This window comes from Streptomyces sp. NPDC002513, from assembly GCF_053595355.1.
This window is the reverse complement of record NZ_JBSFXK010000007.1, coordinates 56628-114298: the sequence shown is the minus strand read 5'-3', so window position 1 is coordinate 114298 and position 57671 is coordinate 56628. Positions and strand designations below refer to the sequence as shown.

The 57671-nt window shown below is 72.4% G+C and carries 46 protein-coding genes and 1 riboswitch (2 of these 47 cut by a window edge); of the genes, 28 read left to right on the top strand and 18 right to left on the bottom strand.

Translation table 11 applies throughout. From position 1 onward, the window contains the following. Positions 1-1538, top strand: partial view of a succinic semialdehyde dehydrogenase gene (locus ACWD5Q_RS07520; protein ID WP_451426092.1) — the 3' portion only. It extends 103 nt beyond the left edge of the window; only the last 1538 of its 1641 coding nucleotides appear in the window; its start codon lies beyond the left edge, outside the window; it ends in the stop codon at positions 1536-1538. A gap of 71 nt (positions 1539-1609) precedes the next feature. Next, on the top strand, positions 1610-3418 hold the full coding sequence (locus ACWD5Q_RS07515) for a GMC family oxidoreductase N-terminal domain-containing protein (protein WP_451426091.1): 1809 nt from the start codon (positions 1610-1612) through the stop codon (positions 3416-3418). 491 nt (positions 3419-3909) lie between these two features. Here ACWD5Q_RS07515 and ACWD5Q_RS07510 read toward each other — a convergent pair whose 3' ends face one another. Further along, positions 3910-4338 (bottom strand): chorismate mutase, encoded by a 429-nt coding sequence (locus ACWD5Q_RS07510; protein WP_451426090.1) that lies wholly within the window; start codon positions 4336-4338, stop codon positions 3910-3912. A gap of 351 nt (positions 4339-4689) precedes the next feature. On the opposite strand from ACWD5Q_RS07510, the gene guaA reads away from it, so the two are divergent. Continuing rightward, positions 4690-6279, top strand: coding sequence for a glutamine-hydrolyzing GMP synthase (guaA, locus tag ACWD5Q_RS07505; protein ID WP_451426089.1), 1590 nt, complete (start codon positions 4690-4692; stop codon positions 6277-6279). An 18-nt stretch (positions 6280-6297) separates the two neighbouring features. Here guaA and ACWD5Q_RS07500 read toward each other — a convergent pair whose 3' ends face one another. Continuing rightward, the gene (locus ACWD5Q_RS07500) at positions 6298-6789 is read right to left on the bottom strand and encodes a pyridoxamine 5'-phosphate oxidase family protein (RefSeq protein ID WP_451426088.1); all 492 of its coding nucleotides are present in this window, start codon (positions 6787-6789) and stop codon (positions 6298-6300) included. Positions 6790-6927: 138 nt separating this feature from the next. Between ACWD5Q_RS07500 and ACWD5Q_RS07495 the strand changes: the two genes are divergently transcribed. From ACWD5Q_RS07495 to ACWD5Q_RS07485, 3 genes are all read left to right on the top strand, one after another. Then, the gene (locus ACWD5Q_RS07495; RefSeq protein ID WP_451426087.1) at positions 6928-7728 is read left to right on the top strand and encodes a class II aldolase/adducin family protein; all 801 of its coding nucleotides are present in this window, start codon (positions 6928-6930) and stop codon (positions 7726-7728) included. 202 nt (positions 7729-7930) lie between these two features. Continuing rightward, positions 7931-9220 carry a hypothetical protein gene (locus tag ACWD5Q_RS07490; protein ID WP_451426086.1) on the top strand — a complete coding sequence of 430 codons (1290 nt, stop codon included), beginning with the start codon at positions 7931-7933 and terminating at the stop codon, positions 9218-9220. 244 nt (positions 9221-9464) lie between these two features. Beyond that, positions 9465-10001, top strand: a complete 537-nt coding sequence (locus ACWD5Q_RS07485; protein WP_451426085.1) for a DoxX family protein — start codon at positions 9465-9467, stop codon at positions 9999-10001. 186 nt (positions 10002-10187) lie between these two features. On the opposite strand, the gene ACWD5Q_RS07480 is transcribed toward ACWD5Q_RS07485, so the two are convergent. Together ACWD5Q_RS07480 and ACWD5Q_RS07475 are read right to left on the bottom strand one after the other, a co-directional pair. Beyond that, positions 10188-10430 (bottom strand): hypothetical protein, encoded by a 243-nt coding sequence (locus ACWD5Q_RS07480; RefSeq protein WP_451426084.1) that lies wholly within the window; start codon positions 10428-10430, stop codon positions 10188-10190. After that, complete coding sequence (locus ACWD5Q_RS07475) at positions 10417-11949, bottom strand: PspC domain-containing protein (RefSeq protein WP_451426156.1); 1533 nt, start codon at positions 11947-11949, stop codon at positions 10417-10419. Before ACWD5Q_RS07475 ends, ACWD5Q_RS07480 begins: the two co-directional genes overlap by 14 nt. 354 nt (positions 11950-12303) lie before the next feature. On the opposite strand from ACWD5Q_RS07475, the gene ACWD5Q_RS07470 reads away from it, so the two are divergent. Further along, positions 12304-13596, top strand: a complete 1293-nt coding sequence (locus ACWD5Q_RS07470; RefSeq protein ID WP_451426083.1) for a PspC domain-containing protein — start codon at positions 12304-12306, stop codon at positions 13594-13596. Beyond that, the gene (locus ACWD5Q_RS07465; protein ID WP_451426082.1) at positions 13593-14318 is read left to right on the top strand and encodes a LuxR C-terminal-related transcriptional regulator; all 726 of its coding nucleotides are present in this window, start codon (positions 13593-13595) and stop codon (positions 14316-14318) included. Before ACWD5Q_RS07470 ends, ACWD5Q_RS07465 begins: the two co-directional genes overlap by 4 nt. A gap of 45 nt (positions 14319-14363) precedes the next feature. Here the strand turns inward: ACWD5Q_RS07465 and ACWD5Q_RS07460 are convergent, their stop codons facing one another. Beyond that, entirely contained in the window at positions 14364-15425 is a 1062-nt protein-coding gene (locus tag ACWD5Q_RS07460; protein ID WP_451426081.1) for an NlpC/P60 family protein, read from the bottom strand. Positions 15426-15935: 510 nt separating this feature from the next. Between ACWD5Q_RS07460 and ACWD5Q_RS07455 the strand changes: the two genes are divergently transcribed. Further along, complete coding sequence (locus ACWD5Q_RS07455) at positions 15936-16289, top strand: hypothetical protein (protein ID WP_451426080.1); 354 nt, start codon at positions 15936-15938, stop codon at positions 16287-16289. Here ACWD5Q_RS07455 and ACWD5Q_RS07450 read toward each other — a convergent pair. After that, a complete protein-coding gene (locus tag ACWD5Q_RS07450) occupies positions 16267-17235 on the bottom strand; it encodes an SLAC1 family transporter (RefSeq protein WP_451426079.1) in 969 nt (322 codons plus the stop codon). The two genes, ACWD5Q_RS07455 and ACWD5Q_RS07450, sit on opposite strands and share 23 nt — an antisense overlap. 221 nt (positions 17236-17456) lie before the next feature. Further along, positions 17457-18617 carry an NlpC/P60 family protein gene (locus ACWD5Q_RS07445; protein ID WP_451426078.1) on the bottom strand — a complete coding sequence of 387 codons (1161 nt, stop codon included), beginning with the start codon at positions 18615-18617 and terminating at the stop codon, positions 17457-17459. Positions 18618-18625: 8 nt separating this feature from the next. Next, a riboswitch (cyclic di-AMP (ydaO/yuaA leader) is annotated at positions 18626-18790 on the bottom strand. 253 nt (positions 18791-19043) lie between these two features. Between ACWD5Q_RS07445 and pcrA the strand changes: the two genes are divergently transcribed. After that, positions 19044-21563, top strand: coding sequence for a DNA helicase PcrA (pcrA, locus tag ACWD5Q_RS07440; RefSeq protein WP_451426077.1), 2520 nt, complete (start codon positions 19044-19046; stop codon positions 21561-21563). 50 nt (positions 21564-21613) lie between these two features. Here the strand turns inward: pcrA and ACWD5Q_RS07435 are convergent, their stop codons facing one another. Both ACWD5Q_RS07435 and ACWD5Q_RS07430 read right to left on the bottom strand, forming a co-directional pair. Next, positions 21614-23248 carry a M23 family metallopeptidase gene (locus ACWD5Q_RS07435; RefSeq protein WP_451426076.1) on the bottom strand — a complete coding sequence of 545 codons (1635 nt, stop codon included), beginning with the start codon at positions 23246-23248 and terminating at the stop codon, positions 21614-21616. A 210-nt stretch (positions 23249-23458) separates the two neighbouring features. Continuing rightward, positions 23459-24319 (bottom strand): lipase family alpha/beta hydrolase, encoded by an 861-nt coding sequence (locus tag ACWD5Q_RS07430; protein WP_451426075.1) that lies wholly within the window; start codon positions 24317-24319, stop codon positions 23459-23461. A 615-nt stretch (positions 24320-24934) separates the two neighbouring features. Between ACWD5Q_RS07430 and ACWD5Q_RS07425 the strand changes: the two genes are divergently transcribed. After that, a complete protein-coding gene (locus tag ACWD5Q_RS07425; protein WP_311691157.1) occupies positions 24935-25351 on the top strand; it encodes a cobalamin B12-binding domain-containing protein in 417 nt (138 codons plus the stop codon). 81 nt (positions 25352-25432) lie between these two features. Here ACWD5Q_RS07425 and ACWD5Q_RS07420 read toward each other — a convergent pair whose 3' ends face one another. Both ACWD5Q_RS07420 and ACWD5Q_RS07415 read right to left on the bottom strand, forming a co-directional pair. Further along, positions 25433-27046, bottom strand: coding sequence for a DUF5691 domain-containing protein (locus ACWD5Q_RS07420; RefSeq protein WP_451426074.1), 1614 nt, complete (start codon positions 27044-27046; stop codon positions 25433-25435). A gap of 41 nt (positions 27047-27087) precedes the next feature. Next, a complete protein-coding gene (locus tag ACWD5Q_RS07415) occupies positions 27088-28440 on the bottom strand; it encodes an SWIM zinc finger family protein (protein ID WP_451426073.1) in 1353 nt (450 codons plus the stop codon). 151 nt (positions 28441-28591) lie between these two features. Here ACWD5Q_RS07415 and ACWD5Q_RS07410 point away from each other — a divergent pair, with 151 nt between their 5' ends. The 7 genes from ACWD5Q_RS07410 to ACWD5Q_RS07380 all read left to right on the top strand — a co-directional run bounded on the left by ACWD5Q_RS07410 (position 28592) and on the right by ACWD5Q_RS07380 (position 38723). Further along, positions 28592-29809, top strand: a complete 1218-nt coding sequence (locus ACWD5Q_RS07410; protein ID WP_451426072.1) for an ATP-binding protein — start codon at positions 28592-28594, stop codon at positions 29807-29809. 130 nt (positions 29810-29939) lie between these two features. Beyond that, entirely contained in the window at positions 29940-32618 is a 2679-nt protein-coding gene (locus ACWD5Q_RS07405; RefSeq protein ID WP_451426071.1) for a DUF5682 family protein, read from the top strand. A gap of 29 nt (positions 32619-32647) precedes the next feature. Beyond that, complete coding sequence (locus ACWD5Q_RS07400) at positions 32648-33835, top strand: vWA domain-containing protein (protein WP_451426155.1); 1188 nt, start codon at positions 32648-32650, stop codon at positions 33833-33835. A gap of 758 nt (positions 33836-34593) precedes the next feature. After that, positions 34594-35016 (top strand): hypothetical protein, encoded by a 423-nt coding sequence (locus ACWD5Q_RS07395; RefSeq protein WP_451426070.1) that lies wholly within the window; start codon positions 34594-34596, stop codon positions 35014-35016. An 845-nt stretch (positions 35017-35861) separates the two neighbouring features. Further along, positions 35862-37043, top strand: a complete 1182-nt coding sequence (gene sucC / locus ACWD5Q_RS07390; protein WP_451426069.1) for an ADP-forming succinate--CoA ligase subunit beta — start codon at positions 35862-35864, stop codon at positions 37041-37043. 21 nt (positions 37044-37064) lie between these two features. Further along, positions 37065-37949, top strand: a complete 885-nt coding sequence (gene sucD, locus ACWD5Q_RS07385) for a succinate--CoA ligase subunit alpha (protein WP_451426068.1) — start codon at positions 37065-37067, stop codon at positions 37947-37949. A 186-nt stretch (positions 37950-38135) separates the two neighbouring features. After that, positions 38136-38723 (top strand): GNAT family N-acetyltransferase, encoded by a 588-nt coding sequence (locus ACWD5Q_RS07380; RefSeq protein WP_451426067.1) that lies wholly within the window; start codon positions 38136-38138, stop codon positions 38721-38723. Positions 38724-38855: 132 nt separating this feature from the next. On the opposite strand, the gene ACWD5Q_RS07375 is transcribed toward ACWD5Q_RS07380, so the two are convergent. Both ACWD5Q_RS07375 and ACWD5Q_RS07370 read right to left on the bottom strand, forming a co-directional pair. Next, the gene (locus ACWD5Q_RS07375) at positions 38856-40484 is read right to left on the bottom strand and encodes an alpha/beta fold hydrolase (protein WP_451426066.1); all 1629 of its coding nucleotides are present in this window, start codon (positions 40482-40484) and stop codon (positions 38856-38858) included. A gap of 46 nt (positions 40485-40530) precedes the next feature. Continuing rightward, positions 40531-41325 (bottom strand): RNA polymerase sigma factor, encoded by a 795-nt coding sequence (locus ACWD5Q_RS07370; protein WP_451426065.1) that lies wholly within the window; start codon positions 41323-41325, stop codon positions 40531-40533. A gap of 151 nt (positions 41326-41476) precedes the next feature. Here ACWD5Q_RS07370 and ACWD5Q_RS07365 point away from each other — a divergent pair, with 151 nt between their 5' ends. Next, positions 41477-43093: a cell division protein PerM gene (locus ACWD5Q_RS07365; RefSeq protein WP_451426064.1), complete on the top strand. Its 1617-nt coding sequence runs from the start codon at positions 41477-41479 to the stop codon at positions 43091-43093. A gap of 150 nt (positions 43094-43243) precedes the next feature. Here ACWD5Q_RS07365 and ACWD5Q_RS07360 read toward each other — a convergent pair whose 3' ends face one another. Continuing rightward, complete coding sequence (locus ACWD5Q_RS07360) at positions 43244-44026, bottom strand: hypothetical protein (RefSeq protein WP_451426063.1); 783 nt, start codon at positions 44024-44026, stop codon at positions 43244-43246. A 353-nt stretch (positions 44027-44379) separates the two neighbouring features. Here ACWD5Q_RS07360 and purN point away from each other — a divergent pair, with 353 nt between their 5' ends. Continuing rightward, positions 44380-45027 carry a phosphoribosylglycinamide formyltransferase gene (purN, locus tag ACWD5Q_RS07355; RefSeq protein WP_451426062.1) on the top strand — a complete coding sequence of 216 codons (648 nt, stop codon included), beginning with the start codon at positions 44380-44382 and terminating at the stop codon, positions 45025-45027. Beyond that, the gene (gene purH / locus ACWD5Q_RS07350) at positions 45024-46613 is read left to right on the top strand and encodes a bifunctional phosphoribosylaminoimidazolecarboxamide formyltransferase/IMP cyclohydrolase (protein WP_451426061.1); all 1590 of its coding nucleotides are present in this window, start codon (positions 45024-45026) and stop codon (positions 46611-46613) included. Before purN ends, purH begins: the two co-directional genes overlap by 4 nt. A gap of 101 nt (positions 46614-46714) precedes the next feature. Here purH and ACWD5Q_RS07345 read toward each other — a convergent pair whose 3' ends face one another. Beyond that, positions 46715-47293 carry a hypothetical protein gene (locus ACWD5Q_RS07345; RefSeq protein ID WP_451426060.1) on the bottom strand — a complete coding sequence of 193 codons (579 nt, stop codon included), beginning with the start codon at positions 47291-47293 and terminating at the stop codon, positions 46715-46717. A gap of 273 nt (positions 47294-47566) precedes the next feature. Between ACWD5Q_RS07345 and ACWD5Q_RS07340 the strand changes: the two genes are divergently transcribed. The 3 genes from ACWD5Q_RS07340 (at position 47567) to ACWD5Q_RS07330 (ending at position 50593) form a co-directional block, all read left to right on the top strand. Further along, a complete protein-coding gene (locus ACWD5Q_RS07340) occupies positions 47567-48421 on the top strand; it encodes a bifunctional methylenetetrahydrofolate dehydrogenase/methenyltetrahydrofolate cyclohydrolase (protein ID WP_451426059.1) in 855 nt (284 codons plus the stop codon). After that, positions 48411-48899 carry a DUF3017 domain-containing protein gene (locus ACWD5Q_RS07335; protein ID WP_451426058.1) on the top strand — a complete coding sequence of 163 codons (489 nt, stop codon included), beginning with the start codon at positions 48411-48413 and terminating at the stop codon, positions 48897-48899. The genes ACWD5Q_RS07340 and ACWD5Q_RS07335 overlap by 11 nt, the downstream gene beginning before the upstream one ends. 704 nt (positions 48900-49603) lie before the next feature. After that, on the top strand, positions 49604-50593 hold the full coding sequence (locus ACWD5Q_RS07330) for a malate dehydrogenase (RefSeq protein WP_451426057.1): 990 nt from the start codon (positions 49604-49606) through the stop codon (positions 50591-50593). Positions 50594-50803: 210 nt separating this feature from the next. Here the strand turns inward: ACWD5Q_RS07330 and ACWD5Q_RS07325 are convergent, their stop codons facing one another. Together ACWD5Q_RS07325 and ACWD5Q_RS07320 are read right to left on the bottom strand one after the other, a co-directional pair. Then, on the bottom strand, positions 50804-51478 hold the full coding sequence (locus ACWD5Q_RS07325; RefSeq protein ID WP_451426056.1) for an SDR family NAD(P)-dependent oxidoreductase: 675 nt from the start codon (positions 51476-51478) through the stop codon (positions 50804-50806). A gap of 110 nt (positions 51479-51588) precedes the next feature. Continuing rightward, a complete protein-coding gene (locus ACWD5Q_RS07320; protein WP_451426055.1) occupies positions 51589-52062 on the bottom strand; it encodes a cupin domain-containing protein in 474 nt (157 codons plus the stop codon). Positions 52063-52128: 66 nt separating this feature from the next. Here ACWD5Q_RS07320 and ACWD5Q_RS07315 point away from each other — a divergent pair, with 66 nt between their 5' ends. Continuing rightward, a complete protein-coding gene (locus tag ACWD5Q_RS07315) occupies positions 52129-53088 on the top strand; it encodes a DUF5937 family protein (RefSeq protein WP_451426054.1) in 960 nt (319 codons plus the stop codon). A gap of 160 nt (positions 53089-53248) precedes the next feature. Here the strand turns inward: ACWD5Q_RS07315 and ACWD5Q_RS07310 are convergent, their stop codons facing one another. Next, a complete protein-coding gene (locus ACWD5Q_RS07310) occupies positions 53249-54028 on the bottom strand; it encodes a hypothetical protein (protein ID WP_451426053.1) in 780 nt (259 codons plus the stop codon). A 192-nt stretch (positions 54029-54220) separates the two neighbouring features. On the opposite strand from ACWD5Q_RS07310, the gene ACWD5Q_RS07305 reads away from it, so the two are divergent. From ACWD5Q_RS07305 to ACWD5Q_RS07295, 3 genes are all read left to right on the top strand, one after another. Then, on the top strand, positions 54221-55741 hold the full coding sequence (locus ACWD5Q_RS07305; protein ID WP_451426052.1) for an aldehyde dehydrogenase family protein: 1521 nt from the start codon (positions 54221-54223) through the stop codon (positions 55739-55741). Positions 55742-55813: 72 nt separating this feature from the next. Further along, positions 55814-57343, top strand: a complete 1530-nt coding sequence (locus ACWD5Q_RS07300) for a GMC family oxidoreductase (protein ID WP_451426051.1) — start codon at positions 55814-55816, stop codon at positions 57341-57343. After that, positions 57343-57671, top strand: the beginning of a protein-coding gene (locus ACWD5Q_RS07295; protein WP_451426050.1) for a quaternary amine ABC transporter ATP-binding protein. Its footprint extends 949 nt past the window's final position; only the first 329 of its 1278 coding nucleotides appear in the window; its start codon is at positions 57343-57345; the stop codon falls past the right edge of the window. The genes ACWD5Q_RS07300 and ACWD5Q_RS07295 overlap by 1 nt, the downstream gene beginning before the upstream one ends.

Below are 57671 nucleotides of genomic sequence, written 5' to 3'. Positions count from 1 at the left end.
TCGACGTGGTCACCCCGGAGCTGGTCGCCCAGCTCACCAAGGGCGTCGTCGGCTCCGGCCGCACCGCCAGCCAGGCGCCGTTCACCGGCGGGAAGCTGGCCGACCTGCCCGAGTCCACCCCCGAGGACGTGGCGGTCGCGTTCGAACGGGCCCGTGCCGCGCAGGCCGCCTGGGGCGCGACCCCCGTACACCGGCGTGCCGCCGTCCTGCTCCGCTTCCACGACTTGGTGCTCGCCCGCCAGGCCGAGGTCCTCGACCTGATCCAGCTGGAGACCGGCAAGGCCCGCCTCCACGCCCACGAGGAGGTGCAGGCCGTCACCATCGCGGCCCGGCACTACGGCCGCAAGGCCCCCTCGTATCTGAGGCCCAAGCGGCACACCGGTGCCATCCCGGTGCTGACGAAGGTCACCGAACTGCGCCACCCGCGCGGCGTCGTCGGCCAGATCGCCCCCTGGAACTACCCCTTCGAGCTGTCGGTCGGCGACGCGCTCCCCGCGTTCGTCGCGGGCAACGCCGTCGTGATGAAGCCCGACACCGAGACCTGTCTCACCGCGCTGTGGGCGCGTGACCTGCTGATCGAGGCCGGACTGCCCGCCGAGGTCTTCCAGGTCGTCATCGGCGAGGGACCGGTCGTCGGCCCGGAGGTCGTCCGGCACGCCGACTACGTCTCCTTCACCGGCTCCACCCGCACCGGCCGCGAGGTCGCGCAGGGCGCCGCCGCCCGCCTCGTCGGCGTCTCGCTCGAACTCGGCGGCAAGAACGCCATGCTGGTCCTTCAGGACGCCGACCTCGACAAGGCCGCCGCGGGCGCCGTCCGCGCCTGCTTCTCGTCCGCGGGCCAACTCTGCATCTCCATCGAGCGGTTGTACGTCCACGAGTCGGTCGCGGACGCCTTCCTGGAGCGCTTCGTCGCCCGTACCAAGGCCATGCGGCTCGGCACGTCCCTCGCGTACGGGGCCGACATGGGCTCGCTGGTCGGCGAGCGGCAGCTGCAGACGGTGACCCGGCATGTCGAGGAGGCCGTGGCCAAGGGCGCGAAGGTACTGGCCGGCGGGGTCGCCCGCCCGGACGTCGGCCCGTACTTCTACGAGCCCACCATTCTCGACGGCGTCGAGGCGCCGATGGCGGTGTGTGCGGAGGAGACCTTCGGGCCGGTGGTGTCGGTGTACCGCTTCTCGTCGGAGGACGAGGCGGTCGAACGCGCCAACTCCACTCCCTACGGCCTCAATTCCTCCGTCTGGACGAAGGACGGCCGGCGCGGCCGGGAGGTCGCCGCCCGGCTGCGCACCGGCACGGTCAACGTCAACGAGGGCTATGCGCCGGCGTACGGCAGCGCCCAGTCGCCGATGGGCGGCATGGGGGACTCCGGCCTCGGCCGCCGGCACGGCTCCGAGGGCATCCTCAAGTACACCGAGGCCCAGACCGTCGCGCAGCAGCGGCTGCTGCCGATGGCGCCGTCGCTCGGCATGGACGACGAGCGGTACGCGGCGTTCATCAGCCGCAGTCTGCGTCTGATGAAGGCGTTCCGCCTGCGCTAGCCAGTGCCGCGGCACGGCCACCCACCACTCTCTGTCCGCCCGCAATCACCCGTTCTCAACGAGGAGAGCACGTGTCGCAGGAGAAGTCTGTCCAGACCCGGGACGAGGACGGGTACGACTACGACGTCATCGTCGTGGGGTCGGGGTTCGGCGGATCCGTCACCGCCCTGCGGCTGACCGAGAAGGGCTACCGCGTCGGCGTTCTGGAGGCGGGCCGCCGCTTCACCCGCGCGTCGCTGCCGAAGAACTCCTGGGACCTGAAGAACTACCTCTGGGCGCCCGCCCTCGGTCTGTACGGCATCCAGCGCATCCATCTGCTCGGCAATGTGATGGTGCTCGCGGGTGCCGGGGTCGGCGGCGGCTCCCTCAACTACGCCAACACCCTCTACGTACCGCCGAAGGCGTTCTTCGACGACCCGCAGTGGAAGGACATCACCGACTGGCAGGAGGAGCTGGCGCCGTACTACGACCAGGCGCGGCGCATGCTGGGCGCCCGGCTCAACCGCACCATGACCCCCGTGGACGTCCATCTGAAGGCCGCCGCCGAGCGGATCGGGGTGGGGGAGACCTTCCACATGGCGCCGGTCGGCGTCTTCTTCGGCGACGGCGACGACGCCGACGGGTCGGCCAGGGCGAAGCCGGGCGAAGAGGTCCCGGACCCCTACTTCGGCGGCGCCGGGCCCGCCCGCCGGGCGTGCACCGAGTGCGGCGAGTGCATGACGGGCTGCCGCCACGGCGCGAAGAACACCCTCAACGAGAACTACCTCCACCTCGCCGAGAAGGCGGGCGCGACCGTCCACCCCATGACGACGGTGGTGTCCGTCACGGACGACTCCCGGGGCGGCTTCGCCGTCGCCACCCTGCCGACCGACGACAAACGCAAGGGCAGGGGGCGGTTCTTCACGGCTCGGCAGGTCGTCCTCGCGGCGGGCACGTACGGCACGCAGACGCTGCTGCACCGCATGAAGACGCACGGCCGGCTGCCCCACATCTCCGACCGGCTGGGCGAGCTGACCCGCACCAACTCCGAGGCCCTGGTGGGCGCGAGCACGGACGACCGCCGCTACCGCACGGCGCACGGCGTGGACCGGGTCGACTTCACTCGCGGCGTGGCCATCACCTCCTCCATCCACCCGGACGAGAACACGCACATCGAGCCGGTCCGCTACGGCAGGGGGTCGAACGCGATGGGCGGTCTGTCGACCCTCCAGGTCCCCTACGCGGAGGACTCCTCGCGCGTCCTGGCCTGGCTGGCGAACGCGGCGCGGCACCCGTGGCTGATGCTCCGCTCCCTGTCCTTCCGCCGCTGGTCGGAGCGGACCCTCATCGCCCTGGTGATGCAGTCGCTGGACAACTCCCTGACGACGTATCTGAAGCCGAAGGGCCCGGGCCGGGGCCTGCTGACGGCCCGCCAGGGACACGGCGCGCCCAACCCCAAGCAGATCAAGGCGGGCACGGACGCGGCGAGCGTGATCGCCGCCGAGATCAACGGCTTCGCGGGCAGCAACGTCGGCGAACTGATGGGCACTCCGCTGACCGCGCACTTCCTCGGCGGCTGCGCGATCGGGGCCTCGCACGAGACGGGGGTGATCGACCCGTACCACCGGCTCTACGGCTACCCAGGGATCTCGGTGGTCGACGGCGCGGCGGTGTCCGCGAACCTGGGCGTCAACCCGTCGCTGACGATCACCGCGCAGGCCGAGCGGGCGATGTCGTACTGGCCGAACAAGGGCGAGGCGGACCCGCGCCCGGCCCAGGGAGCGGCCTACGAGCGTCTCGAGCCGGTGGAGCCCCGGCGCCCGGCGGTGCCCGAGACGGCGTTCGGGGCGCTCCGGCTGCCGTTCCTGGGGATACCGACGGTGCCTCCCAAGAACGGGTGACATCCCGGGTCACCGGCCGTCGGGGCCGGACCGCCGTCCACGGGCGAAGGACCCCGCGGCATGGCCGCGGGGTCCTTCGCCCGTCGGCATCGGCGTCAGGGCTGCGCCGGTGCCCGGAAGCGGCGCCGGGGGGTCGCGCCGCCTGACTGTGGGTATGGCCGTCGGTTCCGGCCGTCTGTCCGATCGCCGAGGGGGAGGCCGTCACCGGGCGGATTCCGCCGGCCGGTTCCGGGCGTCCCCGGAACCGGCCGTTCAGTGCTGACCGGGCTGCTGTCCCCTGCCGTCCGGTCATGTGTCCGGAGCGAGGTCCCACGGCGTACGGCATGATCCGTACGCCTCATCGCTCCTGCGGAGCCACGCGTGGTTCTCTCGAGCCCGCCCCTGGCTGGCGCGGACACCGGGACCAACGACGCCGGTACGGCCCGGTCACGCGCCTTACGGGTGAGGGGGCAGGTGAACGTGTATCCGCTCGTACGGGGATGCGCCCGCCGTCAGACGCGGCCCCGGCACAGCTCCAGCAGGGTCATCGCGAGAGCGGTGCCGGGCTTGCCCAGGGCCTCCCGGTAGCGGCCGAGGATCTCCATCTCGCGGGAGAGGTTCACCCGGCGGCCGCCGGAGGCGATACGGGCCTCCTGGATGACGGCGGACACCGCCATGCGCTCCTGGACGAGGCCGATGATGCGCTCGTCGAGCGCGTCGACGCGCTCGCGCGCGCCGGTGATCACGTCGACGGCCTCGGGCGTGTGGGCGCCGGTCTTCTCCGTGCCGGTCTTTTCCGTGCCGGTCTTCCGGGAGCCGGTCTTCTCGGAGCCGGTCGGCCTGGAGGCCGTCCTCCCGGCGGCGGTGCCCTTCTCGGTGGCTGCGGTGGCTGCGGTGGCTGCGGTGGCTGCGGTGCTCTGCTCGCTGGTGATGGCGGTCATGCCCGGGACTCCTTGGAGGTCGGTGGCGGTCGAGGGGCCCCGGATCGGCACGGTCCGCACACGCCAGGCGCCCCGGACCATATCGGCCCGGGGCGCCTGGGAAGTCGCTTGTCAGTGGCTCAAGCAGCACGACCATGGCATCCGGCGGGCCCGGTGCCATAGGTAAAGACGAAGGTCGTGAACGAGAGCATGGACCCCAGTATGCCGTGGTGACGGACGGCGTCCAACCGGGTTCGGATGGTGAGACGGGCCGGTCGGACGGCGGTCGCCCCCACAAGCGGAAGGGGTCCCGCGGCCACCCCGTTAGAATCGATGGCACAGACCCCCCGCCCGACCGCCGGAAGGCACCCCGTGTCATCAGCGACCCACGCTGCCGCCGCCCCCGACACCGTCCTGGTCGTCGACTTCGGCGCGCAGTACGCCCAGCTCATCGCCCGCCGCGTCCGCGAGGCCCGGGTCTACAGCGAGATCGTGCCGAGCACCATGCCGGTCGAGGAGATGCTCGCCAAGAACCCGGCGGCGATCATCCTCTCCGGCGGCCCCTCGTCGGTCTACGAGGAAGGCGCCCCCACCGTCGACCGTGCCCTCTTCGAGGCCGGCGTCCCCCTCTTCGGCATGTGCTACGGCTTCCAGCTGATGGCCCAGGCCCTCGGCGGCACCGTCGACAACACCGGGGCCCGGGAGTACGGCCGTACGGCGCTGACCGTCTCCAGGCCGTCCTCCACCCTCTTCGAGGGCACCCCCGCCGAGCAGTCCGTCTGGATGTCCCACGGCGACGCCTGCTCCGCCGCCCCCGAGGGCTTCAGCGTCACGGCGTCCACGGACGTCGTCCCCGTCGCCGCCTTCGAGAACGACGAGAAGAGGCTGTACGGCGTCCAGTACCACCCCGAGGTCATGCACTCCACGCACGGCCAGCAGGTGCTGGAGCACTTCCTGTACCGCGGCGCGGGCCTGTCCCCGACCTGGACCACGGGCAATGTGATCGAGGAGCAGGTCGAGGCGATCCGCGAGCAGGTCGGCACCCGCCGTGCCATCTGCGGCCTGTCCGGCGGTGTGGACTCCGCCGTTGCCGCCGCCCTCGTCCAGAAGGCCATCGGCTCCCAGCTGACCTGCGTGTACGTCGACCACGGCCTGATGCGCAAGGGCGAGACCGAGCAGGTCGAGAAGGACTTCGTCGCGGCCACCGGCGTCCAGCTCAAGGTCGTCGACGCCGAGGAGAGGTTCCTCACCGCGCTCCAGGGTGTCTCCGACCCCGAGGAGAAGCGGAAGATCATCGGCCGCGAGTTCATCCGGGTCTTCGAGCAGGCCCAGGCGGAGATCATCGCGGAGGCCGGCGCGAGCGGCGAGCCGGTCGAGTTCCTTGTCCAGGGCACCCTCTACCCGGACGTCGTCGAGTCCGGCGGCGGCAGCGGCACGGCCAACATCAAGTCCCACCACAACGTGGGCGGCCTCCCCGAGGACCTCGAGTTCAAGCTGATCGAGCCGCTGCGCAAGCTCTTCAAGGACGAGGTCCGTATGGTCGGCCAGGAACTGGGCCTGCCGGAGGAGATCGTCCAGCGCCAGCCCTTCCCCGGCCCGGGTCTCGGCATCCGGATCGTCGGCGAGGTCACCAAGGAGCGGCTCGACCTGCTCCGCGAGGCCGACGCCATCGCCCGCGAGGAACTGACGGCGGCCGGCCTCGACCGCGACATCTGGCAGTGCCCGGTGGTCCTGCTCGCCGATGTCCGCAGCGTCGGCGTCCAGGGCGACGGCCGGACGTACGGCCACCCGATCGTGCTGCGCCCGGTCTCGTCCGAGGACGCCATGACCGCCGACTGGTCGCGGCTGCCGTACGAGGTGCTCGGGAAGATCTCGACCCGGATCACCAACGAGGTCAGCGACGTCAACCGGGTCGTCCTCGATGTGACCTCGAAGCCGCCGGGGACCATCGAGTGGGAGTGATCCCGGGGATCTCCCGGGTCATGTCCGTCTGAGAGCGCGCACCGGCTCTCCGGGCTTCCAGGTCTCGACGGCCAGATGGGCGTCCTCCTCGACGTGGATACGAACGACCTCCGTCACCTCGGTGCGGAAGAGGTGGAACGGCTGCGGCGGTTCCACCTCTTTCACATACGTGCCCTTCGTCGCGGGGTCGTCGACCTCGACTGCTCGCCCGCTGATCCGCACGTCCCCGCCGCCCATGCCCGTGCCCGGCCCCGGGTTCGCCTGGAGCGCGAAACGCGGGTCGCGGCGCAGATCCAGCGCCTTGAGCGAGCCGGGCATCATGCCGAACCACAGCTCGCCGCGCAGGAAGCGCACCTCGAGCCCGGTGGTGCGCGGCGAGCCGTCCTTGCGGAGCGTGGCGAGGACATGGTGGGTGAACGCCTCGAAGCGTCCTTGGACCGTGGTGGCGAGAGCGGGTTCCGCCGCGGCGAAGGCCGCCCAGTTCGTTGCCGTGGGACGCGTTGTGGTCATGGCGTGAGTCTTGCGCCGAATCCGGACATCTTCTGTCGGATATCGGGTGTGTGCGTCATCTTTACGAACCTGCGCTGTCATCCGGCCCTGACCGACGGTAATTTCCGGCCCGTCAAGCAACCCAGTGCCGGAGGACCCATGCACGGCTCCACTCCGCCCCCGCCTCTGCCCACCGACCGGCTGACGTTCGCGATGCCGCCGATGCACGACTCGGTCGACGACGAACGGGCGCACCGCAAGGAGCGGCTCGCGGGCGCACTGCGGATCTTCGGACGGCTGGGCTTCGAGGACGGCGTATCCGGGCACATCACCACCCGCGACCCGGAGTTCAGCGACTGCTTCTGGGTCAACCCCTTCGGCATGCCGTTCCGGCACGTCACCGTGAGCGACCTGGTGCTCGCCAACCAGGACGGGCAGGTGATCCAGGGCCGATACCACGTGAACCAGGCGGCGTTCACCATGCACGCCCAGGTGCACGCCGCCCGCCCCGACGTCGTCGCCGTCGCCGTCGCCCACTGCCACTCGGTACACGGACGGGCCCTCGCGGCGCTCGGCGATCTGCTGGACCCGATCACCCAGGAGTCCTGCGCCTTTTACGAGGACCACGCCGTCTACGACGCCTACACCGGGGTCACCGTGGACGCCGAGGAGGGCCGCCGGATCGCGACCGCGCTCGGCAGCCGCAAGGCCCTCGTGCTGCGCAACCACGGGCTGCTGACCGTCGGCGACTCGGTGGACGCGGCGGCCTGGTGGTTTCTGTCGATGGAACGCTCGTGCCAGGTGCAGCTGACCGCGAAGGCCGCGGGACGGCCCGTGCTGATCGACCACCGCCAGGCGGTGGCGACCCGTGAGCAGCTCGGCGGGGACCTGGTGGCCTGGATCAACTACCAGCCGCTGTGGCAGGACATCAGCCGCAGCGAGCCCGACCTGCTGAGCTGACGCACCGTCATTTCACTTGAAAGGCCGCGCGGCACGACCGCCTTCGGACGACGTCTGTCAATCGAGCGTTTGTTCTTTCACCCGCCCTGACCGGACCTGGCGGACAGGAGGCGTGTTCCGTACGGCACAATTCGCTGTCGTCGCATGCCAGTTGCGGTGGTGGGTGCGACGTGGGATCCGGCGCGGGAAGGCGGCAGCGGTCGTGGCGGTGCAGGAGGCGAGACAGGGCGCGGGGCGCGGCAGCGGTCCGGGTGCCCACGAGGGTGGCTGCACCTGTGGGGACTGCCCGCACGGCGCGCGTGAGGGACACCGGCGTGCGGTCGCCGAGTTCCTGGCGAAACGGGACGAGTTCGCCTCCGGCCGGGGGCTGCCCCCGGCGGTCGCGTACTCCGCGTCCGCGTCCCGCCAGTGGGTGTCCGACGAACTGACCCAGTCCGCGGACCTGGTCGCCGAGCGGAGCCGGGCCGACGGCGCGGCCTGGCTGGCCCGGCAGTGGCGGTTCACGGCGATCGCGGTGTGGGGCGCGGTGGGGGTCCTGCTGCTGACGCAGGCGCTGACGGCGATCGGGGCGGGATGGACCGCGGCGCGGACGGCCGGACTGGTCGCGGCCGTGCTGGCCGGTGCCGCGCTGACGGCGGCCGGATATCTGCACCGGGCGCGCGGCGGGGCGCTCGCGCCCGTCATCGGCGAGGACAACCGGCTGTCGACCTCGCGTGCGGTGGCGGCGGGCTGGGTGCTGTTCGTCGTGTACGCGCTGCTGGTGCTCATCGGTGAGCTGACGGTGGCCTCGGCTCACGGCCGGCGCGACGCGCTGATCGCCGGGCTCGGCCTCGCGCGCGGGGTGGGTGTGGTGATGGTGGTCGCCGTGGTGTGCGGGATCGCCGTCCTCGTACGGAGGGTGGTGGGGCTGCGGGTCCTCGGCCGGCGCCTGCAGAAGGTACGGGCCGACCGGCCGCGGGCGGCGGATCTGCTGACGGACGACTCCGGCCGGGGCAGCTTCGCGGACATCCAGTACGTGGTGATCAGCGGGGTCGCCCTGGTCTTCGCGGCGGTTCGGCTGGCCCGCCGTCCCGACCAGCTCCCCGACCTGCCGTGGGGTCTCGCCCTGCTGGTCCTGGTCTCCGCGGCCACCTACTTCGCCGGGAAGTACGCCGAGGGCGGCCGCCCGGTGGTCCTCTCGGTGGTCCGGGCACGGGAGGCGGGCGATCTGGACGCGCCGATCCGCACGGGCGACGACATCGAGATCCGCGGCGCCGGCTTCGTACCGCCGGGCGCCGAGTCGGCGGACCGGCTGTCCCGGATGGCGGTCCGCATCGGCACGGTCCATGTCCATGTGCCCCTGATCCCGGTCCCGGGCGGCTTCAGCAACCCCTCGGACACACTGCTGACGGTCCCGGTACCGGCCGACGTGGAGCCCGGAAGGGTGGACGTCCAGGTGGTCACGGCGGCCGGGGTGGAAACGAACCGCGTGACCGTCGACGTGACGGAGTGACAGCGACCGGCTGCCCCCCTTTCGGCGCAGTCCGGGCGACGACCTGCTCGCCCCGGCGGAAGACGAAGGGAAGAAGGGAAACAGGGCCAGGACCGGGGCCGTTCGGGCCGACGGGGCTCCGGGGGCGGACCCCCGGGGCACGGCAGGGCGGAGAGCCGGCGCACACCGGTTGAGCGGTTGCCCCCTTTCGTACGTATGGTCTGTTGCGGGGTCAACGGCTGGCAGGTGAGAGGCGGCGGACACGATGGCTCATGGCATGCGCACGGAGTCGCACACTTCGTACATCGAGGAGAACCGCTCCTGGCGGGACACCGCCACCCGGTACGCCCTTCTTCCCCTGCGCATCTTCCTCGGCGTCACCTTCATCTACGCGGGCCTGGACAAGCTCACCAGCAGCACCTTTCTGCACAACTCGGGCTCCGGTTCGATCGGCGACCTGATGCGCAGCGTGCGCGGCTCCTCCGCGATCCCGGTCCTGGTCGACCTCGCGCTGAAGAACCCCTCCGGCTTCGGATACCTCATGGCCTTCGGTGAACTGGCCGTCGGCCTCGGCGCGCTCGTCGGCCTGCTGACCCGTCTCGCCGCGCTCGGCGGTGCGCTCATCTCACTGAGCCTGTGGCTGACCGTGAGCTGGGCCTCCAGCCCCTACTACTACGGCAACGACCTCCCGTACATGTTTTGCTGGGTGCCCCTCGTCCTCGCCGGCGCCCCGGTCCTCTCCCTGGACGCCGCCCTCCGCGCCCGACGCCGCCAACGCCAGCGCCCGGACCTCTACCGCTGACCCTCCGCGGACCTCCGAGGGGCGGACGTCGGACCCCGAGGGGCGGAGGCCGGACCCCGTGGGACGGCCCCTCCGAGGGACGGCCGTCTGAGCCTCCGAGGGGCGGCCGTCTGATGAAGGGCGGGGATGCATGAGCCCCGTGAGGCCGCGTCCGCTCTACGGGCTGGGGCCCTCGCTCCCGCCGCACTACGGGGCCGTCGCCCCGTCCCGCTTGCTGTGAGCTTCCCCGCGGGGCGTGCGGCCCCTGCGTATCGCGCGGGCCAGCAGGCCTGACACGGCCGCCAGACAGAGCCCGCCGCCGACGATCGGGACGATCGCGAACCACGGCGTCTCCCAGGCCCCCCTCGCGTCGCCGGCGAAGACGACCCCCGCGACGGCCAGGAAGGCACCGGCTACCAGCCGTCCGGGCTGGAACTCATGACGCAGCACGGGTCACCTCCACCTGTCCCAGTCCGACCTCGAGGCTGAGATCGAGTCTGGCCACGCTCTTCGTCCCCGCCGGGGGAGAGAGCGTCACCTCCTTGTGTCTGCCGGCCTCGACATCCACGTCTCTCGTGGAGTCACCCGGCAACCGGATGTCGCCGACACCCGTGTCGATCCTCAGCTTCACCGTCGCGTTCTCGGGGACCACGACCTCCAGCCGGCCCACGCCCACCTCCGCCCGGGTCGTCACCGTCCCGTTCCCCGTCTGCTGCACACGGCTGAGATCCAGGGTGCCCACACCGGTGCCCAGGTCGTACCTCCCCTGGACCGCGGCCGCCGAGACCGGCGCCCAGGTCGTGCGCGCCCAGTGCGTGCCGATGTCCTTCGGCAGTGCCGCCGACGCGGCGAGCAGCACCGCCGTGAGCACCGCCAGAAAGACCGAGCCCGCTCCCGTACGCCCCAGGAAGGAGCTGATGGCGATGCCGGCGCCGAACACGACGAGCGCACACGCCAGGCCCGTCTGCAGGCTGGTCCCGAGGGCCTGGCCATGCCACGTCAGACCCGTGCCGAGGCCGCCCGCGAGCAGCGCGAACAGGAACACCCAGCCGCCGATCCAGCGCGGACCCCGCGCTGCGGGGCGGGGCGTGGGGGGTATCCGCTGTCCGTACGAGGTGCCGCGGGCGATGTTGACCGCCGCCGCGACATCCCGGCTGGGGGTGTCGCTCGGACCCCACAGATATCCCGTGCCGCCCACATGCGTGCCGTCCTTGACGATGGGGTCGCGCCACCAGGAGGGATAGCCGGCGGGGACGGGCGGTGCCGTCGCCTCCGGGGGGGCGTCGGCCGCGGCCTGGGCGGCCAGCGGGTCCGGGTCGGGGGCGCCGCGCTGCCGTGACCAGTACCCCGCGCCCGCGAGAAGCAGGGACAGGACGGCGGCGAAGGTCAGCACCCCGCCGTTCCTGAGCATCGACAGGAAGACCCCGCAGCCCACCAGGGCGAAGAGGACCGCGGTGAGGCCCTGTCCGTCGACGCGGCCCGTCAGCAGCTTGCGGATCTCGTTCTCCTCCTCGTCCTCGTACGGGACGAAGAGCCAGCAGAAGCCGTAGAAGATGAGGCCGAGGCCGCCCGCGGCGGAGAGCACCGCCAGCCCGATCCTGAAGATCACAGGGTCCATGTCGCAGTGCCGTCCGAGCCCGGCGCAGACACCGGCCAGCATCTTGTACCGCCGGTCACGCCGGAAGTGGCCGGCGCCCTCGTCCGTCTCGGCCCCGCCCTCGGGGGGTGTGCCGCCGGGCCCGGGCGCCTCCTCCCGCGCCCCGCCCCCTTCGTGCGCGGCCGAGGAGAAGGGGGCGTCCGTGCTCTCCCGTCCGGTCCCGCCGGAGGTGCGGTCCGAGGTCTCGCGCCCGGTCGCCGTGGACTGCGTGCCCGAGGTCTCGCGCCCGGCAGCCGTGCCACGCGTCCCCGAGTCCTCGCGCCCGGTCGCGTCCGGGCCTGGGTCCGCCGCCTCGTGCCCGTCGTTGCTCACACCGTCGCCCGCGTTCCCGTACTCGGCCCTGTCCTCCCGCACGGCCGCATCCTGCCGTACGGCCGTGCCCTCGTGCGCGCGCGGCTCCTCTCCCGGGGCACCCGGAGCGTGCCCGGTGCCGGGGCCGTGCCCCGCGCCGGGACCCCGCCCCGCTGCCGTGTGCCGCTGATCCGTCATGCGTCCATGGTCGCCGCCGCAGCCGTCTCGCGGCAGTCGGGACGACCCTGGCCGAACCCTGAAATCTGCCCTGACAGCCGTCAAGGGAAGTGTTCGACCACCCGGATTCGGAGATCAGGGGCGTCTAGGGGGTCCACCCTGATGTCCGGGCAGGCCGCTCGTGTGACCATCGATGGCATGCCGGACGCCGCAGGAGTGCCCCTCGCCGACCCGCGGCCGCCGCGCAAGCTCTACCGCAGCAGCGACGGACGCTGGCTCGGGGGAGTGGCGCGGGGGCTCGCCGGGCATCTCGGGCTGCCCGTGATCTGGGTGCGCCTCGTGTTCGTGGGCCTGATCATGGCGGACGGCCTCGGCGCACTGCTGTACGCCGCGTTCTGGTTCTTCGTCCCGCTCGGCGTCGGCGGTGTCGACGAGCGCCGTCCCCCGTCTCCGGCCGGCACCGAGACCTCGGCCGACGGCCGTCGCCGACTGGTCGCCCGCAGACCCGACCGGGGCCAGATCGTCGCCCTGCTCCTCATGGTCGTCGTGGCGCTGACCTTCGTCGGCAGTGTCAATGTCGGCGGCGGCGCCAAGGGGTATCTCATCCCGGTCGTCCTCGTCGCGGCGGGCGTCGCCCTGGTCTGGCGCCAGGCGGACAACGCACGGCGGGCCCGCTGGATGGAGGTCGGCGGACGACGGCGCACCCTCACCCTGCTGCGCGCGGCGGCCGGTGTCCTGCTCGTCACCGCGGGTGTCTCCGGCATCTTCGTGCTGCAGGGCTCCGCGGCCCACCTCGGCTCCGTTTTGCAGGCGGCGCTCGCGGTCCTCGTCGGCATAGCGCTGCTCGCCGGACCGTACCTCGTGCGGATGTCCCAGGACCTGTCCGAGGAGCGCCTCATGCGCATCCGCGCCCAGGAGCGCGCCGAGGTCGCCGCCCACGTCCACGACTCGGTCCTGCACACCCTGACCCTGATCCAGCGCAACGCGGGGAACGAGGGCGAGGTGCGCCGCCTCGCCCGCGCCCAGGAACGCGACCTGCGCGCCTGGCTCTACAAACCGGAGGGCACCGGAAAGGACGAGGACGAGGAGCCCAGCACCCTGGCGGAGGCGGTCCGGCGCAACGCGGCGGAGGTGGAGGACAAGCACGGCGTCCCCATCGAGGTCGTCGTCGTCGGCGACTGCCCCCTCGACGAGCGGACGGGCGCGCAGATGCAGGCCGCGCGCGAAGCGATGGTGAACGCCGCCAAGTACGGTGGCGAGGGCGGCGCCGTCCAGGTCTACGCCGAGGTCGAGGGAAGGACCGTGTTCGTGTCGGTCCGCGACCGCGGCCCCGGCTTCGACCTCGACGGGATACCCGCGGACCGCATGGGTGTCAGAGAATCGATCATCGGCCGCATGGAGCGCAACGGCGGCACCGCACGGCTGCGCGCGGTGCCCGGTGGCGGCACGGAGGTCGAGCTGGAGATGGAGAGGGCGGAGAGTACGACATGAGCGACGCGAACGAGCCGGTCGGCCCGGTGGAGCCGGAGCGCGCGGGCGGAGGCACGGGAGAGCGGCGCGTGCGGGTCGTGCTCGTCGACGACCACCGTATGTTCCGTACGGGCGTCCGGGCGGAGATCGGGCAGACCGAGCAGACCGGCGTCGAGGTCGTGGGGGAGGCCGCGGACGTCGACCAGGCGGTCTCGGTGATCACCGAGACACGGCCCGAGGTGGTCCTCCTCGACGTCCACCTCCCGGGCGGCGGAGGGGTCGAAGTGCTGCGCCGCTGTGCCGCGCTGACGGCGGATGCGGAGAGGCCCGTCCGGTTTCTCGCGCTGTCCGTGTCGGACGCGGCGGAGGACGTGATCGGGGTGATCCGCGGCGGTGCCCGGGGATATGTGACGAAGACGATCACCGGCTCGGACCTCATCGCCTCCATCTTCCGTGTCCAGGAGGGCGACGCCGTCTTCTCCCCGCGCCTGGCCGGCTTCGTCCTCGACGCCTTCGCCTCGACCGACGCCCCACCCGTCGACGAGGACCTCGACCGCCTCACCCAGCGCGAGCGCGAGGTCCTGCGCCTCATCGCCCGCGGCTACGCGTACAAGGAGATCGCCAAGCAGCTGTTCATCTCGGTGAAGACGGTCGAGTCCCATGTCTCGGCGGTCCTGCGCAAGCTCCAGCTGTCCAACCGCCACGAACTGACCCGCTGGGCGACGGCACGCCGACTGGTCTGACGGTCCGTCATCAAGGGGGCCGGGCCGGTCACGCGTGCCGCGGGCTCACACCACCCGCGTGGCCCCCGCGAACGGCATCTCGTCGATCGGTGCCAGCCGTACCGGTGCCGACGGGTTCGGCGCGTGGATCATCTGGCCGTGTCCCACGTAGATCCCCACATGGCTGACCCCTGAGTAGAAGAACACGAGGTCGCCGGGCAGCAGCGCGGAGCGCGGGATGCGGTGGCCCGCGCCGATCTGGGCGTACGTCGTCCGGGGCAGTGAGATACCCGCCGCGTGGTACGCGGCCTGCACCAGTCCCGAGCAATCGAAGGCGTCGGGGCCGGTGGCGCCCCAGACATAGGGACTGCCGAGCTTGCCGTATGCGAACGACACCGCGGCCGCCGCCCGTGCGTCGGGTGCCTCCGCGGTGGCCTGCGACGCGGACACCGCCCCGAGGAGGCCGCGCCCCGCCGACCGGGACGCGGGCCCCGTGCCCGCCCCGAGCCGCGCGCGCTGACTCTCCGTCAGCCGGGACAGCAGCCGCCGCGCCTCGCTCAGTTTCTCGGTGACCGTCCGCTTCTGCCGCCGAAGCTCCGCCTGCCGCGCGGTCAGCGAGGCCAGTTCCCCACGCGCGGCTCCGCGCAGCCGCTCGATCTCCCGCACCTGCGCGCGCACGCGTGCCACGGCCGCCGCCTGTCGGCCGTCGACCCGCTCGGCGAACGCGGCGTTGTCGAGGTAGCGTCCCGGATCCGAGGAGAGCAGGAGCTGTACCGCGGGGTCGATACCGCCCCCGCGGTACTGCGCCGCCGCGGCGGAACCCAGCGCCGCGCGCGCCGAGTCCAGCCGGTCCGTGCGGCGAGCGGCCTCGTCCCGCAGCGCGTCGACCCGTCGCGCGGCCCGGTCCGCCTGCTCCTTCGCCCCGTCGTACTTCTCGGTCGCGACCTCCGCCTCCCGGTACAGCCTGTCGACCTCGGCCTTGACCTGGGCCGGGGAGAGCGGTGGCTCGGCGTGCCCGGTCCCGTCGAAGCCGGTCGCGGACGCAGCTCCCGCGAGGGCGATCGTGACGGCGGTGCGGACCGCGGTCCCGCCGAGCGAACGCTGTCTGGGCTTGCGGTGCGCTGCCACCTGTCCGTCACGTCCTTTCCTGCGACCGCCGGGGCGACGGGCGTGGTCACGCGTCCGGCGGCGGCCCGCACAGGGGAGCAGGACGCCGCCGGACCTTCTTGGCGGTGGTGTCCGGCGGCCGCCCCGGCGCGGGCGGCGGTGGGAGCCGGTCACCTGGTGGAGGACGTTAGGCCTGATCGTGACCGGCTCGTGACGCGATGTACGGAAGTGGCTCGACCGGACTGACGGTGACCGTATGTGACCGTGATCCCGTTCCGAGGCTGCCGACTTCACGCTGTGCGATGACCGTTGCGGCGGTTCCGGAACACCGGGAGACGACGGGGTGCTATAGGGCGCATTGATGCGGGGGCGCTCCACAGGGCGCCCCGGGAGGTGGCTCTGTGCCCCTTGCGGCGTCTTGGCACGATGCCCCGCAGGCCGGGCGCGGGTCCGTCTCCGCCGCCGTCGTCGCCGTCCCGCCTCGTGGCCCGGTGTCAGAGCCCTCCGCGTCCCTCGTTAGGCTCCGGCTTCATGGACGTACTCATCCATCTCTTCGTCGGCCTGCACATCGTCGGCATCGCCGCGCTCCTCGGCGGCTTCCTCACCCAGATGAAGGCGATGGGCCGGGGCACGGCCCGCTTCGTGCCCGCGATGCTGCACGGCGCGCTGACCATGCTGGTCACGGGTGTGGCGCTGGTCGGCCTCAACCAGGCGGAACATCACACCATCAACACGATCAAGATCGGCATCAAGCTGGCCCTGCTGATCGTGATCCTCGGCCTGGTCTACGTGAAGCGCGACGAGGAGCAGGTCGAGAAGCCCCTCTTCGCCCTGGTCGGGGCGCTGACCATGGTGAACGTCTTCATCGCCGTGCTGTGGACCTGAGGCTGACCGCCCCGGACCCGACGGCCCCGACGAGGACCGCGCACCAGACCGCCACCGCGATCCACAGCAGCACCTGGCCGGGGCCGCGCAGCCATGGCGCTCTGAGGCCGTCGGCGACGGACAGCGCCGCCACCGCCGTCATCCCCATCGGGAAGACGGTCGACCACCTCCGTACGTCGTAGCCCGTGCGCGGCCGGCCCAGCTCGGCCGCCGCCAGTACGCAGTACCAGGCGAAGGCGAGGGCGAGGAGGGCGATGGTGACGCTCCGCAGGACACCGGTGTCGTCGATGTTCCAGAGGTAGAGGCCCACCTGGGCGGCGTGGACCAGCCATGCCCCGGCCACCGCGGCGAGGGCGAGCGCACCGCCCGCCACCCACTGGTCGCCCGCGCCGGCCGTCACCTGCCGCCGGTCGAAGCACCACAGCCCGATCAGGTAGAACGCCAGACCGAACCAGAAGAACACCAGCGCCAGATGGGCGAGCCAGGCCACTCGCACGGCCGCGGCCAGCACCGCCCCGAGCACCGCGATTCCCTCCGTGGCCAGGCAGCCGAGGAACACCGCCCCGGACATACCGCGCTCCCAGTTCCGTACGACCAGGAGGACCAGAGCCGCCCACAGCACGAAGGCCAGCGCGAGGAGCGCCTCGGCGAGCTGCTGCCGGTCCAGGAACGACACCCGGGTGCCCAGCACGGCGGTGGCCGGGACCACCGCGAGCGCGGCCGGGGAGCCGGCCGGCCACCTCGCGCGTCCCCACAGCGGCCGTAGGGCGATGGCGGCGGCCAGTCCCAGCCAGGCGGCGCCCGCCAGGGCCAGGGCGATACGGGAGACCAGCTCGTGCCCGGTCTGGTGCAACCCGACCGACAGGACGCCGGTCGCCAACACGGCGGCCCCGGTGACGGGCGGACGCTGCGCCCACCAGGTGTGGAGCGCGGAGGTGCCAGACATGCGCCCGATGCTAGGGACGCGCGCACGGCTTGCGTACGGGGCACGCGCGCGTGGAGCCCGAAAACAACCCCACGCGCGCGTGGAGCCCGCGGACAGCCACGCGCGCGTACCGCCCGAAATTCCGGGGCGTGCCGCACGGGACCCGTGTGGCCGGGAAACGGCCACACCCCTGGGGCCCGCCGGAGCCTTGTCCCGGCCCGCCGGAACCGGAGTCGTCGGACTCAGGCCGGCCGCACCACGCTGTGGATGATCGACGCACCGCCGTAGTAGACCGACTCCTCGCGAACGTAGGCGCCCGGCTTCGGGGCGTGGATCATCATGCCGTCGCCGATGTAGAGGCCGACGTGGCTGATGTCGTCGTAGAAGAAGATCAGGTCACCCGGCTGGGCGTCGGAGAGCGACACCGTGGTGCCGACGTTCACCTGGGCGTACGTGGTGCGCGGCAGCGTGACTCCGGCGGCCTTCCACGCGGCCTGGGTCAGGCCCGAGCAGTCGTACGACCCGGGGCCCGTCGCGCCCCACACATACGGCTTGCCGATCTGCGCGCGGGCGTAGGCGAGGGCCTTCGCGGCCTGCGTCGCGTACGAGGAGTCCGCTGCGGTGGACCCCGAGGAGCCGGCCGTGGTGGTCGGCGACGGCTGCTGTGCTGCCTTCTCCTGTGCCGCCTTCTGCTGTGCCGCCTGCCGACGGGCCAGCGCCTCCGCCTGGCGCTGGGCCTCCTCCTGCTTCTGCTTCTCGAGCGCGGCGAGCCGCGCCTTCTCCTGCGCGGTCAGCTCGGACAGCAGCTCCCGTGCCGCGGTGAGCTTCCTCTGGACGTCCGACTTGGCCGTCCGGAGCGTCGTCTGCGACTCGGTGAGCGTCCGGAGGCTGTCGGTGGCCTCCTGGCGCTTCCTCATCGTCGCGGCTTGTTCGGTGACGTACTGGTCGACCGCTTCCTTCTGACGGCTGGTGAGCCGGCTCATCAGCTGCGTCTGGTCGAAGTAGTCCTGGGGGTTGTCGGCCAGCAGGAGGGTGGCCGTGTCGGGGGCCGCGGCCCCGGTCCGGTACTGCGCGGCGGCGAACGAACCCAGCTCCTCGCGCGCGTCGTTGAGCTTCTGCGTGCGCTGGGCCACGTCGTCGAGGAGGGAGTCGACGTTCTTGCGCTGCTCGGTCGATCTCTCCTTGGCCGCGTCGTACTTCTCGGTGGCCGACTCCGCCTGGCGGTAGAGGTCGTCGACCTTCTTCGCGACCTCCTCGACGCTGGGCCTGCCGTCGGCGGCGGGCGCGGCGTGGGCCGTCTGCGAGAGCAGTGCCACGGAGGTCAGGGCGGCCGTCGCGAGGGCGGGGGTCCGCATGCCCGCGATGCGTGGGCCCGAGGTGCGGGACTTGCGGTGCGGCGCCATGAGAGGCGTCTCCTTCCGTATTCCGCCTACCGGGTTAGCTGTCGGGTTCGGGCGGGTGGTTCGGAAGGTGTGCCCTACGGCCGTGTCCCCCAGGACGCTCGGCCGATTCACCCCAGGTCGGGTGGGTCCCCGGCTCCGGCCGCACGGGGCACCGGACTCGGCGGAGGCCGCGCGGCCCGGCGACCTTCGCCGGTGGGGGTCGTGCGGCCCGCCCGGCACGCTAGCCAACTCCTGTGGTTCTTGTGAAGGTTGATGCGAGATATGTCCGATACATTTCCGTGACCTCGGCCGCGGGGCCCCGCATCGGGCGCGCACCGTGAACGGGCGGGTCCGGACGGTGACCCGTGTTGTGCGAGTCCGGTCCATGGCACGGAGTTTTCGGGACGGCGGCCGGTTGTCGGTGGAGCGCCCTAGACTCGGAGAGCGATGAGCAGCCTCTTTGACGACAGCTTCCTGGCGGACCTCCAGGCCACCCCGGCCCCTGAGGAGGAACCCCCGCCGCCCGAGGACGATCATGCTCCGGAGCCGGTTCCGGACGATCTGTTCGGCGGGCGCTTCGACCTGCCGCCGGACCGGGACGCCTACTACCGCGACGGCGCGCCCCGCCCGGCCATCGACCCCCGGGCGCTGCTCGAGGGGCTGAACGAGAACCAGCGCGCGGCGGTCGTGCACGCCGGCTCCCCCCTGCTCATCGTGGCCGGTGCCGGCTCCGGCAAGACCCGTGTGCTCACGCACCGCATCGCCTATCTGCTGGCCGAGCGGGGTGTGCATCCCGGGCAGATCCTCGCGATCACCTTCACCAACAAGGCGGCGGGCGAGATGAAGGAGCGGGTCGAGCAGCTCGTCGGCCCGCGCGCGAACGCGATGTGGGTGATGACCTTCCACAGCGCGTGCGTCCGCATCCTGCGCCGCGAGAGCAAGAAGCTCGGCTTCACGTCCTCCTTCTCGATCTACGACGCCGCCGACAGCAAGCGTCTGATGGCGCTCGTCTGCCGGGACCTGGACCTCGATCCCAAGCAATTCCCGCCCAAGTCGTTCAGCGCCAAGATCTCCAACCTGAAGAACGAGCTGATCGACGAGGAGGACTTCGCCGCCCAGGCGACCGCGGGAGGGTTCGAGAAGACCCTTGCCCAGGCGTACGCGCTCTACCAGTCGAGGCTCCGCGAGGCGAACGCACTCGACTTCGACGACCTGATCATGACGACGGTCAATCTGCTGCGTGCTTTTCCGGACGTCGCCGAGCACTACCGCCGCCGCTTCCGCCACGTCCTCGTCGACGAGTACCAGGACACGAACCACGCCCAGTACGCCCTGGTCCGCGAGCTGGTCGGCACGGTCGAACACCCTGTGGACGCGCCGTCCGGCGAGGACGGCCTCCAGCCCGCCGAGCTGTGCGTCGTGGGTGACGCCGACCAGTCGATCTACGCCTTCCGCGGTGCCACCATCCGCAACATCCTCCAGTTCGAGGAGGACTACCCGGACGCCACCACGATCCTCCTGGAGCAGAACTACCGCTCCACGCAGACGATCCTGAGCGCCGCCAACGCGGTCATCGAGCGCAATGAGTCGCGCCGCCCCAAGAACCTGTGGACCAACGCGGGCTCGGGCGCGCGGATCACCGGCTATGTCGCCGACACGGAGCACGACGAGGCGCAGTTCGTCGCCGACGAGATAGACCGCCTCACCGACCGGGGCGAGGCAAAGCCGGGCGATGTCGCCGTCTTCTACCGCACCAACGCCCAGTCCCGTGTCTTCGAAGAGGTCTTCATCCGCGTCGGCCTGCCCTACAAGGTCGTCGGCGGCGTCCGCTTCTACGAGCGCAAGGAGGTCCGGGACGTCCTGGCCTACCTCCGGGTGCTGGCGAACCCGGAGGACTCCGTTCCGCTGCGGCGCATCCTGAACGTGCCGAAGCGGGGCATCGGTGAACGCGCCGAGGCGATGATCGACGCCCTGTCCCAGCGGGAGAAGATCAGCTTCTCGCAGGCACTGCGCCGCGTGGACGAGGCGTACGGCATGGCGGCCCGCTCGACGAACGCGGTCAAGCGGTTCAACGCGCTGATGGAGGACCTGCGGACGATCGTGGAGTCGGGCGCGGGCCCGGCCACGGTCGTGGAAGCCATCCTGGAACGCACCGGCTATCTGGCCGAACTCCAGGCCTCGACCGACCCCCAGGACGAGACCCGCATCGAGAACCTCCAGGAACTCGCCGCCGTGGCCCTGGAGTTCGAGCAGGAGCGCGGCGAGGACGCGGCGGGGGCCGCCGGCCCGGGGGGCACACTGGCCGACTTCCTGGAGCAGGTCGCCCTGGTCGCCGACTCCGACCAGATCCCCGACGACGAGGAGGGCGGCGGCGTCATCACGCTGATGACCCTCCACACCGCGAAGGGCCTGGAGTTCCCGGTGGTCTTCCTGACCGGCATGGAGGACGGCGTCTTCCCGCATATGCGGGCGCTCGGCCAGACCAAGGAACTCGAGGAGGAGCGGCGCCTGGCGTACGTGGGCATCACCCGCGCGCGAGAGCGGCTCTACCTCACCCGGTCCGCCCTGCGCAGTGCCTGGGGCCAGCCCTCGTACAACCCGCCCTCGCGCTTCCTGGAGGAGATCCCGGACCAGCACGTGGACTGGAAGCGGACGGGTGCCTCCTCCGCACCCGCTTCCACGGGTCCCGTCTCGGGCGTGGCGGCCTCCCTGTCCTCGTCACTGTCCTCGGCCCGGTCGCGGTCCTCGGCCGCGGGAGCGTCCGGGTTCGCCACACGCCGGGGCGGTGCGACGGAGAGGCCGGTGGTCTCCCTGGCGGTCGGCGACCGCGTCACGCACGACCAGTTCGGCCTGGGCATGGTGGTCGGGGTGAAGGGCACGGGTGTGAACGCGGAGGCGACGATCGACTTCGGGGACACGAAACCGAAGCGGCTGCTGCTGCGGTACGCGCCGGTGGAGAAGCTGTAGACCGCACGGGCAGGCCCCCGCCGAACGGCGGGGGCTCACCGGTGGGTCGATCAGGTGGGGTCCAGCCCGTGGCTGCGCAGCCAGGGCAGCGGGTCTATCGCGGCACCGCCGTTCGGCCGTACCTCGAAGTGCAGATGGGGGCCGGTGGAGTTGCCCGAGTTGCCGGAGTACGCGATCGGCTGGCCGGCCTTCACGACCGTCCCGGGTGCGACCCGGTAGCTGGAGAGGTGGCAGTACCACGTCTCCGTGCCGTCCATGGCTGTCAGGATCAGCATGTTGCCGTAGGCGCTGTTCCACTGGGTGCGGACCGTGCCGTCGGTCGCGGCCATGACCGTCGTGCCGTAGGAGACGGGGAAGTCGATACCGGTGTGCACCGACATCCAGTTGACCCCGGCCTGGCCGAAATAGGCGCTGAGCCCCCGCTGTGTGACCGGCAGCACGAACTTCGGCCGCATCCGCTCCTTGAGGGCCGCCTCAGCCGCCGCCTTCTTCTTCTCGGCCACCTGCTGGGCCTTGAGGTCGATCCGTTCCTGCGTACGGCTCGCCCGGTCCGCGAAGTCGTTCGCGCCCGCGGAGAGGTTCTCCAGCTGGGAGTCCAGCTTGTTGTTCGCGGTGGACGGTTTCACCGGCGTCGCGTCGGACGCGCTCGCCGTCGTCTCCTTGGTGTCGCTCCCGCCCACGCCGACGGTCGCGGCGGCGATCCCGGCGACTCCCATCACACACGCCGACGGCACGGCGATGGTCAGCAGCGCGGAGCGCCTCGCCGGGGTGCGGCGCCGGGACCGGCCGGCCGCGCGGGACGCGGCACGCGAGGCCGGCGCGGGAGTGACCTCTTCCTGGTCGTCGAGCAGGGGCGCGTCGTCGGACGGCTCACGCGGGGGTGCCGACTCGTCGTCGTCCGGGGCGTGCCGCTCGTGCGGGAGCTGTTCGAAGGTGGCGGTGGCCTGCTGGTCGAAGGCGTCCGCGGTGTCGAAGACCTGCGTCTCCGGGTGATCGAAGGTCTGCGTCGCGGCCTGGTCGAAGGTCCGCGTCGCGGCCTGATCGAAGGACTCGGCCTGTTCGAAGTGCGACGTCGCCGTGGTCGCCGCCGTCCGCGGGGCGTGCGCCTCGTGCTCGCCGGTGGCGCCCGCGTTCCACTGGGTGGCGTCGTACGCCCCCGTGTCGAATCCCTGCGTGCCCCAGTCCCACTGGGTCGCGTCGGCGGACCGGCCGGCCTCGTGCCAGGCCTGTGCGTCCCACTGGCCGGTGGCCTCGGGGGCCCCGGCCTGCGCGGGGATGCCGGCGAGCTGCTGGTAGCCCGCCGCCCAGGCGGTCGTGTCATGGCTGCCGGTGTCGAACGCGGCGTGATGCTGGGCGGCGTACGCGTCGTAGGGGAGCGTCTCGTGCGTGCCGGTGCCGAGCAGATGGCCGTCCGCGCCGTGCCCCGGATGACCGGCGGCCGACCACGCGGAGGTGTCGTACGAGCCGGTCGCGCCGTGGCCCGGGAGGTCACCGAAGAGGGGGTCGGCCGGGAAGGCCGTGGCCGTGTGGCCGCCGGAGCCGAACGCGGGCGTGGTGGGATCGGCGTACGACGTGAACTCACCGTACTGGCCGCCCTGCCCGCCGTACGACGCGTAGTGCGCCGAGGCGGCATCGGGGGCCGGAGCCGGGGGAGTCGCGGTCCCCGACGGGTGACGGTTGTTCACCAACGTCTCTTTCGCCTCGACAGCAGGGGCTGGCAGAGCAGTGCGGCGACTGTACCCGGCGGTATGCGGACGCGACAATCTTCCGCGGGTTTCCCTCGGGCAGGAAACGGGCAATCGCCCGTGTTTCGGCGGTCCCCGGGCACGGCCTTGGCTTTGCGTTCGATGAATGTTCGAGGGGCGTGGGGTGACGGGGAGATGCCGGAGCGGCCGTCACGCCACCGTCAGTCCCCCGGTGGGAGTGTCCGCCGGTGCCGCCGGGTGAGCGAGATCCAGCGCCTGCCGTATCCCGGTCGCGACCGCGGGGTGGACCGGCAGGGCCAGATGGCCGACCCCGCTCACCCGGACGTTGCGCGCCAGCAGGTCGGGGTGGTCGACGCAGGCCGTCTCCAGCGGATCCATCAGCGGGTCCAGATCGCTCCAGAAGCTCACGAAGTGGGTACGGCAACCGGGGGCCGGTTCGCGCAGTTCCTGGATCAGCTCGGAGTTCGGGCGCATCTGGCGGACGATGGGGTGCGCGTTCGCGAGGGGCGCGACCCGGGTGCCGGAGTGGGGTGTACCCAGCGTGACGAGCGTACGGACGTGGAGGTCGCCGCCGAGGCGCTGTACGTAGTACCGCGCGATCAGTCCGCCCAGGCTGTGGCCGACGACGTCCACCTGCGGCTGCCCGGTGCGTTCGCACAGCTCTTCTATGTGCCGGCCGAGCAGTTTCGCCGCGGTGCGGATGTCGCAGGTCAGCGGCGAGTAGTTGAGTGACTCGATGTGCTGCCGGCCGTGCTGGGCCAGATTGCGGCGCAGCAGTACGAAGACCGAGCGGTTGTCGATGAACCCGTGGAGCAGGATGACCGGGGGCCTGTCCTTGGCCGGCAGTGTCGCGGCGTCCGGCGGGAGCGGGAGCGCGTGGGCATGGCGCTCCTGGATGATTCCCGAGGGGTAGAGGAGCAGATGTCCGGCGAGAATCGCGAGCTCCAGGGCGGTCGCCTTCAGCAGGGCCATGGAGAGACCGGCCAGCCTGCCCGGAAACATGCGCCGGTACAGGGGGAGCAAAGGCTCCACTGCCCGCGTGACCATCATGGCCGACCTCCCGTCGGCGCACGCGAGGACGTCTGCGTCCCCTGTGTGCCCTTGTGGAAAGCCGTGTGGCGGTGGCCTGCGGGGCAGGTGCCGTGGATACGGCCGTACCGCGGGTGCGGCACATGAGCCGATGGCGCGGCGGGGCGCCCTTCTCGTCGCGATGACGAAAGGCGTTCCCGCCGTCCGCGTGATGCGGTTCCCGTCCTCCTTGTACGGGTGCGGCTCCCGCTGTCGTCGTGCCCTTGCAATCCTTATCGCCGGCGGGCCAGCCATCCGGCGCCCGGCCGGCGATGGCGTGGCCGCACTGAAGCGGCTCTCCGTGCGCACGATCCCCTCGGACCATGGCGCGCGAGCCGCTGATGCTGCGGCGCGTGTGCCGCGGGGAGGGGGGACCCTGCGCGGCGAACGTGTCCCATTGTGTGATTTCCCCCTCGGTCGCCACCGCGAAACTGCCGGTTGCGGGATGCTGGCGATAACGTTCGTTCACTTCCCGGTCGGTGCGGCGCGGGACGCCTGTGCCGTGTGGGGCTCGCGGCCCGTGTGTCCGCCGGTGCGGTGTGGCGGCGGGGCCGTACATCGGGTACAGGGTGGAGTAGTCGCTTCATGGAGGCAGTGATGGGTGTGGCAGCCGGTCCGATCCGCGTGGTGGTGGCCAAGCCGGGGCTCGACGGCCACGATCGCGGGGCCAAGGTGATCGCACGGGCGCTGCGCGACGCGGGTATGGAGGTCATCTACACCGGCCTCCACCAGACGCCCGAGCAGATCGTGGACACGGCGATCCAGGAGGACGCCGACGCGATCGGACTGTCGATCCTGTCCGGCGCGCACAACACGCTGTTCGCCGCGGTCATCGAACTGCTGAAGCAGCGTGAGGCCGAGGACATCCTGGTCTTCGGCGGCGGGATCATCCCGGAGGCGGACATCCCGCTGCTCAAGGAGAAGGGCGTCGCGGAGATCTTCACGCCCGGTGCGACGACCGCGTCGATCGTGGACTGGGTCCGGGCGAACGTGCGCCAGCCGGCCGGGGCCTGAGTCTTCCGGAGCCGGGGCCCGGCCCGCTTGGACCTCCCTCGGCCGGGCTGCCGGGCCCGGGATTCCCTGAGGCGGGCCGGCTCAGGGCTCTCCCAGCTCCTCCCGCATCGTCGCCCGCAGGCGCAGCGTCGTCGTCAGGCGCTGGAAGGCCTCGGCCCAGTAGCCGACCGCCCCCGGCGACGCGTCCTCCGGCTCGTCCGGTATCGCCGTCAGCGCGGCGAGGCGACCGGCCTCCGCCGGGTCCAGACAGCGTTCCGCCAGACCCATCACCCCGCTGAAACTCCATGGATAGCTCCCCGCGTCCCGCGCGATGTTGAGCGCGTCCACCACCGCCGGGCCCAGCGGGGCGGCCCACGGAACCGCGCACACCCCGAGCAACTGGAACGCCTCCGACAGTCCGTGAGCGGCGATGAACCCGGCCACCCACTCGGCCCGTTCGGCCGCGCCCAGCGTCGACAGCAGTCCCGCCCGCTCGGCCAGGGAGACCGCGCCCGGGCCTCCGGCCTCCGTCGCCGAGGGCGGCCCGAGCAGCGCCCGGGACCAGCCGGGGTCCCCCTGCCGGACCGCCGCCCGGCACCAGGCCGCGTGCAGTTCGTCCCGCCAGTCGTCCGCCACCGGCAGCGCGACGATCTCCGCCGGCGTACGTCCCTTCCCGCGTGCCGTCCATGTGCCGAGCGGTGCCGCCTCCACCAACTGGCCCAGCCACCACGATCGTTCACCCCGCCCGGCCGGCGGCGTCGGCACCACCCCGTCCCGCTCCATGCCCGGATCGCACTCGTGCGGCGCCTCGACCACGAGCATCGGCTCCCCCGCCGTACGGTCGACCGCCACACAGGCCGCCGCCCGCGCCGCCATCCGCGCCGCCAGCGCCGACCCCGGCAGCGCCGCCAGCAACTCCGCAGCCGTCGCCCGCACAGTGCGGCTCCGGTCGGACAGCGCCTGTTCCAGGAACGGCTCGTCCGCGGGCTCCAGGCCCGCACGGAGGGAGTCGAGGAACATCAAGCGGTCCTCGGCCCGCTCGGTCGCCCAGGTGCCGGCCAGCAGCGCACGCGCGGCGGCCGGCCGGCGGGCGCGGAGGGCGCCGAGCAGGGCCACCCGCTCGGCGAACAGTCCCTGCTCCCAGAGGCGTTGGACATGCGCGGGATCCTCCGTCGCCCGCGGGGACCCATCGCCGGGCGCGGAGCGCAGCGCGAACCGCCAGTCCGGATTGAGCCGGGCCAGCCACAGGGCGCGCGGACCGGCGAAGGCCATCACCGCGGGACGCAGGTCCGTACGCCCGCGGGCCGCGTCCAGGAGCGCGGGCAGCGCCTCCGGGGGTGGTGCGAAGCCGCGCGCATGGGCCAGCTCCAGCCACTGGGGCAGCAGTTCCATGAGGTCGGGCGCCGTCCCCCGGCGGCCGCCGCCCGTGCCCGGGCGGTCGGACAGCAGCAGGGCCAGTCTGCGGGCCGCCGCGGGCGGCAGCGGCGGACGAGGGTCCGGCGCGGCCGGCTCCGGCCTGGTCCCGGCCGGTGCCGGCCGCAGCCCGGCCCTGCGGCGCACGGTCTCCACGGCGGCCAGGTCCAGCAGCGCCGTCGGCGCCTCCCGGCCGGACGCCCAGGGCGGCGTACGCCGGTCGGTGCCGAGCAGAGCCACGGTCACCAGCTCCTCCCAGGGCACGGCGGGGGGCGTGTCCGGCGCGGCGGGGATCGCACCCATGTCGGTCCCTTCCTTGTCGGCAGCGAGTCGCTTCGGTGTCGTCAGCACAGCGGGACCGCCTCTCCGGCACCCTCCGGCCAGGCGGTCAGCGGAGTGAAGCCGCGGTGGCCGCACTCCCCGAAGACCGTGACGGGGGCTCCGCCCGACAGGGCGACCAGCCGCCACAGGCCCGGGCGGGCGCCCGCCGAACGGGTGAGAGGCAGCGCCGTGTCGCCGTCCGCGTCCGCCAGTTGCCAGGAGTCCTCGACCGGTGTCGGTATGACCCGGCCCAGGGTCGCCGGAAACGAGTCCAGCCACGGGTCCTCCCGCAGCGCCTGCCCGTACCTCGCCACCGCCTGGGGCGTGGTCATGCCCGGCGGCCGGACACCCGTCGGTGCCGCGGGCGCGAACTGCTCGCCCAGCGCGGCCCGCAGTTGCCCCGCCCCCGGATACGCGGACACCTCCGCCTCCAGTACCAGGCCCACCGGCAGCGCCGGCTCCGGTGCGCGTCCGGCCGCCCCGTAGGAGAGGAGCAGCGCCGTACGGCCCGAGTCCGCGCCGTACAGCCAGATGCGGCGCGTCGTGAGGCGGCTGTCCGAGGTGTCGTACTGGGCCAGGACCAGCCAGCGGTCACGGATGGGCGGACCGTCGGGCGAGCCCGGAAGGCCCACCCGGGAACGGACCGTCGCCGCCAGTTCGTCCGGCAGCCGCTCGCGGCGCAGCCAGCCCTGGCCGAGAAGGTGCAGCAGCGCACACTCCTCCACCAGCCGCACCGGCCAACCCGGTCCCGACGACGGGATCGCCCCCAGCTCCCGCACGCGCGCGGCCAGTCCCGGCGCCTGCGCGTCGACCATACGGGCCGCCGTCTCCTCCCCCATCCCGTGCCCCTCCCGGTCGGCCGTGGCGAGGCCGCCGCGCAGCAGGTCCGCCAGCCGCTGCTCCAGCTCCGCCGCCCCCGCCGTGATCCGCTCGGCCCGCCGCTCCGCCCTGCGCCGGGCCGCCTCCGGATCGGCCGTCCTCGCGGAGCCCGCGCCGGTGGCCGGCCGCTCCTCCCGTGTCTGCTGTCCGCGCCCCTTGATCCACTGCTCCGCCCAGTCCGGCGCCCGCCCCCGAGACACCGTCCCGTCCCCGCTCGCCCGGAGCAGCAGCAGTCCCAACGCGTGCCGGCACGGGAACGTGCGGCTCGGGCAACTGCACGTGGACGCCGGACCGGCGGTGCCCGCGAGATCGACGACCGTCCGGTACGTACTGCCGCCGCTGCCCTTGCACACCCCCCACACCGTCCCCTCGTCCGATCTGCCAGCCTCCGACCACGGCCCGGCCGCGCCGAGTTCGCTTCCCGCCTTGCGCGACGCGGCGTCAGGCGCCAGTGCCAGCACCTGCTCCGTGGTCCAGCGCACCCCCTGCTCAGTCATGTCTCGAAGGTAGGTCCCGGCACTGACAATCACCGGACGGTGAGCGTTTGCGCAGGTCACGTGCATTGTCAGTGGCGTGGTGCACGGTTGGTGGCAGATCCGAACCGGCCGAGCTGAGGGGGATGTCGCCATGCGTGTGTCCGTTGATCCGATGTCCGTCGAACCGAACCCGAGCGAGCCCGCTCCCGCGAACGAGGGCAGGGGTGCGGGCCTTGGCGAGGGGGTGTCCGCGCCCGTGCGCACGCCCGCGGACGTAACGGCGGGGGAGCGGCCGCAAGGGCGGGCGGCGGAGGAGGCTCTGCGGCCGCACGCCGAGGACGCCTTCGCGGCCGAACTCGCCGCGCTGGCCGCGCAGGACGACAAGCCCCGCCCGGCCCGCTGGCGGCTGTCGCCCTGGGCCGTGGCCCGCTATCTGCTGGGCGGCACGCTGCCGGACGGCACGGTGATCACCCCGAAGTACGTCGGTCCGCGCCGCATCGTCGAGGTCGCCGTCACCACGCTCGCCACCGACCGCGCACTGCTTCTGCTCGGGGTGCCCGGCACGGCCAAGACCTGGGTGTCCGAACACCTCGCGGCGGCCGTCAGCGGCCACTCGACCCTGCTGGTACAGGGCACGGCCGGCACACCGGAGGAGGCGATCCGCTACGGCTGGAACTACGCGCGGCTGCTCGCGCACGGTCCCAGCCGTGACGCGCTCGTGCCGAGCCCCGTCATGCGGGCCATGGCCGAGGGGAGGGTCGCGCGCGTCGAGGAGCTGACCCGCATCCCGGCCGACGTGCAGGACACGCTGATCACGATCCTGTCGGAGAAGACCCTGCCGATACCGGAGCTGGGGCAGGAGGTGCAGGCCGTCCGGGGCTTCAACCTGATCGCGACGGCCAACGACCGCGACCGCGGGGTCAACGACCTGTCGAGCGCCCTGCGCCGCCGGTTCAACACGGTGGTGCTGCCGCTTCCGGAGAGCGCCGACGCGGAGGTGGACATCGTCTCCCGCCGGGTCGAGCAGATCGGCCGCTCGCTCGACCTGCCGGCGATGCCCGACGGCATGGACGAGATCCGCCGCGTGGTCACGGTCTTCCGTGAGCTGCGCGACGGGGTCACCACGGACGGCCGGACGAAACTCAAGTCGCCCAGCGGGACGCTGTCCACCGCCGAGGCCATCTCCGTGGTCACGGGCGGGCTCGCGCTGGCCGCGCACTTCGGCGACGGCGTGCTGCGGGCCGGCGATGTGGCCGCGGGCATCCTCGGCGCCGTCGTCCGCGATCCGGCGGCCGACCGTGTGGTCTGGCGGGAGTACCTGGAGGCGGTGGTCCGGGAGCGGGACGGCTGGGCGGACTTCTACCAGGCGTGCCGGGAGGTGACCGGATGAACGGCGCCTTCCGTCCCGCAGGGGGTCCGGCGAACGGGACGAGGAAGCCGGCGGGTGCGGGGGACCCCGGCGTCCCGGCGGCAGCCGGGCCCGGTCGACCGGGAGTGCCCGGGTGGGTGAGGGGGATCGCATGACGGGCGTGGACATTCCGCCGGGCGACGTGGCCGGTGAGGGGCCGCTGCTGCTCGGGGTGCGGCACCACGGGCCGGGCTCCGCCCGTGCCGTGCGGGCCGCGTTGGAGGCGGCGCGGCCACGGACCGTGCTGATCGAGGGGCCACCGGAGGCGGACGCCCTGATCCCGCTGGCGGCGGACGAGGACATGCGGCCGCCGGTGGCACTGCTCGCCCACGCCGTGGACGAACCCGGACGGTCGGCGTTCTGGCCGCTGGCCGCGTTCTCCCCGGAATGGGTGGCGCTCCGCTGGGCCCTGGAGCACGGAGTCCCGGCCCGGTTCATCGATCTGCCGGCGACGCACACCCTGGCATGGGACCAGGAGGAGCCACCACCGACGGCGCAGGAGCCCGGGGACGCCGAGCCCGAGGCGGTGGACGAGGCGCCTGCGGACGCCGAGCGTGAGGCGGCGGACGAGACATCTGCGGACGCCGAGCCCGGGGCGGGGCGCGGGATGCCCGGGGGCGCCGCGCCGGTACCCGGGGGCGAGGCGGCGCCCCGCTCGGCCCATCGCTCCGGCGACGCCCTCCGCGTCGACCCCCTGGCCGTGCTCGCCGAGACCGCCGGGTACGACGACCCCGAGCGGTGGTGGGAGGACGTCGTCGAGCACCGGGGGGTGGGCGACGACCCCCTCGCGCCGTTCACGGTCCTGGAGGAGGCCATGGCCGCCCTGCGGGAGGAGTACGGCACCGGGGGACACCGGCGCGACCTGGTGCGGGAGGCGCATATGCGGCTCCAGGTGCGCTCGTCACTGCGGGAGTTCGGCCCCCGGGTGGCCGTGGTGTGCGGCGCCTGGCATGTGCCCGCGCTGCGACGTGGGACCACCGTCGCCGCCGACCGTGCCCTGCTGAAGGGGCTGCCCAAGGTGAAGGCGGACATGACCTGGGTGCCCTGGACCCACCGGCGGCTGTCCCGGGCCGGTGGTTACGGGGCGGGGATCGACTCGCCCGGCTGGTACGCGCATCTGTTCGCCGCGCCCGACCGTCCCGTCGAGCGATGGCTGACCAAGGTCGCCAGGCTGCTCAGGGAGGAGGACCGGATCGTGTCGTCCGCGCACGTCATCGAGGCGGTGCGGCTCGCCGGCACGCTCGCGGCGCTGCGCGGGCGCCCGCTGCCGGGGTTGTCCGAGACGACCGACGCGGTCCGGGCGGTGATGTGCGAGGGCTCGGACGTGCCGCTGGCGCTGGTGCACGACCGCCTCGTGGTCGGCGACGTGCTGGGCGAGGTGCCGGCGTCGGCTCCCGCCGTGCCCTTGCAGCGGGACCTCGCGCGGCTCCAGAAGCGGCTGCGACTGAAACCGGAGCCGCTGGAGCGGGAGGCGGAGCTGGATCTGCGCAAGGACACCGACGCCGGGCGCAGCCGGCTGCTGCACCGGCTGTGCCTCCTCGGCGTCGGCTGGGGCGAGCCCGTGGTCTCGCGCGGCAGCACGGGCACGTTCCGGGAGACCTGGCGGCTGCGCTGGGAGCCGGAGCTGGCGGTGCGGGTCGCGGAGGCGGGAGTCTGGGGGACGACCGTGCTCGCCGCCGCGACTGCCAAGGCCGAGGCGGACGCGGTCGCCGCGCGGGCGCTCGCCGATGTCACGGCGCTCGCCGAGCGGTGCCTCCTGGCGGAACTCCCGGACGCGCTGCCCGTGGTGATGCGGGTGCTCGCCGACCGGGCGGCCCTGGACACCGATGTCGGCCACCTCGCCCAGGCCCTGCCCGCCCTGGTCCGCTCGCTGCGCTACGGAGACGTGCGCGGCACGGACACCCGGGCCCTGGCCGAGGTCGCGGCAGGCCTCGCGGAGCGGGTGTTCGTCGGACTGCCACCGGCGTGCGCCGCGCTCGATGCGGAGGCGGCCGAGGAGATGCGCCGTCATCTGGACGCCGTGCACGGGGCGGTGGGGCTGCTGGCGGAGGGGGCCGCGGCGGCCGACGGCGAGATACGGGGGCGGTGGCGTTCCGTGCTGCGGGCGCTGTCCGGCCGGGACACCGTCGCGGGGGTCGTCCGGGGGCGCGCCGTGCGACTTCTCCTGGACGACGGGAAGTTGGCGCAGGACGAGGCCGCGCGGCTCATGGGGCGCGCGCTGTCGCCGGGTACGGCCCCGGCGGAGGCGGCCGCGTGGATCGAGGGGTTCGTCGGAGGCGGCGCCGGCGGCGGGCTGCTGCTCGTGCATGACGAGCGGCTGCTCGGGCTCGTGGACGCGTGGCTGACGGGGGTGCCGGCGGAGGCGTTCACCGGCGTACTGCCCCTGCTGCGGCGCACGTTCTCGGCGTACGAGCCGGGAGTCAGACGCACACTCGGCGAGGTGCTGCGGCGAGGGCCGAAGGTGCCGGGGAGCACGGTGGCCGTCGGCGCGGGCGTGTTCGGGTTCGCGCCCGACCTGGACGCGGGGCGGGCGGACGCGGTGGTCCCGCTGGTGCGACTGCTGCTCGGCCTGGACGACCCCGGTGGCAGTGGTTCGGGTGGACCTGACGGCAGGGGTCCGGGCGGGCGCGACGGCAAGGGCCCGGGTGGGCGTGACGGCAGCGGCTCGGGTGGGCCTGACGGCAGCGACCTGGGCGGTCGCGACGGCAGCAGCCTGAGCGGGCCCGGCGGCAGTGACCCGGGTGGGCCCGGTGGCAGGGATGGCGACGACCTGGTGGGGGTGGCTCGATGAGCACGGACACGACCGGCCGTGGGGCGGCCATGCCCTCCGGGGGCCGGGACGGCGGCACGGCCGGGGCGGCGGCCGGGCCCGACGAGCGGTTGCGGCGCTGGCGGCTCGTGCTCGGCGGCGACTCGGCGGACGGTACCGGGTGCGGGCTGGCCGGACGGGACGCGGCGATGGACGGGGCACTGACCGCGCTGTACGGAAAGGGGGACGCCCCGCCTCAGGGCCGGAACCGATCGGCGGGGCTGGGGGCGTCGGCGCCGTCCGTCGCTCGTTGGCTCGGGGACATCCGGACGTACTTCCCGTCATCCGTCGTCCAGGTCATGCAGCGCGACGCCATCAACAGACTCGGTCTGGCCACGCTGCTGCTGGAACCGGAGATGCTCGAGGCCGTCGAGGCGGATGTGCACCTGGTCGGCACGCTGCTCTCGTTGAACAAGGCGATGCCGGAGACCACCCGGGAGACGGCACGGGCGGTGGTGCGCAAGGTCGTCGAGGATCTCGAGAAGCGGCTCGCCACCCGCACTCGGGCCACGCTCACCGGCGCCCTCGACCGCAGCGCCCGCGTCCACCGGCCCCGCCACCACGACATCGACTGGAACCGCACGATCGCCGCCAACCTCAAGCACTATCTGCCGGAGCACCGCACGGTCGTACCGGAGCGGCTGATCGGGTACGGGCGGGCGTCCCGGTCCATGAAGAAGGAGGTCATCCTCTGCATCGACCAGTCGGGGTCGATGGCGGCGTCGGTGGTGTACGCGTCGGTGTTCGGGGCGGTCCTCGCGTCCATGCGGTCCCTCGCGACCCGGCTCGTCGTCTTCGACACGGCCGTCGTGGACCTCACCGACCAGCTCGACGACCCGGTCGACGTCCTCTTCGGCACCCAGCTCGGCGGCGGCACGGACATCAACAGGGCGCTGGCGTACTGCCAGTCGCGGATCAGCCGGCCCACGGAGACGGTCGTGGTCCTCATCAGTGACCTGTACGAAGGGGGGATCCGGGACGAGATGATCAAGCGGGTGGCGGCGATGAAGGCGTCGGGGGTGCAGTTCGTGGCGCTGCTCGCGCTTTCCGACGAGGGGACGCCCGCGTACGACCGTGAGCACGCCGCGGCGCTGGCGGCACTGGGGACACCGGCGTTCGCGTGCACGCCCGATCTGTTCCCGGACGTGATGGCGGCGGCGATAGAGAAACGGCCCCTGCCGGTGCCGGAGACGGTGTGACCAGGGCGAGGGCCGCCTCGCAAACCGGACACCATTTGACGCAAGGGGGAAACCGGATATGACCACCCATCGGTAACAGGGGGCTTGCGCAACGGCGGGAGAGGCGTGCAAGGATCGACGGCGTTTCGACCTCGACGGTGCGCCGCGTCGCCCGTACCGCTTTGTTCCGCCGCACGGAGGCTCTCCCCGTCGTGACCCTGCCAGCCGCACTGCCTTTCGCCGGTGCCGCACTGCGCGTGATGCGTATGGCGGCGGGGCGGCGTGCGCTGCATCTGGCACTGCTGGTGGGAGGGTTGCTCGCGCTGGGGCTGCTCGGTGAGGGACCGGCTCACGCGGCGGACCGGCACGTCGTGGTCGGAGACATCGTCCGTCAGGCGGGGCATGCCGTTCCCGGCAGTCCCGTACGGCCCGTTGCCGACCCACTCGTGCGACCAGTCGGGGACTTCGATGTGCGACCGGTCGGGGACGCGGTTGTGCGGCCGGTGGGGGATACGGTCGGGGATGCGGTCGTACGGCCGTTGGGGGATGTGGTCGTGCGGCCGGTCGAGGACTCGGTCGTACGACCGGTCGAGGACCCCGTTGTACGGCCGGTCGGGGACGCGGTTGCGCGCCCCGTCGAGGGCCTCGTGCAGACGGTGTCCGAGGTTCTGGCAGGCGCACCGTCACCACCGTTGCCCCTCCCGCCCCTTCCCTCCCTCCCGTCCCTTCCTTCCCTCCCGTCCCTTCCTTCCCTCCCCTCGGTCCCGTCCGTGCCGCCGGTGCCGGGGCTTCCCGGGCTTCCGGGTACGCCGGAGCTTCCCGGGCAGCCGACGCCGTCCGGGCACACCCTGCCCGGGGCGTCGGTGTCGGACCGGTCGGCCGGCGGGGCGGAGTACGACCGGGTGGGGGAGGCCGGGCCGCGGGTCGCCGCGGCCGATGTGACGGCGGGGCAGTACACACACCGTGCCCTCCGCCTTCCCCGGCCCGCGGACGCGCCCCTGCACCGCTCGCCCGACGGCGCACCGGCGGGCGTGTCCGGCGCGCAGTCGGCCGGCGGCGACGGTACGCCGCGGCACGGTGACGGGCACGCCGTCGCGTGGAACCACCGGGTGCCGTTGCGGCTTCTGCCCGGCGCCACCGCGGTCGTCACCGCGGACGGGACCCGGGACCGCCACCGGGACATCCCCGAGTTCCCCGGTTAGGGCAGCGGCTCCCCCTCCGCGCGAGACCAGACGCGCGGGGGCGGAACAGGCCTGCCCGCCGTCCGGACTCCCCTTCCGCCGCCGTCCTCGGACGGAAGCCATCGGGCCCGAGCCGCACTGCCGGACCGTATCCATGGCCACCGCTCCCCGGACCGCCCACGGATCCGCTGGCCCTACGTCGACGCCGGCCCCACGCCGACGCCGGCGGCAGGACTCGGCAGCGATGGTTCCGAACTCCCGAACTCCGGGATTCCCGAACTCCGGGATTCCGGGGATCCCGGAATCCCGGAGGGTCCGACGTACAGCGGGTGGCTCGCCGGCCGGCCACGCGGTGACCGGTGCCCGGGAAGCCGCCGCGTCCGTCACCCCGGAGTACCTGCGGCCGGGCTCGTACGGCACGTACTCCGTCTGAGACCGACGCCGTGCGGCGCGGGCCCGCCGGCACCGTCGCACGGCGCCCGAAGGCCTCCGCGGGGAATGAGGGACCGGGGTGACCGAAAACCGTCGGTCCGCCCCACCGAAATCCCGCGGACCGGGCGAGTGGCCCCATTGGGGTGGGGACCACTCGCTCCGCGCCCCTCACGGGGCGGCACAGGGGTCCCACCGGGCCAACCCCAACCCGGTGGGACCCTTCCCGTCGCGTGCACGTGTGACAGGTATCACCGCTCAGGTGTGATCTGCGATTTAGAGCCCCACCGCAAGCGGCGATAACCTGCGAGACGGACATGCCGCGCGCTCGGACACCGTGTGCGCCCCCCTTGTGACACACGCGGACGTCACGTTGCCCTTCGCGGCACGCCCACGCATCCAACGAACCGCGAGATCACTGATAGGGACGGAAGCGCGTGGACCTGTTCGAGTACCAGGCGAGGGACCTCTTCGCCAAGCACGGCGTACCGGTTCTGGCCGGTGAAGTCATCGACACGCCTGAGGCGGCGCGCGAGATCACCGAGCGGCTGGGCGGCAAGTCGGTCGTCAAGGCGCAGGTGAAGGTCGGTGGCCGCGGCAAGGCCGGCGGCGTGAAGCTGGCCGCCACCCCGGACGAGGCGGTCGCCCGTGCGACGGACATCCTCGGCATGGACATCAAGGGCCACACGGTCCACAAGGTCATGATCGCCGAGACCGCCCCGGAGATCGTCGAGGAGTACTACGTCTCCTTCCTCCTCGACCGCGCGAACCGCACCTTCCTCTCCATCGCCTCCGTCGAGGGCGGCATGGAGATCGAGGAGGTCGCGGCCACCCGTCCCGAGGCCGTCGCCAAGATCGCCATCGACGCCATCGACGGTGTCGACCAGGCGAAGGCCCAGGAGATCGTCGCCGCGGCCAAGTACCCGGCCGAGGTCGCCGACAAGATCGCCGACGTCCTCGTCAAGCTGTGGGAGGTCTTCGTCAAGGAGGACGCCCTCCTGGTCGAGGTGAACCCGCTCGCCAAGGTCGCCTCCGGTGACGTCCTCGCCCTCGACGGCAAGGTGTCCCTGGACGACAACGCCGAGTTCCGCCACCCCGAGTTCGAGGAGCTCCACGACAAGGCCGCCGCCAACCCGCTCGAGGCGGCCGCCAAGGAGAAGAACCTCAACTACGTCAAGCTCGACGGCGAGGTCGGCATCATCGGCAACGGCGCGGGTCTGGTCATGTCGACCCTGGACGTCGTCGCCTACGCCGGCGAGTCCCACAAGGGTGTCAAGCCCGCCAACTTCCTCGACATCGGCGGTGGCGCCTCCGCCGAGGTCATGGCGAACGGCCTGGAGATCATCCTCGGCGACCCGGACGTCAGGTCCGTGTTCGTCAACGTCTTCGGCGGCATCACCGCCTGCGACGAGGTCGCCAGGGGCATCGTGCAGGCCCTGGAGCTTCTCGAGACCAAGGGCGAAGAGGTCACCAAGCCGCTGGTCGTGCGTCTCGACGGCAACAACGCCGAGCTGGGTCGCCAGATCCTGGACGACCGCAACCACCCGCTCGTGCAGCGTGTGGACACCATGGACGGCGCGGCCGACAAGGCCGCCGAGCTGGCTGCTGCCGCGAAGTAAGGGACGAGGTCTAAGACAACCATGGCTATCTTCCTCACCAAGGAATCCAAGGTCATCGTCCAGGGCATGACCGGCTCCGAGGGCCAGAAGCACACCAAGCGCATGCTGGCCTCCGGCACGAACATCGTCGGCGGCGTGAACCCGCGCAAGGCGGGCCAGGCCGTGGACTTCGACGGCACGGAGATCCCGGTCTTCGGCACCGTCAAGGAGGCCATCGAGAAGACCGGCGCCGACGTCACGGTCATCTTCGTCCCGGAGAAGTTCACCAAGGACGCGGTCATCGAGGCCATCGACGCCGAGATCCCGCTCGCGGTCGTCATCACCGAGGGCATCGCGGTGCACGACACGGCCTCCTTCTGGGCGTACGCCGGCAAGAAGGGCAACAAGACCCGCATCATCGGCCCGAACTGCCCCGGCCTGATCACCCCCGGTCAGTCGAACGCCGGCATCATCCCGGCCAACATCACCAAGCCGGGCCGTATCGGCCTGGTCTCGAAGTCCGGCACGCTGACGTACCAGATGATGTACGAGCTGAGTGACATCGGCTTCTCGACGGCCGTCGGCATCGGTGGTGACCCGATCATCGGCACCACCCACATCGACGCCCTCAAGGCCTTCCAGGAGGACCCCGACACCGACCTCATCGTCATGATCGGTGAGATCGGCGGCGACGCCGAGGAGCGGGCCGCGGCCTTCATCAAGGAGAACGTGACCAAGCCGGTCGTCGGCTACGTCGCGGGCTTCACCGCGCCCGAGGGCAAGACCATGGGTCACGCGGGCGCCATCGTCTCCGGTTCGTCGGGCACCGCCCAGGCGAAGAAGGAGGCGCTGGAGGCGGCCGGCGTCAAGGTCGGCAAGACGCCTACGGAGACGGCGAAGCTGGCCCGCGAGATCCTCGCCGGCTGAGTTCTCCGCTCCCGCCGAACGGCCCGGAGCGGCCGAACGGCACGGTGGCTGAGCCTCGCGTGGGCCCGCGTTCCCTTCAGGGAGTGCGGGCCCACTGGCGTTTCCGGGCTCGCACACCACCGGCCCGCCCCGCATCGACGCGGCCTCCTTCGCTCCGCAGCCCGTCCTCGCCGGAGCTACGGTGCAGTGGTGAGCAACGACTCTCTCCTGGGCCGCGCCGTCCGCCTCGTCCCACTGTCCGTCGGTCATGCGGAAGCGCTCTTCGCTTCTGCGTCGGATCCCGAGGTATGGCGGTGGATGCCCCGGCCCCGCCCCGACTCCCTGATGCAGATGCGGGCGTTGATCAGCCAGATGCTGGAGGATCGGGCCCGGCGGTGCTTCGCGGTTCAACGCCTGGCGGACGATGCGGTGGTCGGCTCGACCAGCCTGTATGCGCTTGATCTTGCCGAGGGGCGCGCTGAGATCGGTGCGACCTGGTTCGATCGTTCGTGCTGGGGCGGCCCCTACAACGCCGAATCCAAGCTGCTGCTGTTCGGGCATGCCTTCGATGATCTGGGCCTGGTCAGGATCGCCTTGCGCACCGACAACCTCAACGTGCGTTCCCAGCAGGCCCTGACACGGCTGGGACTCGTGTACGAGGGGAGGTTGCGCAGCCACATGATGCGCCAGGACGGCACCCGTCGTGACTCGCTGTACTACAGCGTGCTCGCGGAGGAGTGGCCTGCCGTGCGCGACAAGCTGCTCACCAGGATCGCGGCCAAGTTCACCGCCTGATCACGCGACTGCCTGTACTCGGAACATCAACGAGCGGCCGAGTCTCCCTCATCTCGCCTACGCGGGGTGTTGGCGGCGAGCAGTTCCCGCAGAGGTCCGACGATGAGATCGGGCCGTCTTCTCCAGGGCCCGTCAGCCGTACCGCCGCAGCAGTCCGTCCACGTACGCCTCCAGCCGTTCTCCCAGCACATCAGGCGTCAGATCGTCCCGCCCCAGTTCACGCCACGGCCCGGCCAGCTTCGCCGCGTCGGGGCAGTAGTGCAGGGCGTCGAGCAGCCGCCAGTACAGGTGGTCGGGGTCGTCGGCGAGGTCGCGGCCGCCGTGTGCCTCGTATCGCTCGCGGAAGTCCAGCCCGTACGCCGGTCCGTGCAGCAGCGCGAGCGCGGTCGAGCAGTGCGCCACGTCGAGGTCGGCAGGTCCCCACGAGGTCTCGACCCAGTCCACGACACCGGTGATCCGCAGCTTGGGTCCGGCTCCCGTGAAGAGCACGTTCCCGGGGTGGAAATCGCGGTGCAGAAAGCAGCCTTCGTACGACGGCGGGTCGCGGCGGATCACGTCCACGGCCCGCTCCCACAGGGGACCGTCCGGGGTGCGGACGCGCTCCGGGGACGTCCACGCCTGGTACGTGCGCGGTCTTTCGGCCGGTACGACGCCGTGGACGCGGACGAGCTGGGCCGCGAGCAGGTCCAGGCGCCGTTCGAGGTCGTCCTCGTCCTCGTCCACGCGGACGCGGCCCGGCAGCGCGGACATCAACAGGGTCGGGTGGTCGCAGTGTTCGGCCGTGGCGTCCACCGCGACGAACCGGGGCGCCGGGATGCCTTCCTGTCCGGCGAGCAGCGTCAGGACGGATGCCTCGCGGGCCAGCAGCCCAGGCCCTGCGTGGCGGAAGAACGGCTTCACGAAGGTCCGTTGCACCAGGGCCGTGCCGTCGTCGAGCGTGAGCCGGCGCATCTGGGAGCTCCAACCACCGGACATCAGGCGCGAGTCGGCGACCGTGCGGCCGTGGTCGAGCTGCTTGGCCACCCACGCGCGCGTGGCCGACCAGGCACGGCCGTCGAGGCCGGTCAGCACCGCCTCCACGAACTCCCGCCGGTCCTCGCCGTGATCGCGGAACCACATGCCCAGCTGGTGCTGTGCGTCCGGAAGGCCGAACCGCGTGTACTGGGCGCGCGCGGCCAGCGCGTCCTGTACGGACTCGGTCACGGCGGGCGGGATCACCGTGTCGGTGCCCGGCACGGCGAGCACCGCCCGGCCCTCGTACGCCCGCAGCACCTGAAGCGCGGGCGCCTCCCGCCAGCTGTCCGGCTGCCGGATGATCCCGCTGAACCGGCCGTTCCCGTCCTCGAAGGGCACGTCCCACGCCTCGGCGGTGTACACGGCGGGCGCGCACAGCCCCAGCGCCGCCACCCGGTCCCCGTAGTGCCGGACGAGATCGGCCACCGTCTGGCCGCTCATGCTGAAACCCACCAGGGCCAGTGGCCCGTCCGTTCCCGCGTACGCGTCGATCACCGCGACGGCTTGCTCGAACCGCCGCCGCAGGCTCGACTCGCTGAGCTTTCCGGTACTTTCGCCGTGCCCGGAGAAGTCGAAGGCGATTCCCCGACAGCCGTGGGCCACGAACTCCCGTACCAGCGGAAGCAGTCGTTCCGTGCTGCTGGTGCCTGCGCCGTGCAGCATCACGGCGGTGCCCCCGGAAGGATCACCGCCGTACACACCACTGAGCCGTTCACCGCTGTGGTCGTGCGTGAAGTCGAGCAGCATGCCCCCTATTCACTCACGCCGCGGCCTCCGTCTTTCGGCCGAAACGTCAGCGGGCCTCCGGAACTAGGCGTTCCGGGCCGCGAAGGAGCAGCGACTCCAGCAGTGCGCGGACCTCCAGTTGGTCTTCGGGCAGCGGGCCCGCGGCCACCCGTGGCGGCAGGTCCCGGATCTCCTTCCCCCGGGGCACGGGTCGTTCGAAGTGGTCCTGGGCGATGCGCAGGGTCAGCGCGGTCGCGCCGACGACCGCGGTCGTGAAGGCGATGGCCGCGGCGGTCCACTGCCGGGCGCGCCGTTCGCCCCGGGTGCGGACCGTGGGCGGCCTGGCCGCGCGGAGGGGCTGCGCGCCGGCCAGTTCGCCCAGCCTGCGGCGCAGTACCGCCGGCGCCGCCTGGTCCGGTACCAGCGCGGCGAGCGCTTCCCGGGCGGACAGCAGCCGGCCCGCCGTCACCGGGGTGCTCGCCTGGGTCTCGGCCGCGGCCTCCGCCAGGCCGAGGCCGACGCCGTCGTAGAGCAGCAGCGTGCGCCGGTGCGGGGGCGGCAGCGTCAGCAGCGCGTGCAGCAGTGCGCGGTCGGCCGGGTCGGCGGGCGGCGGCTCCGGCTGCCGGGGGCGCAGGCGGAGGCGGTGCCAGGGCGAGAGCGCCCGGTCGTGTGCCGTGGCCCGTACCCATCCGCCCGGATCGGGGTCCACGGCCACCTCGGGCCAGTGCTGCCAGGCCTGCTGGAAGGCCCACTCGACCGATGCGCGGGCCAGCAGGCGGCGGCCGGTGAGCAGATACGTCTGTCGTACGAGGGCGGGTACGCAGGACTCGTACAGCGCGTCGAAGGCCTGATCGGGCGTCACGGAGGGCCGCTCGGACCCCGGTTGCGGGGAGGCGGGGCTCTGCGGCACAGGGTGTCCCTTGGCCCTCCGTGCAGAAAAGTACATAAACGTATATTGAGCGACACATCGGCGCTTTCCCTGTTACGACGAGAAAGCGCGTGTCGTTGGGAGCATGGCGGGCGTGACCTCATGGACCGACCGCCGAACGCCGCCGTCGCCCCTGCTCACCCGGTCCCGCCACCGGTGGCCCGGGCTGGGCGGCAGTCTCCTGGACGGCGCCGTCGCCGCCGTGCTGGGGCTCGGCTCGCTCACCCTGCTCGTGATCGTGCTGTGGATCAGTTCGCCGTTTCCGGACGACGGACCCGGCGGTGCGCTGCGCCTCGCGGCCTCGCTCTGGCTGCTGGCCCACGGCGTCCTCCTGGTCCGCACCGAGACGCTCTCCGGGATGCCCGCGCCCGTCGGGGTGACGCCGCTGCTGCTGACCGTGCTGCCGGTGTGGCTGCTGTACCGGGCGGGGCGTGACGCGGTGGCCGGGGACGGCACGGACGACGCGGAGCACGCGGCGGGCACGGCGGACGCGGCGGGTGACGCGCCGCTCGCCGCCGCGCGCACGGCATGGCCCGGCGTGACGGCGGGCTACCTCGGGATCGGCGCGGTGGCGGCGCTGTACGCCTCGGGCGGAACGCTGCGGCCGTCGTGGACCTGGACCGCGCTGTGCCTCCCGCTGGTCACCGTGGTGACGGCGGGAGTGGGTGTGTGGACGGCACACGGGCGGCCGGGCGAGCCGGTGTGGGTACGCCGGGCGTTCGCGTGGCTGTTCCCGGCCGTGCGGCGGCCGGAGACACCCGGGCCGGCGGACCTGGGCGGGCGGATGTGGCCGGTCGCCTCCCTGCGGGCCGCCCTGGCCGGGACGGCCACGCTCGTCGGCGGGGGCGCGCTGCTCGTGGGTGTGTCGCTGGTGTGGCACGGCGAGGCCGCGTGGGCGTCGTTCCTCCAGCTCACGCAGGGGTGGTCGGGGCGGTGCGGGGTGCTGCTGCTGGCACTGGCGCTGATGCCGAACGCGGCGGTGTGGGGCGCGGCCTATGCGCTCGGGCCCGGGTTCGTCCTGGGTGCCGGGCATGGGGTGGGGCCGCTGTGGGCGGGGCGGCCCCCGGCGACACTGCCGCCGTTTCCGCTGCTGGCGGCGGTGCCGGCCACGGGCGGCGGGCCGCTGTCGTGGGCGGTGGGGGCGGTGCCGGCCGTGGCGGGGATGACGCTCGGATGGTGCGTGGCGGGGGCGGCGTGCCGGGACCGGGACGCGGCGTGGTCCGCCGGCCGTACGGTGGCGGCGACGGCGATGGCGGGGCTGGTGTGCGGGGCGCTGCTCGGCGGGCTCGCGGAGGTGGCGGGAGGGCCGCTCGGGGTGGCCGCGCTGGCGCACTTCGGGCCGGTGGGGTGGCAGGTGGGCGGCGCGGCGGCCGGCTGGACGGTGGGCGTGGGGATGCCGGTGGCGCTGGGCGTACGGGCCTGGCGGCTGCGCGGCAGCGGGAAGCCGGAGCGGCGTGGACGGCGGGTGTGGTGGCCCCGGCCGGCCGGGGAATCCCCCGTGCCGCCCGCGCCCTCGGTTCCGTCGCCGGCCGTCCCGGAGCCGGTCAGGGCCCGTGAGCCGGGCGCCGTGCTGTGGGAGGACCCCGATCTCCGGCCGTACGAGGTGCTGTCGGGGGAGGTGGACCCGTTCCTGTCGGACTTCGGGAGAAACGAGCCCCCGCAGCCCCCGACCGCGCCCCTGAGGAGCCCAGGGGCGCCGTAGCCCCCAAGGGGACCCGCCGGAGACCGGAGAACCGGAGACCGGAGAACCGGAGACCGAAGAACCGGAGACCGAAGAACCGGAGACCGAAGAACCGGAGACCGAAGAACCGGAGACCGAAGAACCGAAGCCGGACGAGAGGCGCCCGGTGGCTCAGTCCTGTGTGCCCAGCAGGCCCCGCAGGTTCTTCGGCAGCAGATCGTTGCACGAGTGCTTCGCCACCGACGTCAGGGAGTCGTTCAGACACGTGTAGTAGTCGCGGTAGACCATCTGGGCCGTGAACATGGCCGCCACCATCGCGATCGCCAGGGACGCCGTGACCAGACCGCTGATCGCCGCCGTCGTCTGCGGACGGGCCGGGGGCGCCGAGGCGTTCGGGTCGGGGGTGCGGGGCTTGGCGCGCAGCGCGCTCGCGCCCCAGTACACCGCCAGCGCGCCCAGCAGCAGGGCCACGTACGGCCAGCTGAAGAGGGCGAAGAAGAAGGCCCACATGCCGGACAGCAGCGCATAGCGCGCGCGGCGCTGGGCGGGGTCCGTGGGGTCCCAGCGCAGGCCGGGGCCCGGGCCGCCGGGCCCCTCGGGGCCGCCCTGTCCGCCGGTGCCGCCCGGACGCTCGCCGAAGCGGCCCCCCGATGCGGGGCCGGGCTGCCGGTCGCTCCACTGGCTGCCCCACCCGGAACGTCCGCCCTCGTCGTCGGCGCCGTCCTGTCCCTCGCCCCGGCCGGGCTCGGGGCGGCGCGGCCGCCAGGGCCGGTCCGGGGTTCCCTCCGGCGGCGGTGCGAAGGGGTTGTCGTCCGCGGGCGCCCCCTGGCTCCGCCCACCGCCCGCGGAGTCACCCCCGCTCCCGGGGGTCTCGTCGCTCTCCCGCGGCGGCACGGGCGAAGGGTGCCGCTCGCGCAGCAGCAGCGGAGGGAGTCGGAGACTGCGGTCCGGCATCAGATGTGCGTCTTCCCCTTGGTGGTTCTGGCGGCGGCTCGTCGGCGGAGGGTGCCGCGAGGGGGGCGCGCCCGGGCAGGCGTCCCTCGTCCGGATCAACGTCCCGCACAGCCGCGGCGTTCCCCCGCGTCGATCCGCTTCCCCGGGCGGTTCTTCCACAGACGCTACCTTCCGGCCACGCCCCCGTCCCGTGGGGGCCGTCCGGTGTGCCGGTATCGTTGCTGACGGTCGACCGCTTCGTAGACTTCCCCGTATTCGGGGGCGCGAAGCATTCGTACGACCATACAAACGCTCTCCGGGCCTCCCGCTCGCCGAGCGACCGCACGAACGCTCCCCCGAGAAAGGGTCCCGCCGTGGCCGAGTCCGTGGCCGAGACCGCCTCCGAGTCCGCGGCCAAGCGCCTGGTCGTCCTGGTCTCCGGGTCCGGCACCAATCTGCAGGCGCTCCTCGACGCCATCGCCGAGACCGGGCCCGCCTACGGAGCCGAGGTCGTCGCCGTCGGCGCCGACCGCGACGGCATCGAGGGCCTCGCCCGCGCCGAGCGCGCCGGGCTGCCCACCTTCGTGTGCCGGGTCAAGGACTACGAGAGCCGAGAGGCGTGGGACGCGGCGCTCACCGAGGCCGTCGCGGCCCATGAGCCCGATCTCGTCGTCTCCGCGGGCTTCATGAAGATCGTGGGGAAGGAGTTCCTCGCACGGCTGGGCGGGCGGTTCGTCAACACCCACCCCGCTCTCCTGCCCAGTTTTCCCGGAGCCCACGGTGTGCGCGACGCGCTCGCGTACGGCGCCAAGGTCACCGGCTGCACCGTCCACTTCGTCGACGACGGTGTCGACACCGGACCGATCATCGCTCAGGGCGTGGTGGAGGTCCGGGACGAGGACGACGAGAGCGCTCTGCACGAGCGCATCAAGGAAGTCGAGCGAAGGCTGCTCGTCGAGGTCGTGGGGCGGCTCGCCCGCAACGGCTATCGCATCGAGGGACGAAAGGTAGTTATCCAGTGACCGCCGAGAGCACCAAGCGGCCCATCCGGCGCGCGCTCGTCAGCGTCTACGACAAGACCGGGCTCGAAGAGCTGGCCCGAGGGCTTCACGAGGCGGGCGTCGAGCTCGTCTCCACCGGCTCCACCGCGTCGAGGATCGCCGCCGCGGGCGTTCCCGTCACCAAGGTCGAGGAGCTGACCGGCTTCCCCGAGTGCCTGGACGGCCGGGTCAAGACCCTGCACCCCAAGGTCCACGCGGGCATCCTCGCCGACCTGCGCCTCGACAGCCACCGCCGGCAGCTCGCCGAGCTGGGTGTCGAGCCGTTCGACCTCGTCGTCGTCAACCTCTACCCCTTCCGGGAGACCGTCGCCTCCGGGGCGTCCCCCGACGAGTGCGTCGAGCAGATCGACATCGGCGGCCCCTCCATGGTCCGCGCCGCCGCCAAGAACCACCCGTCCGTGGCCGTGGTCACCAGCCCGGAGCGGTACGCCGACGTCCTCGCCGCGGTCCGCGACGGCGGCTTCGACCTGACCGCCCGCAAGCGGCTCGCCGCGGAGGCCTTCCAGCACACCGCCTCGTACGACGTCGCGGTCGCCTCCTGGTTCGCGTCCTCGTACGCGCCCGTCGACGCGGCGGCCGACGGCGGGTCCGCGACGGGCGCCTTCCCGGACTTCCTGGGCGCCACCTACACGCGCGAGAACACCCTCCGCTACGGCGAGAACCCCCACCAGCCCGCCGCCCTCTACGTCGACGGCAGCGGCGGCGGCCTCGCGGAGGCCGAGCAGCTGCACGGCAAGGAGATGTCGTACAACAACTACACGGACACGGACGCCGCGCGCCGTGCCGCGTACGACCACGACGAGCCGTGCGTCGCGATCATCAAGCACGCCAACCCCTGCGGCATCGCGACCGGCGCGGACGTCGCCGAGGCGCACCGCAAGGCGCACGCCTCCGACCCGCTGTCCGCGTTCGGCGGTGTCATCGCCGTCAACCGGCCGGTGAGCCGCGAGATGGCCGAACAGGTCGCCGAGATCTTCACCGAGGTCATCGTGGCGCCCGGCTACGAGGAGGGCGCGCTGGAGGTCCTCACCAAGAAGAAGAACATCCGGGTGCTCAAGGCCCCGAACGGCCCCTGCAACCGGGTGGAGGCCAAGCAGATCGACGGCGGCGTCCTCCTCCAGGTCACCGACCGGCTCCAGGCCGACGGCGACGACCCGGCCAACTGGACGCTCGCGTCGGGCGAAGCGCTCCCCGCCGACGAGCTGAAGGAGCTGGCCTTCGCCTGGCGGGCCTGCCGGGCCGTCAAGTCCAACGCCATCCTGCTCGCCAAGGACGGCGCCTCGGTCGGCGTCGGCATGGGCCAGGTCAACCGGGTGGACTCCTGCAAGCTGGCCGTCGCGCGGGCGGGCGAGGAGCGGGCACGCGGCTCCTACGCCGCCTCGGACGCCTTCTTCCCGTTCCCCGACGGGCCGGAGATCCTGATCGCCGCGGGCGTCAAGGCGATCGTCCAGCCGGGCGGTTCGGTCCGTGACGAGCAGGTCGTCGAGGCCGCGCAGAAGGCGGGCGTGACCATGTACTTCACGGGCACGCGCCACTTCTTCCACTGAGCGGCGCCGGGCACCGGACACGGAGTTCCCGGCGGCCCGGACACACGTGCGGCCTCCGGCTTCCCCACGGGGAGCCGGAGGCCGCGGCGCGCAAGTCCCCGTCAGTACGCGGGCTGCTGGGGCCGCTTGAACCAGGCGGCGCCGTTGGAATTGCCGACGAAGACGGCGATGAGGATGGCGAGCACCGTGTGGAGCAGGCCCACGATGACGAACGGGTAGATGCCGAGGATCGCGGTGATGATCGCGAACACCAGGACCGTGGTCCGCAGTCCGTTGCCGCCGGTGTTGAACTTCACGGCCAGCACGACCGCGAACACCGCCCAGGCCAGGGCGAACACCGTGATCGCCCACAACCAGCCGGTCGAGTAGTCGGCGAGCTGCTGGAAGCTCGAGTTGTCCTTCAGCTGCGCGTCGTTCTTGGCGGCGTGGACGCTGGCCGCGCCGACGGCGAACAGGCCCGCACCGATCAGCTGCAGACCGACGATGACCCACAGCAGCACACGGGCGGTGGAGACCGTGCCGGGCATGGTCGTCGGGAAGGGCTGCTGGCCGTAGCCCTGCGCCGGCGGGGCCTGCGGATAGCCGTAGCCCGGCTGCGGCTGCTGGCCCTGCGGGTAGCCGTAACCCGGCTGCTGGCCCTGGGGCGGGCCGTAGGGGCTGTTCGGTTCGCCGAAACTCATGAGCGGCTTTCCTCCGTCTGCTCAACTGCGGGGACGAGCGCGGCGCGGATCGGAGGAAAGTTCTACAGTTGCGGTCCGTCCCCCCGGATACTGCCCGCGACACACGTCTTCATGGTTCTCACCCCCGCACACCTTTGTCCAGCGGCATTTCGCATGCGTTGTGCAAGCGCAACCTTTATGATCACGGCCGGAAGCGGGCGGGGGACGGCCGCCGGACGCCGGGAGGGGAACCGGATTGGAACCGGGGGCGGGTCATCCGGGAGGATGGGAGGCATGACTGCCCAGATTCTCGATGGCAAGGCCACCGCAGCCGAGATCAAGTCCGATCTGACCGCCCGCGTGGCGGCGCTGAAGGAGAAGGGCAGCACGCCCGGCCTCGGCACGATCCTGGTCGGGGACGACCCCGCCAGCCGGAAGTACGTCGCGGGCAAGCACCGCGACTGCGCGGAGGTCGGCATCGCGTCGATCGAGCGTGAACTGCCCGAGACGGCCACTCAGGAGGAGATCGAGGCGGTCGTCCGCGAGCTGAACGAGGACCCGGCCTGCACCGGTTACATCGTGCAGCTGCCGCTGCCCAAGGGCATCGACGAGAACCGGATCCTGGAGCTGATGGACCCGGAGAAGGACGCGGACGGCCTGCACCCGATGAACCTCGGCCGCCTGGTGCTGAACGAGCCGGCGCCGCTGCCCTGCACCCCCAACGGCGTGCTCACCCTGCTGCGCCGCTACGGCGTGGAGATCAAGGGCGCCGAGGTCGTGGTCGTCGGCCGGGGCATCACCATCGGGCGCCCGATGCCGCTGATGCTGACCCGGCGCAGCGAGAACGCCACGGTCACCCAGTGCCACACCGGCACCCGGGACCTCTCGGCGCATCTGCGGCGGGCCGACATCATCGTCGCCGCGGCGGGCTCCGCGCATCTGATCCGGCCCGAGGACGTGAAGCCGGGCGCCGCCGTCCTCGACGTCGGTGTCTCCCGCAGCGCCGAGGGCAAGATCGTGGGCGACGTGCACCCGGACGTCGCCAAGGTGGCCGGCTGGATCTCCCCGAACCCGGGCGGTGTGGGCCCCATGACCCGTGCCCAGCTGCTCGTCAACGTGGTCGAGGCGGCGGAGCGCAGTGTCGGCTGACGGTGCGCCCGAGCGCACCCGGGAGAAGGACACCGAGCCGGTCGCGCGGGACGCGGCCGGCGCCCCCGACGCCGCCGGCCTGCCGCCGCGGACGACCCGGCGGTTCCCGCGGATCACCTGGGACACCGCGCGGCCCGAGGGCGGCGGCCGGGCCGCGCCCCGTGACGCGCCCGCGCCCGCCCGGCAGTGGCCGATCCTCGTGGTGCTGGGCGTCGTCGGGCTCGGGCTGCTGGTGACCGCGCTGGACGCGTTCCGCCTCGGCACGATCCTGATCGGCCTCGCGCTGCTGGGCGGTGCCGTGATGCGCTGGATGCTGCCCGACGTGGGCATGCTCGCGGTGCGGTCCCGCTTCACCGACATGGTGACCTACGGCGTCCTGGGCCTGGCCATCGTGCTGCTCGCGATGATGGCCCAGCCCGATCCGTGGCTGGAGATACCGTTCCTGGACGACACCCTGCACTTCACGGTCCGCACCTGAGGCCGCGGCCGTAGGACGCACACCACGGCGGGCCGCCCCTTCTCGGCAAGGGGCGGCCCACCGTCGTCGTACGGGGCCGCTCGGCCTCTCCCCCGTGGGAGGCCGGGCGCCCGGGGGGCGGTCGGGCCGCCCGGGAGACACCCTTGTGTAGGTGCGTGAGCCGTTCAACACCTGAGCGTCGGCTGTGGCACGGAGGTGACCGTTCCGCTACCGTGTGCGCGCACCGCGCTCGGTGAACACCCCTCAGCCGCCGCTCCGTCAGGCGGTCGCCAAGCCCCCTCGAAAAGCCCCGCCGAAAAGAATCGCCCCCGCCATGCATGAGCCCGCCGCCGCGGGGCAGGCGCACGGTACCCCCACGGGAGTCCGGTATCGCCGGGAGGCCGACAACCCTTCCAGCTGGACGACCCCTGCGGCGGCCGCCGCTCAGTCCCCCCTCCTCGGAGCGGACGGCCGCCGCTCCGTCGGGCCTCGGCGGAGCCGCGGCCACCGCCTCGGCCGGTTGTGGGACGGGCCACAGGGGCCCGGCAGTCCGGGATCACGGATGCGCGATAGCCTGACGGCTGGATCTCTCTTGACGCCAAGAGACCGATCATCCCTACCCTTGATCGATCATCGCGGCCGGCGCCGGCCACGAGCCGGCGGCACGGGGATCCCGCACCCCGGGGCGACGACGCCCCACCGCCAGCTGTCCTACGGAGAACGCCATGACCCGCACTCCCGTGAACGTCACCGTCACCGGCGCGGCCGGCCAGATCGGCTACGCACTGCTCTTCCGCATCGCCTCCGGTCAGCTGCTCGGCGCGGACGTGCCGGTCAAGCTGCGCCTCCTGGAGATCACCCCGGCGCTGAAGGCCGCCGAGGGCACGGCCATGGAGCTCGACGACTGCGCGTTCCCGCTCCTGCGGGGCATCGAGATCAGCGACGACCCGAACGTCGCCTTCGACGGCACCAACGTCGCCCTTCTCGTGGGCGCCCGGCCGCGCACCAAGGGCATGGAGCGCGGCGACCTCCTTCAGGCCAACGGCGGCATCTTCAAGCCGCAGGGCAAGGCCATCAACGAGCACGCCGCGGACGACATCAAGGTCCTCGTCGTCGGCAACCCGGCCAACACCAACGCGCTGATCGCCCAGGCCGCCGCCCCGGACGTACCGGCCGAGCGCTTCACCGCGATGACCCGCCTCGACCACAACCGCGCGCTGACCCAGCTGTCGAAGAAGACGGGCGCCCCGGTCTCCGAGATCAAGCGCCTGACGATCTGGGGCAACCACTCCGCCACCCAGTACCCGGACATCTTCCACGCCACGGTCGCCGGCAAGAACGCCGCCGAGGTCGTGAACGACGAGAAGTGGCTCGCCGAGGACTTCATCCCGACCGTCGCCAAGCGTGGCGCCGCCATCATCGAGGCCCGCGGTGCCTCGTCGGCGGCCTCCGCCGCCAACGCCGCCATCGACCACGTGTACACCTGGGTCAACGGCACGGCCGAGGGCGACTGGACCTCCATGGCCATCCCGTCGGACGGCTCCTACGGTGTCCCGGAGGGCCTGATCTCCTCCTTCCCGGTCACCACCAAGGACGGCAGGTACGAGATCGTCCAGGGCCTGGACGTCAACGAGTTCTCCCGCGCCCGTATCGACGCGTCGGTGGCGGAGCTGGGGGAGGAGCGCGACGCGGTCCGCTCCCTCGGCCTCATCTGACCCGCCCGGTCCTTTCGCGATCGCACGCAGGCCCCGCCCCGGTTCTTCCGGGGACGGGGCCTGCGGCCTTTCCGCTCACCGGCCGAGAGCAGCACGGCGCACGGCCGCGGACCGGGGCGCCGTCACGGCCGCCCCGCGCGCGACGGCACGCGTCCCGCGTACGGCGGATCAGGGATCGACGATGGTGGGAGGGGGAGGGCCGGGACGGCGTCACACGGTGAAGACGCGCTCGACTTCGTCGCGCTGCGTGTGCAGGTCCCAGTAGAGGGGGGCGACCTCCTCGGCCGAGGCCGCCGGTACTCCGGGCGGGCCGTCCGTGCCGATCCACACGCCGATGGCGACGTGCGCGGCCTGGACGCCGGTGTCGGCCAGTTCCTTGTGCAGGCTGAGCACCCAGTTGCGCAGCGCGGCCTGAGCGGCGTTGAGGTTGCCGAGCATCGGAGTGGGGTCGACCGAGCCGGCGCCGTTGGTGTAGAGCAGGGTGCCCGCGCCGGCCTCGCGCATTGCGGGCAGCACGGCCCGTGTGGCGGCGATCGCCCCGTAGAGCAGGAAGTCCATCGCCCACTGCACATCGGAGGGGTTGGTCTCCGACGGAGCGGTGAGCGGCGTGGATGCGATGCTCCCGGCCGGGGAGTACTCCAGGACGTCGATGCCGCCGAAGCGGGCGGCGGCGTCCTTGAGCGCCTGGGTGAGTGCGTCAGGGTCGAGTACGTCCGCGGGGAACGCGGCGGCGGTGATGCCTTCGGCGTCGAGCCGGCCGGCCAGGTCGTTGAGCTTGTCGCGGTTGCGGGCGACGAGAGCGACGTCGAAGCCGTGGGAGCCGAAGGTACGAGCGATGGCCAGGCCCATACCGGGGCCGGCTCCGACGATGGCGATGCTGGGCACAGTGAATCCTTTGCTGGGACGTTGGGAAAGGGGCACCGACACCTTGAGGGCCACTGCGGACGAAGTCGGCCTCCGGACCCGGCTTGGCGGTGGCGATCACGCGCGGGCCCTCACCGCTCGTGGTCGTCGACGAAATGGTTGTCGTGGGCTTCGTGGAGCCGGCTGAGGTCCCGCTCGTTCACAGTGGCGAGCTGTGCGAAGTACTCCTCCCGCGGGACGCCTGGCGAGAGTGCCATCAGGAGGGTGGCGGGTTCGGCGTGCTCCTTGCGGAGCGCGTGGACGTCACCCACCGCGGCATGCGTGGTGTCGCCGGGCCGCAGTGTTCGCCAGGCCCGCCCGTCGAAGTAGTCGATCTCACCTTCTTCGACGATGAAGGTCTCGCTGAAGGTCGTGTGAAAGTGCGGGGCAGGTCCCCGGCTCGAGGGCGACATGCGCCACCGGTAGATGCTCACGAGCCCGCTGGTCTGCGCCGGGCCGGCGAGGACTTCGATGGTCGATCCGCCGGCGCCCAGCCGGATCGTTCGCGTCTGTTGGGCTCGCTCGGGTTCCTTGGGACGCCGGGCAATCGACTCCGTGTCGGTCATGACCCGAGTCTTGGGGCTTCGCCGCTCTGCTCGCGCTCACTTCGGCGGTGGCCTAACAATGGTGGAGTGATCCGCTACCGATTGGGCGTTGGTGCTGCGAGTGTGCGGTGGGCGATGTCGCCGATCCATGAAGTGGTCAGTCTTGCCCAGCTCTTGACCGAACCGCAGCGTCACCCGATGTTCCACCCGTGGCTTCGCCGTCGCCGCCGTCTCTCGCTCCCCGACCTGGGGGCGCTCACGGTCTTCATGGCCGATGGCGCGTATCGACCCGACTTCCTCGACCCATCGCCGATGTCCAGTGAGCCGACGTTCGAGGAAGGCATGGATGCCCTCCTCGCCGCGCCGGCGGACCAGACGTACGCCGAGCTGGTCGACGCGACGATGGGGCGCGGGGCAGAAGTGGGCCGCCGACTGCTCGACGACCCCGACCGAGCCAGGTCCGAGGCCGCCGATGCGCTGCGCCGTCTCTGGAAGGCGGTTGTGGAACCGGAATGGCCGTCCATGCGGCTGGCGTTGCGTGCCGAGATGCTGGATCGGGCCATCCAGGTCAACCGCGAGGGGCTGCGTGCGGTCCTTCCGCGCCTGCACCCTTCCGCTGCGTGCGAGGGCGACACCATCACCGTGGAGAAGAGCGTCGACATCGACGTCGACTGCCCTGAAGGACTCATTCTCGTACCGTCGCTGTTCATCACCGACCGGATGCAGTGCACCACCTCGGACCACTGGAGTCCGGCGATCTATTACCCGGCATCCGGGCGGTACCTCTGGGCGGCACCTCCCACTCCGAGGTCGCTCGACCGTCTTCTGGGGGTGACCCGGTCGAGGATCCTGGCCGCGCTCGCCACTCCGCTGCAGACGACCGTTGTGGCCAGGCTGGTGGGCGTCACCCCCCCGACGGCCAGCGAACACCTGGCGATCCTGCGAGACGCCGGGTTGATCGACAGCAGCCGGGCCGGTCGCACGGCCACGCACGAGCTCACCGAGGCTGGACGTGCTCTCCTGGACGCGTCCTCGCCGCGGCCGTGACCTTCGCCGTAGCTTCGGGAGAACAGGGCTTGTTCGAAGGGGAGTCGACGGCCGAGCGGTGCGCCACGGAGGCCGGCGAGGCCGGCCGGCCGATCGTCTCGCGCCGTGGCCGGACGCACGGCCCGGTGGACACTCGGGCCGGGCTCGGGCGGGTGCCGCCTCAGGCCGTCCCCAGCAGCAGGTCCCGGAGCTTGGAGACGTCCAGCGACGCGCTCGCGGGCGGGACCTTGGCCGGAACCGGCACGTTGTAGTCCGTGAAGGTGAGGGTCAGGTCCGTGCCCGGGCCCTTCTGGGCCGCGCGGTACAGCCGGTGCGGTGTGCCCGTCGTGACGTACAGCGTCGAGGTCAGGCCGTTCACCTGGAAGGACAACGGGACCACCCGGGTGCCGTTCACGGTCGTCGCGAGGCCCTCCTTCAGGGGGGCCGGCGGCGTCGCCGTCGCGGCCGACTGGAGGTCCTGGAGGTTGCAGGCGTTGACGACACCGCTGAAGAGCATGTCGTTCGTGGAGCCGTGGATGTAGTGGTTCCTGAACGTCTCGGCCGCGGCGGTGCCCCGGGCGCCCGGCAGCTCCGCCGTCCAGAACGCCTTGTTCGGCTTCAGCCACACGTCGGTGCCCCGTTTGATGATCTGGACCATGCCGCCGCGCGTGCCGAGGGTCAGGGTGCCCGCGCAGTCGCCCCGCCGGTCGAGCGCGAGGTCCATGGCCGTGGGCAGGGTGATGCTGTTCGCCGCGGCGGCGCTGCGGTCCTGGTAGTGGATCCGGACCGATGTCGCCTTCCGCAGTGCGCTCTGGGCCTGTGCGGCCAGTTGCTGGGGGCTCTGGTCGCCGCCGGTCCGGGCCGACGACACGCCGCCCAGTACGGGGGAGAACAGCAGGCCCATCGTCGCGGCCGTCACCGTCGCACGCGTCGCGATCGTGAAGCCATGCGTCCGGAACATCGCGTCACCTCCACCAGTAGCTCAGCCTCAGCGTACTTTTCACCCTTTTCGACCGCATTTTCAGTGACGCGGAGCACTTTCGGTCACGCCGATGCATGCATCCCCGGCCAGGGGGCAGGCGCACGTCGCCCACTGGCGGTGACGCGCGCGTGACACAGGGCGACCGAACGGGAACGGAAGGCGATACCGATCATGGCGGGACAGCAGGTACGGCAGGCAGCGCAGACCATCCATGCGGCAGGGCGGTGGCACGCGGCGCTCTCCGGCGCCACCCGCGAGATCCTGGACCCCGCGGACGCCGAGCCGCTCGCCCTGGTCGCGGAGGGTGACGAACGGGACGCCGACGTGGCCGTCGCGGCCGCCCGCCACGCCTTCGACGAGGGGCCCTGGCCGCGCACGTCCGCGGCGGAGCGCGCCGCCCTGCTGTACCGGGTCGCCGATCTTCTCGTACGCGATCGCGAAGAGCTGGGTCTGCTGGAGAGCCGCGACGCGGGCAAGACGCTGGAGGAGGGCCGCGTCGACATCGACTGTGTCGCCGACGCCTTCCGCTATTTCGCGGGCCTCGTCGCCGCCGAGAGCGCCGGCCGTGTCGTCGACGCCGGCTCGCCCGACATCCACAGCGTCGTGGTGTACGAGCCCGTCGGCGTGTGCGCCCTGATCACCCCCTGGAACTACCCGCTGCTCCAGGCGAGTTGGAAGATCGCCCCGGCGCTGGCCGCCGGCAACACCTTCGTGGTCAAGCCGAGCGAGATCACCCCGATGACCACCATCGCCCTGATCGAGCTGCTTCTGGAGGCAGGACTGCCCGCCGGGGTGGCGGGCATCGTCACCGGCCCCGGCCACACGGTCGGCGCCCGGCTCGCCGAGCACCCCGGCGTCGACCTGGTCTCCTTCACCGGCGGACTCGTCAGCGGTACGAAGGTCGCGCAGGCCGCGGCCGCCGGCGTGAAGAAGGTCGCCCTCGAACTCGGCGGCAAGAACCCCAATGTCGTCTTCGCCGACGCCTGCGCCACCGACGAGGGCTTCGACTCCGCCGTCGACCAGGCCCTCAACGCGGCCTTCATCCACAGCGGCCAGGTGTGCTCGGCCGGCTCCCGCCTCATCGTCGAGGAGTCCGTCAAGGAACGCTTCGTCGCCGAACTCGCCCGCCGCGCGAGCCGGATACGCCTCGGCCGCGGCACCGAGAAGGACATCGAGTGCGGCCCGCTGGTCTCCGCCCAGCAGCGCGCCAAGACCGAGGCGTACGTCGCCTCCGCGCTGGCCGAGGGCGCCGTGCTGCGCAGTGGCGGCAGGCGCCCCGAGCCGGACGGGACCAGGCCGGCCGGCGGCTACTTCTACGAGCCCACCGTGCTCGACGGGTGCCACCGGGAGATGAAGGTCGTACGCGAGGAGGTCTTCGGGCCCGTCCTGACCGTGGAGACCTTCCGCACCGAGGACGAGGCGGTCGCGCTCGCCAACGACACCGAGTACGGCCTCGCCGGCGCCGTGTGGACCACCGACGCGGGCCGCGCCCGCCGCGTCGCCGGGCGGCTGCGCCACGGCACCGTCTGGATCAACGACTTCCACCCCTACCTCCCGCAGGCGGAGTGGGGCGGCTTCGGCAAGAGCGGCACCGGCCGCGAACTCGGCCCCGCGGGCCTCGCCGAGTACCGCGAGGCCAAGCACGTCTACCAGAACCTCGCTCCGAAGCCGGTCCGCTGGTTCGCGGGCTGACCCCGGCCGCCCCCGTCCCGGCGCCCCCGTCCCCCTTCCCGTCCCCCCACAGCACCTTTGGAGCAGCTCCCCATGCACCCGAATGCGTACGAATACGACTATGTCGTGATCGGCGGTGGCACCGCGGGTTCCGTCATCGCCTCCCGCCTCACCGAGAACCCCGATGTCACCGTCGCCGTCATCGAGGGGGGCCCGAGCGACGTCGGCCGCGACGACGTCCTCACCCTGCGCCGCTGGATGGGCCTGCTCGGCGGCGAACTGGACTACGACTACCCGACCACCGAGCAGCCGCGCGGCAACTCCCACATCCGGCACAGCCGCGCCCGTGTACTCGGCGGCTGCTCCTCGCACAACACCCTGATCGCGTTCAAGCCACTGCCCTCCGACTGGGACGAGTGGGCGGCGGCCGGCGCCGAGGGCTGGGGCGCCGTCCCGATGGAGGCGTACTACGCCCGCCTCCTCAACAACATCGTCCCGGTCGACGAGAAGGACCGGAACGCCATCGCCCGCGACTTCGTGGACGCTGCCCAGGAGGCGCTCGGCGTGCCGCGCGTGGAGGGCTTCAACAGAACGCCGTTCACCGAGGGCGTCGGCTTCTTCGACCTCGCCTACCACCCCGAGAACAACAAGCGCTCCAGCGCGTCGGTGGCGTATCTGCATCCGGTGATGGACGAGCGCCCCAACCTGACGATCCTCCTGGAGACCTGGGCCTACAGGCTTCAGCTGGAGGGCACCCGCGCGCAGGGCGTGCACGTGCGCACCAAGGACGGCGAGGAGATCCTCGTGCGGGCCCGGCAGGAGGTCGTGCTGTGCGCCGGCGCCGTCGACTCACCGCGGCTGCTGCTGCACTCGGGCATCGGCCCCAAGGCCGACCTGGAGAAGCTCGGCATACCGGTCGTGCTCGATCTGCCGGGCGTCGGCGAGAACCTGCTCGACCACCCCGAGTCGGTGATCGTGTGGGAGACACACGGACCGATCCCGGAGAACTCGGCGATGGACAGCGACGCCGGACTGTTCGTGCGCCGCGACCCCGAGCGCCCGGGCCCGGACCTGATGTTCCACTTCTACCAGATCCCGTTCACGGACAATCCGGAGCGACTGGGGTACGAGCGGCCGGAGTTCGGCGTCTCGATGACCCCGAACATCCCCAAGCCGAAGAGCCGTGGCCGCCTCTGCCTCACGAGCGCCGACCCGGCCGACAAGCCCGCGCTCGACTTCCGCTACTTCACCGACGAGGACGACTACGACGGCCGCACCCTCGTCGACGGGATCCGGATCGCCCGCGAGATCGCGAAGACCGAGCCGCTGGCCGGCTGGCTGAAGCGGGAGGTGTGCCCCGGCCCGGACATTACCGGCGACGAGGAACTGAGCGCCTACGCGCGCCAGGTCGCCCACACCGTGTACCACCCGGCCGGTACCTGTCGCATGGGTGCGGCGGCCGACGAACTCGCCGTGGTCGACTCCGAGTTGAAGATCCGCGGCCTGGACGGTATCCGCGTCGCCGACGCGTCCGTCTTCCCCACCATGCCCGCCGTGAACCCGATGATCGGGGTGCTCATGGTCGGGGAGAAAGCCGCCGACCTGCTCGGAGGTGAGGCCTGATGGCTCTCTCGGTTCCCACCCGTAAACCGCCCACCGACACCTCCGCCGACGCCCCCGTCTTCTCGGTCGGCGGCCTGTGGAAGGTCTTCGGCCCGAAGGCCGGCCGCATCCCGGACGACCCCGAACTCGCCGCGCTGCCGGCCGCCGAGCTGCGCGAACGCACCGGCTGCACGGCCGCAGTCCGCGATGTGGGCTTCGACGTCCGCAAGGGCGAGGTCTTCGTCGTCATGGGCCTGTCCGGCTCCGGCAAGTCCACCCTCGTGCGCTGTCTGACCCGGCTGATCGAACCGACCGCGGGCGCCATCGCCATCGACGGCGAGGACGTCCG

Excerpts from the sequence above, each read along its gene's own strand:
- ACWD5Q_RS07510 (WP_451426090.1), bottom strand. The coding sequence starts at position 4,338 with ATGACCGCCATCACCAGCGAGCAGAGCACCGCAGCCACCGCAGCCACC.
- ACWD5Q_RS07500 (WP_451426088.1), bottom strand. The coding sequence starts at position 6,789 with ATGACCACAACGCGTCCCACGGCAACGAACTGGGCGGCCTTCGCCGCG.
- ACWD5Q_RS07495 (WP_451426087.1), top strand. The coding sequence starts at position 6,928 with ATGCACGGCTCCACTCCGCCCCCGCCTCTGCCCACCGACCGGCTGACG.
- ACWD5Q_RS07485 (WP_451426085.1), top strand. The coding sequence starts at position 9,465 with ATGGCTCATGGCATGCGCACGGAGTCGCACACTTCGTACATCGAGGAG.
- ACWD5Q_RS07470 (WP_451426083.1), top strand. The coding sequence starts at position 12,304 with ATGCCGGACGCCGCAGGAGTGCCCCTCGCCGACCCGCGGCCGCCGCGC.
- ACWD5Q_RS07465 (WP_451426082.1), top strand. The coding sequence starts at position 13,593 with ATGAGCGACGCGAACGAGCCGGTCGGCCCGGTGGAGCCGGAGCGCGCG.
- ACWD5Q_RS07455 (WP_451426080.1), top strand. The coding sequence starts at position 15,936 with ATGGACGTACTCATCCATCTCTTCGTCGGCCTGCACATCGTCGGCATC.
- ACWD5Q_RS07450 (WP_451426079.1), bottom strand. The coding sequence starts at position 17,235 with ATGTCTGGCACCTCCGCGCTCCACACCTGGTGGGCGCAGCGTCCGCCC.
- ACWD5Q_RS07445 (WP_451426078.1), bottom strand. The coding sequence starts at position 18,617 with ATGGCGCCGCACCGCAAGTCCCGCACCTCGGGCCCACGCATCGCGGGC.
- pcrA (WP_451426077.1), top strand. The coding sequence starts at position 19,044 with ATGAGCAGCCTCTTTGACGACAGCTTCCTGGCGGACCTCCAGGCCACC.
- ACWD5Q_RS07430 (WP_451426075.1), bottom strand. The coding sequence starts at position 24,319 with ATGATGGTCACGCGGGCAGTGGAGCCTTTGCTCCCCCTGTACCGGCGC.
- ACWD5Q_RS07425 (WP_311691157.1), top strand. The coding sequence starts at position 24,935 with ATGGGTGTGGCAGCCGGTCCGATCCGCGTGGTGGTGGCCAAGCCGGGG.
- ACWD5Q_RS07420 (WP_451426074.1), bottom strand. The coding sequence starts at position 27,046 with ATGGGTGCGATCCCCGCCGCGCCGGACACGCCCCCCGCCGTGCCCTGG.
- ACWD5Q_RS07415 (WP_451426073.1), bottom strand. The coding sequence starts at position 28,440 with ATGACTGAGCAGGGGGTGCGCTGGACCACGGAGCAGGTGCTGGCACTG.
- ACWD5Q_RS07410 (WP_451426072.1), top strand. The coding sequence starts at position 28,592 with ATGTCCGTCGAACCGAACCCGAGCGAGCCCGCTCCCGCGAACGAGGGC.
- ACWD5Q_RS07405 (WP_451426071.1), top strand. The coding sequence starts at position 29,940 with ATGACGGGCGTGGACATTCCGCCGGGCGACGTGGCCGGTGAGGGGCCG.
- ACWD5Q_RS07400 (WP_451426155.1), top strand. The coding sequence starts at position 32,648 with ATGCCCTCCGGGGGCCGGGACGGCGGCACGGCCGGGGCGGCGGCCGGG.
- sucD (WP_451426068.1), top strand. The coding sequence starts at position 37,065 with ATGGCTATCTTCCTCACCAAGGAATCCAAGGTCATCGTCCAGGGCATG.
- ACWD5Q_RS07375 (WP_451426066.1), bottom strand. The coding sequence starts at position 40,484 with ATGCTGCTCGACTTCACGCACGACCACAGCGGTGAACGGCTCAGTGGT.
- ACWD5Q_RS07365 (WP_451426064.1), top strand. The coding sequence starts at position 41,477 with ATGGCGGGCGTGACCTCATGGACCGACCGCCGAACGCCGCCGTCGCCC.
- ACWD5Q_RS07360 (WP_451426063.1), bottom strand. The coding sequence starts at position 44,026 with ATGCCGGACCGCAGTCTCCGACTCCCTCCGCTGCTGCTGCGCGAGCGG.
- ACWD5Q_RS07345 (WP_451426060.1), bottom strand. The coding sequence starts at position 47,293 with ATGAGTTTCGGCGAACCGAACAGCCCCTACGGCCCGCCCCAGGGCCAG.
- ACWD5Q_RS07340 (WP_451426059.1), top strand. The coding sequence starts at position 47,567 with ATGACTGCCCAGATTCTCGATGGCAAGGCCACCGCAGCCGAGATCAAG.
- ACWD5Q_RS07330 (WP_451426057.1), top strand. The coding sequence starts at position 49,604 with ATGACCCGCACTCCCGTGAACGTCACCGTCACCGGCGCGGCCGGCCAG.
- ACWD5Q_RS07320 (WP_451426055.1), bottom strand. The coding sequence starts at position 52,062 with ATGACCGACACGGAGTCGATTGCCCGGCGTCCCAAGGAACCCGAGCGA.
- ACWD5Q_RS07310 (WP_451426053.1), bottom strand. The coding sequence starts at position 54,028 with ATGTTCCGGACGCATGGCTTCACGATCGCGACGCGTGCGACGGTGACG.
- ACWD5Q_RS07305 (WP_451426052.1), top strand. The coding sequence starts at position 54,221 with ATGGCGGGACAGCAGGTACGGCAGGCAGCGCAGACCATCCATGCGGCA.
- ACWD5Q_RS07300 (WP_451426051.1), top strand. The coding sequence starts at position 55,814 with ATGCACCCGAATGCGTACGAATACGACTATGTCGTGATCGGCGGTGGC.